58 protein-coding genes and 1 pseudogene (2 of these 59 only partly in view) are annotated in these 56,136 nt (G+C 61.8%); 22 read left to right on the forward strand and 37 right to left on the reverse strand.

Going from position 1 to position 56,136, the window contains the following annotated elements:
• The 4 genes in view from M1E05_RS19280 to M1E05_RS19295 are tightly spaced (each overlapping or abutting the next) and all read right to left on the reverse strand, a layout consistent with a single transcriptional unit that may run on beyond the window.
• A protein-coding gene (locus M1E05_RS19280; RefSeq protein ID WP_461163919.1) for an IucA/IucC family protein crosses the window boundary here: on the reverse strand, nt 1-1,111 show its 5' portion. Its footprint begins 755 nt before the window's first position; the window shows 1,111 of its 1,866 coding nt (coding positions 1-1,111); its start codon is at nt 1,109-1,111; its stop codon lies beyond the left edge, outside the window.
• On the reverse strand, nt 1,108-1,665 hold the full coding sequence (locus M1E05_RS19285; protein ID WP_461163920.1) for a GNAT family N-acetyltransferase: 558 nt from the start codon (nt 1,663-1,665) through the stop codon (nt 1,108-1,110). The genes M1E05_RS19280 and M1E05_RS19285 overlap by 4 nt, the downstream gene beginning before the upstream one ends.
• A complete protein-coding gene (locus M1E05_RS19290; RefSeq protein ID WP_461163921.1) occupies nt 1,662-3,077 on the reverse strand; it encodes a lysine N(6)-hydroxylase/L-ornithine N(5)-oxygenase family protein in 1,416 nt (471 codons plus the stop codon). The genes M1E05_RS19285 and M1E05_RS19290 overlap by 4 nt, the downstream gene beginning before the upstream one ends.
• Nucleotides 3,074-4,672, reverse strand: a complete 1,599-nt coding sequence (locus tag M1E05_RS19295) for a pyridoxal phosphate-dependent decarboxylase family protein (RefSeq protein ID WP_461165295.1) — start codon at nt 4,670-4,672, stop codon at nt 3,074-3,076. The genes M1E05_RS19290 and M1E05_RS19295 overlap by 4 nt, the downstream gene beginning before the upstream one ends.
• A 300-nt stretch (nt 4,673-4,972) precedes the next feature.
• On the opposite strand from M1E05_RS19295, the gene M1E05_RS19300 reads away from it, so the two are divergent.
• The gene (locus M1E05_RS19300) at nt 4,973-5,563 is read left to right on the forward strand and encodes a dTMP kinase (RefSeq protein WP_461165296.1); all 591 of its coding nucleotides are present in this window, start codon (nt 4,973-4,975) and stop codon (nt 5,561-5,563) included.
• Between the two features lie 137 nt (nt 5,564-5,700).
• Here the strand turns inward: M1E05_RS19300 and M1E05_RS19305 are convergent, their stop codons facing one another.
• Nucleotides 5,701-6,411 carry a hypothetical protein gene (locus M1E05_RS19305; RefSeq protein WP_461163922.1) on the reverse strand — a complete coding sequence of 237 codons (711 nt, stop codon included), beginning with the start codon at nt 6,409-6,411 and terminating at the stop codon, nt 5,701-5,703.
• Nucleotides 6,412-6,554: 143 nt separating this feature from the next.
• Here M1E05_RS19305 and M1E05_RS19310 point away from each other — a divergent pair, with 143 nt between their 5' ends.
• Nucleotides 6,555-7,292 (forward strand): GAF and ANTAR domain-containing protein, encoded by a 738-nt coding sequence (locus M1E05_RS19310; RefSeq protein WP_458112983.1) that lies wholly within the window; start codon nt 6,555-6,557, stop codon nt 7,290-7,292.
• Nucleotides 7,293-7,304: 12 nt separating this feature from the next.
• Here M1E05_RS19310 and M1E05_RS19315 read toward each other — a convergent pair whose 3' ends face one another.
• The 7 genes from M1E05_RS19315 to M1E05_RS19345 form a co-directional block, all read right to left on the reverse strand.
• Nucleotides 7,305-7,649, reverse strand: coding sequence for a GNAT family N-acetyltransferase (locus tag M1E05_RS19315; protein WP_309105774.1), 345 nt, complete (start codon nt 7,647-7,649; stop codon nt 7,305-7,307).
• A complete protein-coding gene (locus M1E05_RS19320; RefSeq protein ID WP_461163923.1) occupies nt 7,646-8,989 on the reverse strand; it encodes an acyltransferase family protein in 1,344 nt (447 codons plus the stop codon). Before M1E05_RS19320 ends, M1E05_RS19315 begins: the two co-directional genes overlap by 4 nt.
• Nucleotides 8,990-9,103: 114 nt before the next feature.
• Nucleotides 9,104-9,496 carry a DUF1304 domain-containing protein gene (locus M1E05_RS19325; RefSeq protein ID WP_461163924.1) on the reverse strand — a complete coding sequence of 131 codons (393 nt, stop codon included), beginning with the start codon at nt 9,494-9,496 and terminating at the stop codon, nt 9,104-9,106.
• A 72-nt stretch (nt 9,497-9,568) separates the two neighbouring features.
• A complete protein-coding gene (locus tag M1E05_RS19330; protein ID WP_461163925.1) occupies nt 9,569-10,438 on the reverse strand; it encodes a class II fructose-bisphosphate aldolase in 870 nt (289 codons plus the stop codon).
• Nucleotides 10,438-11,856 (reverse strand): GntP family transporter, encoded by a 1,419-nt coding sequence (locus M1E05_RS19335; protein ID WP_461163926.1) that lies wholly within the window; start codon nt 11,854-11,856, stop codon nt 10,438-10,440. The genes M1E05_RS19330 and M1E05_RS19335 overlap by 1 nt, the downstream gene beginning before the upstream one ends.
• 143 nt (nt 11,857-11,999) lie before the next feature.
• The gene (locus M1E05_RS19340) at nt 12,000-12,899 is read right to left on the reverse strand and encodes an NAD(P)-dependent oxidoreductase (RefSeq protein ID WP_458112978.1); all 900 of its coding nucleotides are present in this window, start codon (nt 12,897-12,899) and stop codon (nt 12,000-12,002) included.
• 24 nt (nt 12,900-12,923) lie between these two features.
• Nucleotides 12,924-14,405, reverse strand: a complete 1,482-nt coding sequence (locus tag M1E05_RS19345) for a four-carbon acid sugar kinase family protein (protein WP_461163927.1) — start codon at nt 14,403-14,405, stop codon at nt 12,924-12,926.
• Between the two features lie 147 nt (nt 14,406-14,552).
• Here M1E05_RS19345 and M1E05_RS19350 point away from each other — a divergent pair, with 147 nt between their 5' ends.
• Nucleotides 14,553-15,269, forward strand: a complete 717-nt coding sequence (locus M1E05_RS19350) for a FadR/GntR family transcriptional regulator (protein WP_458112976.1) — start codon at nt 14,553-14,555, stop codon at nt 15,267-15,269.
• 84 nt (nt 15,270-15,353) lie between these two features.
• Complete coding sequence (locus M1E05_RS19355; RefSeq protein WP_309105782.1) at nt 15,354-15,563, forward strand: dodecin; 210 nt, start codon at nt 15,354-15,356, stop codon at nt 15,561-15,563.
• 68 nt (nt 15,564-15,631) lie between these two features.
• On the opposite strand, the gene M1E05_RS19360 is transcribed toward M1E05_RS19355, so the two are convergent.
• Nucleotides 15,632-16,015 carry a MarR family winged helix-turn-helix transcriptional regulator gene (locus M1E05_RS19360; RefSeq protein ID WP_458112975.1) on the reverse strand — a complete coding sequence of 128 codons (384 nt, stop codon included), beginning with the start codon at nt 16,013-16,015 and terminating at the stop codon, nt 15,632-15,634.
• 85 nt (nt 16,016-16,100) lie between these two features.
• On the opposite strand from M1E05_RS19360, the gene M1E05_RS19365 reads away from it, so the two are divergent.
• The 3 genes from M1E05_RS19365 to M1E05_RS19375 all read left to right on the forward strand — a co-directional run bounded on the left by M1E05_RS19365 (nt 16,101) and on the right by M1E05_RS19375 (nt 19,591).
• Nucleotides 16,101-17,555 (forward strand): MFS transporter, encoded by a 1,455-nt coding sequence (locus M1E05_RS19365; RefSeq protein WP_461163928.1) that lies wholly within the window; start codon nt 16,101-16,103, stop codon nt 17,553-17,555.
• Nucleotides 17,556-17,787: 232 nt separating this feature from the next.
• Nucleotides 17,788-18,609, forward strand: a complete 822-nt coding sequence (locus M1E05_RS19370) for an aldo/keto reductase (RefSeq protein ID WP_461165297.1) — start codon at nt 17,788-17,790, stop codon at nt 18,607-18,609.
• A 10-nt stretch (nt 18,610-18,619) separates the two neighbouring features.
• Nucleotides 18,620-19,591 carry an aldo/keto reductase gene (locus M1E05_RS19375; RefSeq protein ID WP_458112973.1) on the forward strand — a complete coding sequence of 324 codons (972 nt, stop codon included), beginning with the start codon at nt 18,620-18,622 and terminating at the stop codon, nt 19,589-19,591.
• Between the two features lie 9 nt (nt 19,592-19,600).
• Here M1E05_RS19375 and M1E05_RS19380 read toward each other — a convergent pair whose 3' ends face one another.
• A complete protein-coding gene (locus M1E05_RS19380; protein WP_461163929.1) occupies nt 19,601-20,290 on the reverse strand; it encodes a GntR family transcriptional regulator in 690 nt (229 codons plus the stop codon).
• Nucleotides 20,291-20,461: 171 nt separating this feature from the next.
• Between M1E05_RS19380 and M1E05_RS19385 the strand changes: the two genes are divergently transcribed.
• Nucleotides 20,462-22,132, forward strand: a complete 1,671-nt coding sequence (locus tag M1E05_RS19385) for an L-lactate permease (protein ID WP_461163930.1) — start codon at nt 20,462-20,464, stop codon at nt 22,130-22,132.
• Between the two features lies 1 nt (nt 22,133).
• Nucleotides 22,134-23,348, forward strand: a complete 1,215-nt coding sequence (locus tag M1E05_RS19390) for a glycerate kinase (protein WP_461163931.1) — start codon at nt 22,134-22,136, stop codon at nt 23,346-23,348.
• Here the strand turns inward: M1E05_RS19390 and M1E05_RS19395 are convergent.
• Entirely contained in the window at nt 23,330-23,710 is a 381-nt protein-coding gene (locus M1E05_RS19395; RefSeq protein WP_461163932.1) for a DoxX family protein, read from the reverse strand. The two genes, M1E05_RS19390 and M1E05_RS19395, sit on opposite strands and share 19 nt — an antisense overlap.
• A 118-nt stretch (nt 23,711-23,828) precedes the next feature.
• Between M1E05_RS19395 and M1E05_RS19400 the strand changes: the two genes are divergently transcribed.
• The 6 genes and pseudogenes from M1E05_RS19400 (at nt 23,829) to M1E05_RS19425 (ending at nt 32,343) form a co-directional block, all read left to right on the forward strand.
• Entirely contained in the window at nt 23,829-24,323 is a 495-nt protein-coding gene (locus M1E05_RS19400; protein ID WP_461163933.1) for a MarR family winged helix-turn-helix transcriptional regulator, read from the forward strand.
• 249 nt (nt 24,324-24,572) lie between these two features.
• Nucleotides 24,573-27,122 (forward strand): rhamnogalacturonan lyase, encoded by a 2,550-nt coding sequence (locus M1E05_RS19405; protein WP_461163934.1) that lies wholly within the window; start codon nt 24,573-24,575, stop codon nt 27,120-27,122.
• Between the two features lie 89 nt (nt 27,123-27,211).
• A complete protein-coding gene (locus M1E05_RS19410; RefSeq protein ID WP_458112969.1) occupies nt 27,212-28,042 on the forward strand; it encodes an aldo/keto reductase in 831 nt (276 codons plus the stop codon).
• 107 nt (nt 28,043-28,149) lie between these two features.
• On the forward strand, nt 28,150-28,413 hold the full coding sequence (locus M1E05_RS19415; RefSeq protein ID WP_309105793.1) for a GlsB/YeaQ/YmgE family stress response membrane protein: 264 nt from the start codon (nt 28,150-28,152) through the stop codon (nt 28,411-28,413).
• Nucleotides 28,414-28,540: 127 nt separating this feature from the next.
• Entirely contained in the window at nt 28,541-28,939 is a 399-nt protein-coding gene (locus M1E05_RS19420) for a YtxH domain-containing protein (RefSeq protein ID WP_458112968.1), read from the forward strand.
• Between the two features lie 387 nt (nt 28,940-29,326).
• Nucleotides 29,327-32,343: pseudogene (locus tag M1E05_RS19425) on the forward strand (alpha-amylase family glycosyl hydrolase).
• Between the two features lie 53 nt (nt 32,344-32,396).
• On the opposite strand, the gene M1E05_RS19430 reads toward M1E05_RS19425, so the two are convergent.
• The 7 genes from M1E05_RS19430 to M1E05_RS19460 all read right to left on the reverse strand — a co-directional run bounded on the left by M1E05_RS19430 (nt 32,397) and on the right by M1E05_RS19460 (nt 36,599).
• Nucleotides 32,397-33,038 carry a GntR family transcriptional regulator gene (locus tag M1E05_RS19430; RefSeq protein ID WP_458112966.1) on the reverse strand — a complete coding sequence of 214 codons (642 nt, stop codon included), beginning with the start codon at nt 33,036-33,038 and terminating at the stop codon, nt 32,397-32,399.
• 59 nt (nt 33,039-33,097) lie between these two features.
• Entirely contained in the window at nt 33,098-33,814 is a 717-nt protein-coding gene (gene cuyB / locus M1E05_RS19435) for a cysteate racemase (RefSeq protein ID WP_461163935.1), read from the reverse strand.
• A gap of 383 nt (nt 33,815-34,197) precedes the next feature.
• Entirely contained in the window at nt 34,198-34,533 is a 336-nt protein-coding gene (locus M1E05_RS19440) for a hypothetical protein (RefSeq protein WP_458112964.1), read from the reverse strand.
• A 48-nt stretch (nt 34,534-34,581) separates the two neighbouring features.
• Nucleotides 34,582-34,824, reverse strand: a complete 243-nt coding sequence (locus M1E05_RS19445) for a hypothetical protein (protein WP_461163936.1) — start codon at nt 34,822-34,824, stop codon at nt 34,582-34,584.
• Between the two features lie 28 nt (nt 34,825-34,852).
• Complete coding sequence (locus M1E05_RS19450) at nt 34,853-35,194, reverse strand: hypothetical protein (protein ID WP_461163937.1); 342 nt, start codon at nt 35,192-35,194, stop codon at nt 34,853-34,855.
• Between the two features lie 51 nt (nt 35,195-35,245).
• Complete coding sequence (locus M1E05_RS19455; RefSeq protein ID WP_461163938.1) at nt 35,246-35,542, reverse strand: putative quinol monooxygenase; 297 nt, start codon at nt 35,540-35,542, stop codon at nt 35,246-35,248.
• A 40-nt stretch (nt 35,543-35,582) separates the two neighbouring features.
• Nucleotides 35,583-36,599, reverse strand: a complete 1,017-nt coding sequence (locus M1E05_RS19460) for a LacI family DNA-binding transcriptional regulator (protein ID WP_458114604.1) — start codon at nt 36,597-36,599, stop codon at nt 35,583-35,585.
• A gap of 161 nt (nt 36,600-36,760) precedes the next feature.
• Here M1E05_RS19460 and M1E05_RS19465 point away from each other — a divergent pair, with 161 nt between their 5' ends.
• From M1E05_RS19465 to M1E05_RS19485, 5 genes are all read left to right on the forward strand, one after another.
• Nucleotides 36,761-37,870, forward strand: coding sequence for a substrate-binding domain-containing protein (locus M1E05_RS19465; protein ID WP_458112960.1), 1,110 nt, complete (start codon nt 36,761-36,763; stop codon nt 37,868-37,870).
• A gap of 2 nt (nt 37,871-37,872) precedes the next feature.
• Nucleotides 37,873-38,919 (forward strand): ABC transporter permease, encoded by a 1,047-nt coding sequence (locus M1E05_RS19470; RefSeq protein WP_458112959.1) that lies wholly within the window; start codon nt 37,873-37,875, stop codon nt 38,917-38,919.
• Nucleotides 38,916-39,710 carry an ATP-binding cassette domain-containing protein gene (locus M1E05_RS19475; RefSeq protein ID WP_458112958.1) on the forward strand — a complete coding sequence of 265 codons (795 nt, stop codon included), beginning with the start codon at nt 38,916-38,918 and terminating at the stop codon, nt 39,708-39,710. The genes M1E05_RS19470 and M1E05_RS19475 overlap by 4 nt, the downstream gene beginning before the upstream one ends.
• Nucleotides 39,711-39,802: 92 nt before the next feature.
• On the forward strand, nt 39,803-40,747 hold the full coding sequence (locus M1E05_RS19480; RefSeq protein ID WP_458112957.1) for a carbohydrate kinase family protein: 945 nt from the start codon (nt 39,803-39,805) through the stop codon (nt 40,745-40,747).
• Nucleotides 40,748-40,817: 70 nt separating this feature from the next.
• Nucleotides 40,818-41,243, forward strand: coding sequence for an SRPBCC family protein (locus M1E05_RS19485; protein ID WP_458112956.1), 426 nt, complete (start codon nt 40,818-40,820; stop codon nt 41,241-41,243).
• Nucleotides 41,244-41,264: 21 nt separating this feature from the next.
• On the opposite strand, the gene M1E05_RS19490 is transcribed toward M1E05_RS19485, so the two are convergent.
• The gene (locus M1E05_RS19490; protein ID WP_461163939.1) at nt 41,265-42,194 is read right to left on the reverse strand and encodes a LysR family transcriptional regulator; all 930 of its coding nucleotides are present in this window, start codon (nt 42,192-42,194) and stop codon (nt 41,265-41,267) included.
• 149 nt (nt 42,195-42,343) lie between these two features.
• Here M1E05_RS19490 and M1E05_RS19495 point away from each other — a divergent pair, with 149 nt between their 5' ends.
• Complete coding sequence (locus tag M1E05_RS19495; RefSeq protein WP_461163940.1) at nt 42,344-45,283, forward strand: FAD-binding and (Fe-S)-binding domain-containing protein; 2,940 nt, start codon at nt 42,344-42,346, stop codon at nt 45,281-45,283.
• On the opposite strand, the gene M1E05_RS19500 is transcribed toward M1E05_RS19495, so the two are convergent.
• The 13 genes from M1E05_RS19500 to M1E05_RS19560 form a co-directional block, all read right to left on the reverse strand.
• Nucleotides 45,258-45,881: a DUF1349 domain-containing protein gene (locus M1E05_RS19500; protein ID WP_461163941.1), complete on the reverse strand. Its 624-nt coding sequence runs from the start codon at nt 45,879-45,881 to the stop codon at nt 45,258-45,260. The two genes, M1E05_RS19495 and M1E05_RS19500, sit on opposite strands and share 26 nt — an antisense overlap.
• Before the next feature lie 21 nt (nt 45,882-45,902).
• Nucleotides 45,903-46,664 (reverse strand): hypothetical protein, encoded by a 762-nt coding sequence (locus M1E05_RS19505; RefSeq protein ID WP_461163942.1) that lies wholly within the window; start codon nt 46,662-46,664, stop codon nt 45,903-45,905.
• Complete coding sequence (locus M1E05_RS19510) at nt 46,661-47,251, reverse strand: RNA polymerase sigma factor (RefSeq protein ID WP_461163943.1); 591 nt, start codon at nt 47,249-47,251, stop codon at nt 46,661-46,663. The genes M1E05_RS19505 and M1E05_RS19510 overlap by 4 nt, the downstream gene beginning before the upstream one ends.
• 101 nt (nt 47,252-47,352) lie before the next feature.
• The gene (locus M1E05_RS19515; protein ID WP_461163944.1) at nt 47,353-47,922 is read right to left on the reverse strand and encodes a dihydrofolate reductase family protein; all 570 of its coding nucleotides are present in this window, start codon (nt 47,920-47,922) and stop codon (nt 47,353-47,355) included.
• 2 nt (nt 47,923-47,924) lie between these two features.
• Nucleotides 47,925-48,221 (reverse strand): DUF1801 domain-containing protein, encoded by a 297-nt coding sequence (locus M1E05_RS19520; protein ID WP_461163945.1) that lies wholly within the window; start codon nt 48,219-48,221, stop codon nt 47,925-47,927.
• Nucleotides 48,222-48,237: 16 nt separating this feature from the next.
• Nucleotides 48,238-49,311, reverse strand: coding sequence for a HoxN/HupN/NixA family nickel/cobalt transporter (locus M1E05_RS19525; RefSeq protein WP_458112948.1), 1,074 nt, complete (start codon nt 49,309-49,311; stop codon nt 48,238-48,240).
• The gene (locus M1E05_RS19530) at nt 49,311-50,207 is read right to left on the reverse strand and encodes an urease accessory protein UreD (RefSeq protein ID WP_461163946.1); all 897 of its coding nucleotides are present in this window, start codon (nt 50,205-50,207) and stop codon (nt 49,311-49,313) included. Before M1E05_RS19530 ends, M1E05_RS19525 begins: the two co-directional genes overlap by 1 nt.
• Complete coding sequence (gene ureG, locus M1E05_RS19535) at nt 50,204-50,821, reverse strand: urease accessory protein UreG (protein ID WP_458112946.1); 618 nt, start codon at nt 50,819-50,821, stop codon at nt 50,204-50,206. The genes M1E05_RS19530 and ureG overlap by 4 nt, the downstream gene beginning before the upstream one ends.
• 33 nt (nt 50,822-50,854) lie before the next feature.
• Nucleotides 50,855-51,532, reverse strand: a complete 678-nt coding sequence (locus tag M1E05_RS19540; protein WP_458112945.1) for an urease accessory protein UreF — start codon at nt 51,530-51,532, stop codon at nt 50,855-50,857.
• Nucleotides 51,533-51,536: 4 nt separating this feature from the next.
• Complete coding sequence (gene ureE / locus M1E05_RS19545) at nt 51,537-52,022, reverse strand: urease accessory protein UreE (protein ID WP_458112944.1); 486 nt, start codon at nt 52,020-52,022, stop codon at nt 51,537-51,539.
• 16 nt (nt 52,023-52,038) lie between these two features.
• Entirely contained in the window at nt 52,039-53,796 is a 1,758-nt protein-coding gene (gene ureC, locus M1E05_RS19550) for an urease subunit alpha (RefSeq protein WP_458112943.1), read from the reverse strand.
• Complete coding sequence (locus M1E05_RS19555; protein ID WP_461163947.1) at nt 53,793-54,152, reverse strand: urease subunit beta; 360 nt, start codon at nt 54,150-54,152, stop codon at nt 53,793-53,795. The genes ureC and M1E05_RS19555 overlap by 4 nt, the downstream gene beginning before the upstream one ends.
• Before the next feature lie 9 nt (nt 54,153-54,161).
• Nucleotides 54,162-54,464, reverse strand: coding sequence for an urease subunit gamma (locus M1E05_RS19560; protein WP_247043639.1), 303 nt, complete (start codon nt 54,462-54,464; stop codon nt 54,162-54,164).
• 109 nt (nt 54,465-54,573) lie between these two features.
• On the opposite strand from M1E05_RS19560, the gene M1E05_RS19565 reads away from it, so the two are divergent.
• Nucleotides 54,574-55,935: an alpha-amylase family protein gene (locus M1E05_RS19565; RefSeq protein ID WP_461163948.1), complete on the forward strand. Its 1,362-nt coding sequence runs from the start codon at nt 54,574-54,576 to the stop codon at nt 55,933-55,935.
• On the opposite strand, the gene M1E05_RS19570 is transcribed toward M1E05_RS19565, so the two are convergent.
• Nucleotides 55,927-56,136 carry the 3' portion of an alpha-galactosidase gene (locus M1E05_RS19570; protein ID WP_461163949.1) on the reverse strand. The gene runs 1,056 nt beyond the window's last position, so only the last 210 of its 1,266 coding nucleotides appear in the window; the start codon falls outside the window, past its right edge — the gene reads right to left on this strand; it ends in the stop codon at nt 55,927-55,929. The two genes, M1E05_RS19565 and M1E05_RS19570, sit on opposite strands and share 9 nt — an antisense overlap.

Below are 56,136 nucleotides of genomic sequence, written 5' to 3' on the forward strand. Positions count from 1 at the left end.
TAGCCGCCACTTCCCTGATCATGGCCAGCCCCCGCGATTGGAGGGCCTCGTCGCCGGTGATCAGTTCCTGCAACCAGTCATTGATGGCAGGGGTCGCTTTCATGTAATACGGCGAGAGACCCCTCATGAAGCCCATGTTCAGCACGGAGATGGCCGTTTTGACATAGCATTTTTCCGGCTCAGTTGTGTTAAAAAAGGTCCTGATGGACTGCTGGGCCTGATAGGCGTCGGCCCCGATTCCGAGATGCACAATGTGCTGTTGCGCTATTTCGGCAGCGAAGGTCACGGTCAGTTTGTTTTCCCACTGCCAAGGGTGCACCGGCATCAGAAAGTAGCTGGACGGTTCGAGGCCCTGGCTTCGAAGTTCGGCGTCGAAAAATGCGGCATCGCTGCCCAGTTCCGCCTCGAGGTGCTCGCGGTAGTCCAACCCTTCGCTGGACGTGAAGACCGCTTTGGTTCGGTGCACCGCGATCCAGTCGAGCTGAACGGGCGCTCCGGCTTCCGGCGCAAATGCACGGAAATCCGCAATGCCGAATCCAAGGCGGCCATTGTTGGCCACGAAGCAGGGGTGCCCCTCGGTCATGCTCCGCTCAATGGTTTGGAAGTCGATGCTCGGATTTGCTCCGCCCGTGACCCCAACAGCAAGCTCGGCCGAGGAAGGCTGCCCGATCCATTGCTTGAAGGCATGGCTGGCGAGCGTGCTGCTGATTTCCTCCAGATACACCGGCAGCATCTCTTCCCGGATACCCAGTGTCTCCCGGAATTCGGTGATGAAAGTCAGGGCATCAACGGTTGCTTCAGTGCCATTCCGTGTGCAGGCGATGGTGGTGCCGTCAATGGACCAGTGCTCCAGTTCCAGTCGCCGTGCCGTAAACCTGTACTCAGCAAGGCCGTCGTCGCTGACGAGACGGTAGGAGTGCGCCGTCCCCGCTCCCTTGACGTCCGCACCAATGGCAGGAGCGACCTTCTCCGGGGACAGGATTCTTTCATGCGAAAATTCGGCGAGCGCTTTGCGGACCAGGTGACGGTTGGCCTTTGCCCACAGTTCCGGTTTAAGGTGAGCGGCCGAATGTCCTGCCGCCAGTACGGATTCGAGTTCAATGGTGCTCATAAGGTGGCTCCCTGGAGGTCGTGTTCGATGAGGTCTCGCGCGGCGTGGAAGTCCGCGCGGGTGCAGAAGCTCAGCAGCGCCTGCTTATCCGGAAGGTCCACGACACCTGCTGGTTGGAAGCCCAGCCGCTCATTAAGTGCATGGATCTTGGTGTTTCCCGCATCCGGCTCAACAACCACGCGCTCAATGCCGGGCTTCTGGAACAGGTGCTCCAATACCGCCGTCATGACAGCAGTGGTGTAGCCGGATTGTGGCTGACCCGGGGGCGGTGCCACCAGAAGGTGCATGCCGATGTCACCGGGTTGCACTGCGTATACGGCTGCAAGGGGTGATGCTTCCGGCTGGTATTCCTCCATAAGGAAGGCGGGCTCATCGCCGTCGAGCCCCAGCAGCGCATGGTGATGGCCGCTCGACTGGATTCTGGAGTATTCCTCCGCAACGTCGTCGAGGGTGGCTGCCAGCATTCCCCAGAATGAGGCATAGGGCTTGGTGACCCAGCTGTGAAGCAATGGAGCGTCGTGGACAGCATCGAGGCAACGGAAAGTGAAACTCATCCCCGGACCGCCAATGCATCCGGCAGACCCGCTGCACGCGAACCTGCCGCCTGCTCAGCTGCGGCTCCCTGCCCTGACATGTCCTGTCCAGGGGCACCGAACTGCTGGAACGCGATGCTCCGCTCCACCGGGTACACCTCAGTGCCGGTCATCTCCCGCAAAATGCAGGAGTTGCGGTACGCGGCCATGCCGAGGTCAGGGGTCACAAAGCCATGTGTGTGCAGCTCCGCGTTCTGGACAAAGATTTCGGCGGGTTCGACGCCGGTGCTGTAGTTGCGGTCCACCGCGAACCGGCCGCGGGAGTCGCGTTCGATCCGGTCCTGGATGCCGGCAAGGAACCCTGGCTCGTGGTAGCTGTAGCCGGTGGCGAGAACCACGGCCTCGGTCTCCAGCGTGTAGTCCCGGCCCTGCTCCTCGTGCCGCAACTGCAGAGTGTGCGATGCGGCGGAGGTGTCCCATGATGCCGCGGTGAGCGCGGAATGAGTCAGCAGCTGTGTGTCCACCAGCCCGGACAGGCTCTTGGTGTAGAGGAGATCGTAGATGGCGTCGATGAGCTCGGAGTTGATGCCCTTGTAGAGGTTCTTCTGGCTCTTGATCAGCCCGTCCCGCTGCTCCTCCGGAAGCTCGTGGAAGTAATCCACATACTCCGGCGACGTCATTTCCAGTGTGAGCTTGGTGTATTCGAGCGGGAAGAATCGGCCGGACCGAGTGACCCAGTTGAGCTGGTACCCATAGACGTCGATCTCCTGCAGCAGCTCGTAGTAGACCTCTGCCGCACTCTGCCCGCTGCCCACAATGGTGATGCTGGCCTTGGACTGCAGCTCACTCTTCCTCAACAGGTAGTCCGCGTTGTGGAGGACAAGTCCGCCGGCATCAATCACCCCTGCACACGACTCCGGCACATAAGGTGACGTGCCAGTCCCCAGCACCAGCCGCCGTGCCCGGAGCACCTCGGGCCCTTGGGGACCGTTCAGCGACAGTGTGTACACGCCGTCGTCGTACGTGATCTCCCGGACATCAGTGCCGAACCGTACAGCCTCGAGCTGCCCGGCAACCCATTGGCAGTACTGGTTGTACTCCGCGCGCAGCGGGTAGAAGTTTTCCCGGATATAGAAGCGGTAGAGACGCCCGGTCTGCTTCAGGAAGTTCAGGAAGGAAAACTGCGACGTCGGATCGGCCAGCGTCACGAGGTCGGCCATGAACGGCACCTGCAGGTGGGCGGGTTCGAGCATCATGCCCGGATGCCAGTCGAAGGATTCCCGGCGCTCGAGGAACACCCCGTTTAGCCCGGCGACAGGCTCGCTCAGCGCGGCCAGCCCCAAGTTGAAGGGCCCGACGCCGATCCCCGCAAAATCGTAGACGCGTCCTGTTGGATTGCTGTGGTTCATGACTACGGAGGCTGACGTGTTCATGCGCGCACCCCTACCGTCGATGCATCTGTGTTGGCAGCGGGCACCTCGGGCAGCAGGCTTTCACCGGTGGTCCGTAGCAGGTTGATGATTTCCACGATGTCCTCAAGGGTGGCCTCTGCGTTGAGAAGAGTGAACTTCAGGTAGTGACTGCCGGCCACCGTTGTACCGGCCACCACGGCCTTGCCCGATGCGAACACAGCTGAACGGATGGCCGGGTTGAGGACGTCAGCCGTATCTTCCTGGAGGCGCGAACCATCGGCGAGGAGCGGCCGGTAGCGGAATACAAGAGTGCTGAGTTGGGGTTTGGCCGCCAGTTCAAAATCGGGATCCTCCGCCAGCACCTCCCCCACCCGGGCAGCAAGGTCTATCGCCTCGTCAAAGAGCGCACCGACAGCGTCCGCTCCCATGATCCGGAGGGTGAGCCACAGCTTGAGGGCATCGAACCGTCGCGTGGTCTGGATGCTCTTATCAACCTGGTTGGGAATTTCGGCGCGTGCGGCGCTTTCCGGGTTGAGGTAATCGGCGTAGTAGGTCACGTGGCCCAGCATGGACGCCTCACGAAGCAGGAGAGCACTTGAACTTACCGGCTGAAAGAACGTTTTGTGGAAGTCAACGGTGACCGAATCGGCGAGGCCTGTTCCATCCAGAAGCTGGCGGTAGGCGCCCGACACCATCAGTCCGCCACCGTAGGCTGCGTCAATGTGGAACCAGGCTCCGTAGGCGCGGGCCAGCGCGGCGAGTTCGGCCAAGGGGTCAACAGCGCCAAAATCAGTTGTCCCCGCAGTGGCCACAACAGCCATGGGGACCAGTCCGGCGTCGTGCGCTTCCGCCAAAGCCGAGGCCAAAGCCGTGGGATCCATGCGGTGTTCGGAATCGCACGGAACGGACACGACGGCGTCGTACCCGAGGCCCAGCATCGAAGCTGACTTCCGGATGCTGAAGTGGCTGTCCGCCGAAGTGAAAATCCGCATCTTGTCGAGCAAAGCGGGAAGGCGTGGGGCTGTGGTTCCGTCGCCCTCGGCGTTCCGACGAAGCTCGGCTGCTGCATGGTTGCGGGCGATCAGAAGCGCCTGGAAGTTGGACTGGCTGCCTCCGGAGGTGAAGATTCCATCCGCTGCAGGTCCCAGCTGCAATCGTTCAGCAGCCCAGTCGATGAGGCGGCGTTCAATCATGGTGGCCCCTGCGCTTTGGTCCCAGGTATCCATGGAGGAATTCACCGCGGACAGAACAGCTTCACCGACCAGCGCCGGAATCACGACGGGGCAATTCAGGTGTGCGGCGTATTTGGCGTCGTGGAAGTAGATCGCATCCCTCAGGTAAAGCGCTTCCAACTCCTCAAGGGCAGCAGCGGTATCCGGGAGAGGCTGTTCCAGGTTCACCCCGTCCACCCTAAGCTTCAACTCGCCGGGCTGGACGCCCGTGAATGGCCGCGTGGTGCGGTCCAGTTTGGTGGCGACCGCGTTGACTCCCTGCAGGACCTGGGCCACATACCGGGGCGAATTGCGGGCGTTGAAGAGCTGATTTGTGGCTGAAAGCGCCAACTCGACGCGGGAACCAAAGTCCTGAGCGGGCTTGGCCGGAACGTCGGCAGGCATTTCATCCAGAGGGGACGGCAACGTCACAGTGGTCTTCCTTTGATCGCATTGTTGGGTGGCAGGGCAAGGTAAGCCTTACTTAGGTTCCCCTTTACGTCAAACTCATGTGATGTAATTCATTTCACACAATGGAATGCGGGTACTTTAGCCGTCATTGACTTTTATGCCGGGAGAAATCAGGGCAGAATTCCGCTTCGGCCACGGCAGGTGCCAGCAGAGTGAGTGTGAGACCTGCGACATCACACCCACTCGGGCCGGCCGGGAAGTTAGGGTTAATGACTCGTGACGGAGGGAAACCGCTTGCTGATTGTGCTGACAGGAATTGACGGCTCAGGAAAGACCACCGCCGCCCAAGCCCTGGCTCGGGATCGAGGAGCGCTGCTGCTGCTGAGCAATTATGCTGGCCGGCGCCGGATGTCACTGCTCGCAGCCAGATTTGGGCTCCGCTTCCATGCACGCCTGGCTGACGCTGTTGAAACCATTATCCGCACCTTCAATGTGCTGGTTTCCCATGCACGTGCACAGAACCAGCCCGGCCTGGTGGTCATGGACCGGCATCTGTATTGCCAGCTGGCGCTACGCCAGGCAAAAGGGCTTCCCCGCGGCCGCTTCCTGCCCTGCCTCCTACGCAGGCTTCCGAAACCGGACATGGTGGTCCACCTGGTTGTTGATCCGGAGCAGGCACTCGGGAGAGTCCTGGCGCGCGGCACTGACACGGAATCGCTCGAGGAGCTGAGCGGCCTTGATGCGGCCTATCGTTCGCTCCCGGAATACCAGGACTTTCTTAAACTCGATGCCAGTGGCACCCCTGATGACGTGCTGGCCGCGCTGTCGCAGCTCCTCGAGGCATACGCAGCAGGACGGCCTGCCCTGACAGCAAGTCCGCGTTAGCTTCCTGCGGTGTCCTGGGTGGCGCTCCTCTTGCACAACAGCGTCCACTTGTTGCCGGCGTCCTGCTTCGCCTAGGAGAACTCGAACTCTGCACCAAAATAGGGAGAGCGAACAGGCCCGGCCGAGCCCGTACTGCTCTAGCCCATGGCGAGCTCGTCTTGCGGCGGGGCGTCCGAGCCCTCTGCATGCCGCCGCTGCAACTCGTCGGCAGCAAAGTCATACCAAGTATGGGCGCCGAAGAGTGGCTTGCGGGTGTCCAGGTGCCGGTACAGGGTGTCGGCCAGCTCCGCCAGGCTTTCGTCAGACATGGCGGCCACCGTCGACGCGGGTTCGAGAGTGCCCTCGAGGTAGAAGGAGAGGTCTGCTCCGCCCTCCGAGGCAGGCTTTGCATGACCTACATGGGAGCTTCCGGAAACCGCACCGAAGGCGGCTTCATTAAGCGACAACATGTTGTCACTGCCAAGCCCGGGAAAAATTTCGCCGTCGAGTCCGGCCATCCGCTCCCCGGCCATGCCTGCGTGGACAAGGCAGACCGGCAGCTCTATGGGCTCGATCAGCGTCAGCTGGAATGGATGGGGAGCGGACGGGGTGTCATCCCCGTCGCTGCTGTGGTTCAGTTCTGTTTCCCTGCCCTCCATGTGCCGAAGGTACTCCAGTACTTCGAGATCGAGATGGGAGGCCTGGGTCAGATCCACCTGGATGGAAGAGCGGCTGGCAAGCTGTTGGGCGCGACGCATGATGTGCAACAGGACCGGATAGTTTAACCGTGTAAGGCAACCTGTAGAGACGAGGGTTACGTGTCCGGGGTCAATATCAACGCGAACGGTGACACGCAGTTTGTGGTTCACGGGTTTCTCCACCTGATACTTCAAGAGAACATCCAAGAGCCAACTGCATAACTCCCTTACACCCTATGAGGCTTGTATTGTGGGTCACAAGTCAGGGCCTGATTCTTACGGTGCATTTCATCCAGTGGAACTAGAATTGGCTAATGGACGACATGGCGGTTGATACCTCAGTGGCTGAACGTCTTCAGGACCTTGTCATTGACAGCCCTGACGTGAGCAGCTTCCTCGCGGAACTGTGTGAATTGTCGGCTGCCTCCCTCTCCGAGTCGATTGGTCTGGACGTCACTTGCGCCATCACCCTGCAAAGGCGGCACCGGACCGCCACTGCGGGCTGGAGCAGCGAGGCTTCCCGCGCCTGCGACGAGATCCAGCATAATTTCGGCGAAGGCCCCTGCCTTCACGCGATGAATACCGGGACCACGGTGCTCGTACGGGACACACGAACTGACATGCGCTGGCCCGAATACGGATCCACCATCTCAGCAATTGGACAGTTCAGCGTGCTCGGAGTCCCCTTGGGGCTGGATGAGGGCGCCGCTGCCGCTCTCAATGTTTTTGCGCCTGTGCCCGATGCCTTCGACGCCACGGCCATCGGCCTCGCCGAAACCTTTGCCCGTCACGCCGAAAAATCGCTGAGACTCGCTGTGCGAATCGGAACGCGGCAGCAGCTGGCCGATGATCTGCGGGCGGCAATGGAGTCGCGGACAGCCATCGACCTCGCCGCAGGAATCATCATGGCGCAGAACCGCTGCACTCAGGAGGAGGCGCTGAGAATCCTGGCAAAGGCATCGAGCGGGCGGAACAAGAAGCTTCGTCTGGTTGCCGAGGACCTGGTGAAGAGCGTTGCAGCCTCCGCGCCGTCAACGCATTTCACACCCTAGGCAAAGAACGGATTACCCGGTGCCAGCCGGTGTCTCGGGCCAGTCGATGAAAAGTTCGTAGGCTTCGTGTTTCCGTAGGTAGCCGGCGATGAAGGGGTCGTGTGGAATGATCCGTTTTCCGGAAGCCAGGACGTCGTCCAGGGCGAAGTGAGCCAGTACCTTGGAGTGACCTTTTCCTTTGAACTCCTCGGCTGTTTCAGTCTGGATGAAGTCGATGTGACCGGGGCGGTCGATGAAGCGGGTCTGAACCGCGAGTTTGCCGCCCACCCGCAGCTCATAGCGGTGCAGGGCGTCGTTGCGAAGGGTTGAAACGTCCGGGCTGAACGTGTCCTCGGTGGATACCATGTTCTCCGTCATGGTTCGACATTGGCACTAAATGGCGGCGGTGGCAATGCCGGTTCCGAGCGGCCGGTCCCCTTCGCTTCCGGCACCCGGGCGGGAACCCGGCCAAGTAGGAGCGCGGCGAGGGTAAAACATGCCGCTCCCCCACCAAGAAGTCCCAAATTGAGGCCGTTGAACGCAGCATCAGTCACCGGGATGAAGACGACGACGACGGCGGTCAACACCGCCGCGGCGGGCCGACGACGGGCGTGGAAGGGCGCCGTCGGACGATCCTCCAGCCGCCCAAAAACCGCCAGTACCGGAAGCAGCAACGTGATCAACCCCAAGAGCACCACTGAACGGGACCACCACCACTCAGCCGTTCCGCCCGCCGGTTTGGGGAAATCCGTCAGGAGCCACAAGCCCGACATAGCGGCAAGAACGGGCAGGTGCCACAGGTAGACGGTCATGGACCGCCGGCCGGCAACAGCCAGGACCTTGTGCACCCAAGCTGCGGAAGCCACCGAATTGAGCCCGGGCCGGAAGAGTTCAAGAGTCGCGGCCTGAGAAATTCCCAGCAGCAACAGGGTCAGGTTCGGCGGGTTCAGGTTCACCAGCATGTTCCCCGAGTAAAGGCCCAACCCGGCCAGAACGGCAAGGAGAAGGTTGCTCAGGCCAATGACGGCCACCAGCATTGAACGGCTCAGCTTGCTGACATGACCGTCAGCAATGACGAACCCCAATTGCTGCACTGCGCACCAGAGGAAAACCATGTTGGCGTAGGCCAGGAGTGGCAGGACGCCGCGGAAGCAATCGACGGTCACCACCAGTGCCGCGAGGCCGCCGAGCGTGAGCCACGCTGAGCGCTCATGCAGCCTGGCCAGGACGGGGATGGTCAACTGCGTGGCGAGGTAGGCAGCCAGAAACCACAGCGGCATGCCCGCCCCCGTGGTAAGAAGCTGGATCACCTGTGGATGCACTCCGAGCAGCAGGGCGGTCCAGAGGCCCGTGAACATCACCGCCAGCAGGGCCGCCGCGGGGCGGATGAGACGCAACAACCGGGCCTGGGCGAATTCGAGGCCCGTTCCGCCGCGGTTACGCAGCCGGCGCCAGGACTGGAGCCCGGTGATGCCACCGGCCACGAAAAAGAGCGGCATGACCATAAAGATCCAGATGACGGGTTCGAACCAGTCCTGGTTTCCCAAGGTGTTTTCGGAGGTCACCGTGCCATCGGGATGAAGGACCGGGCTAACCATCATGGTGTGGCTTACCACTACCAGTACCAGGCAGAAGAAGCGGGCAAGATCGATCACCAGGTCACGTGGCGGCGTTTCCCCCGGATCCCCGGCCTGCGGCTTCCCACTTGGAAGGCCCATTGAGCTCCCCTATGAACACGGGTTCAGAACCCGACTGCTTACTCTCATTCTCCGCCCGGGGCGGGTTAAGGACCAGCAGCGCCGCGCCCAACGCCGATACCCGCACTGTCAGTCTCAGGCAGTCAGCAGGGCCAGGATTCCCAGCACGACGGCGAGGAAAGGCGTGGCTCCCTGTGTTGTGGCCGCGCGGAGGTACTTTCGCCCGCTCAGGGCCAGGACGAGGGCGGCCAGCAGCATGGACCCGCAACTGCTGAAAATCAAGGTCCACCCCACAACGGGCTGGCCGAGGGCAACGGCTGCGATGCCTGCGAATGCACCGGTGGCCAGGAAGAGATTGTAGAAGCCTTGGTTGTAGGCGAGAAACCTGGTGGTGTCGGCGTCAGCCTGGGAGGTGATGCTGAAGCGCTTCCAGGTTGCCGGCTGGGTCCACGTAAGGGACTCCATAGTGAAGATGTAGACATGGAGAAGGGCTGCAATGGTCGCGAAGATAAGGGAGGCCAGGATCATTTAGCTGATCCTAGCCCCCCTCAAATATTTGATTGTCCGCCTTTGATTTCAACTCCGCCGACGAGGCGGATTTCAGCGTGTCAGCGTGGCCAGTGCTCCGGCCGCGAAGTCCTTGGCTGACTGGTTCCATAGCCTTAGCAGGCCTTGGAGGTTCTCTCCATCCGCCCGATAATCACTGGTGTTCGCCTCCAGCGTTGCAAGCACCCCCGTGCGGAGTTCAGTGTTGAAGTTGACCTTGCCCACGTTCATGGCAGAAGCCTTCACCAGCTCCTCAGCGGGAATGCCTGACGCACCGTGCAGCACGAGCGGTATATGGGTGCGTACGGCAATGTCCTGCAGCACGTCCCAGCGCAGTTCCGGTTCGCCGATGTACTTCCCATGGACGTTCCCGACGGCGACAGCGAGGAGCTGGGCGCCCGAGCGGGCCACGAAGTCCTCCACTTGAGCGGAATCTGTGAGCCCGGCCATCCTATTCGCGGCGGATACGTCTTCGACTCCAAACGCCCTGTCCTCATCGCCCGCGAGTCCGCCAAGTTCGGCTTCCATGACAACCTCGGCCCGGCCTTGGGCATCCAGGACTGCCCGGACCTCCCTGACCAGCGCAATGTTGTCCTCGTAAGGAAGTGCTGAACCGTCCACAAGGACGGAATCCGCCCCTGCCTTGACGGCGTCGACGATCACCTGGACGTCCGTGGCGTGATCCAGCTGGACAGCCACCGGCACCGCAGCGGAGTCAGCAACACCTCGCAGTGCGGCTATCAGCCGGAGGCCGTCCGGGGTGGCAGCCGTCTTGGGTGCAACGAGCAGAATGGTTCCGCATCCTGCCTCCTCGGCCGCGGCCACCACTGCCAGTGCGGTGGTGAAGTCGTAGCAGGTGAAGGCGGGAATTGCTGCACCCTTCTGCAACGCTGAAACAACCAGGTGATCGAGTCGGGTGCGCATCAGACGCTAAGACCTCCCGCCAGGATCCATACCAGGTAGGTGAGGATGAAACCTGCGACGCCGAGAATGGTGGTGAGCACGGTCCAGGTCTTGAGCCCGTCGGCCACCGACAACCCCAGGTACCGGGTGACAATCCAGAAGCCGGAGTCGTTCACGTGGCTCAGGCCGAAGGCTCCGAAGCCGATGGCAAGGAGAATCAGGGCGGTCTGCAACGGTGAGAATCCGCCGTCGGCGACGGACGCTGCCAGGAGGCCAGACGTTGTGATGATCGCAACGGTGGCTGAACCCTGGGAAGCGCGGAGGATGGCAGCCAGGACGAAGGCCATCAGGATTACCGGAAGACCGGCGGTCTGCAGTCCTTCCGCGAGCGCCTTGCCGATGCCGGAGACAGTCAGGACCTTACCGAAGACGCCTCCAGCGCCGGTGACGAGGATAACGATGGCAGTGGGAGCCAGGGCGGAGTCCATGACTTCACCGGTGTGCTGTGATGACCAGCCGCGGCGAATGCCCAGGAAGTAGTACGCCATGCCCAAGGCCGTCATCAGGGCGATCAGCGGGGCGCCAATAAAGGCAACAAGGCTTGACGCGAAGCTGTCCTTGGGCAGGATGACTGCCCCCACCGTTCCCACCATGATCATGAGGATGGGGAGGACGATCAACGTGATAATCATGGCAGGGCTCGGAGGCGCCTTGACGTGGGTCTTGGTTGCAACACTGGAGCCGCCGCCTGCTGCATCCTGTTCCACCTCGGACTTGCCGGAACCGAAGAGGCGGAACTGCTCGGCCGTGGCAGGCAGCATCGTGAATTCGCGGCGATTCAGCTTGCGGGCAATGAAGTAGCCCAAGACGCCGACGGGGATGCAGATCAGCAGGCCGATGATGGTGACCCAGCCGATGTCCGCCTTGAGGATTCCGGCGCCGCCCACTACTCCGGGGTGCGGGGGGACAACAACGTGGATGGCCAGCATGATGGCGCCGACGGGGAGGCCGATCTTGACCGGGTTGACTCCGGCTGCCTTGGAGAAGCCGTAGATGATGGGGATCAGGATGATGAATCCGACGTCGAAGAATACCGGGATGGCCAGCAGGAAAGCTGCCGCGGTGAGGGCAGCAATCACGCGGCGCGGACCAAGTATGGAGGTGAACTTGCCGGCCAGGGCCTGCGCTCCACCGGAAATTTCAATCATCTTGCCCAGCATGGCGCCAAGGCCCACGAGGATGGCGACGGATCCGAGCGTTCCGCCCATGCCTTCCGTGACCGTCTTGATGATGTCCTGCAGCGGGATTCCGGCTACCAGCGCCACAGCGACGCTGACTACCAGCAGCGCCAGGAAGGCTGGGATCTTGAACTTGATCACGGCCACGAGCAGCAGGACAACGCCGGCTACTGCTATGGCCAGGAGAGCGAGTGCGCTCATGGTGTGTCTCCTTTGACAAGCCAGCCTACTTCCAGACCGGCGGTGGGGATACGGGGAACTTGCTGATTGTGGGTGGAACAGCGACGGCGGAGGGGGACCGCCGTCGCCGGATCTTAGGGGGTCAGGACCTTTGGGTCTTGGACCTAGACAGTGCGCTTGGTGGGCGCGACAACTTTGATGACGGCAGAATCATCTGCGGCGGCGAGGCCTTGGGCCTGGCCCAGGAGGTACAGCTGTTCTGCAGCGGCGGCGACGGGAGCTGCGAGTCCAGCGGCGCGGGTGGCCTTGCCCACGATGCCCATATCCTTGACGAAAATGTCCAGGCGGCTCAGCACTTCGGCACCTTCCTCGGTGTAGGCCTCGAGGATGCGGGGGCCGCGGTTGGAAAGCATAAAGGAACCCGCTGCCCCGGCCTCGAGTGCCGCCAGGGTCTTGGCTTGGTCCAGGCCAAGGGCATCGGCCAGGGCCATGGCCTCTGCAGCGGCCGCGATGTGCACTCCGCAGAGCAGCTGGTTGACGGTCTTGAGGGCCTGGCCGTCACCTGGCTTGTCACCGACAACAGTCAAGGTTGAGGCGAGGAGTTCCAGGACAGGGCGGGCAGCTTCGTAGGCTGCGGGGTCGGCGCCCACGACGATCAGCAGATCGCCCTCGCCGGCACGCTTGGGGCCGCCGGAGAGGGGCGCGTCTACCAGCGCCACGCCGAATTCGGCAAGCCGCTCGACAGTTGCAGGAATGGCTTCAGTGCCGACGGTGCTGGTCAGGATCACTACGGCGCCCGGCTTCAGCACGGAGGCCACGCCGTTCTCGCCGAAGAGAACGTCATTGAGCTGTTCGCCGTTGCGGACGGCGAGCAGCAGGGCATCGGTTTCCTGTGCAGCTTCCTTGGCCGTTGTGAAAGTGTGGACTCCGGCCTCGGCAGCAAGCTGCAGGCGCGCCTCCGCGATGTCGAAGCCGTGGACGGTCAGTTCTGATGCGAGGCGGGTGGCCATTGGCAGGCCCATGGCTCCGAGGCCAAGGACGGTGACGGTGTACTGGTCGCTCATGATGTTCTCCGTTGAATGGTGGGACTAAAACGTGGTGCTGAGTTTGCGGGTGACCTGGGCCAGGGACTGGTCATCGCCTACGTTCCCGGCAAACACGATGTACGGGATGCCCTTGGCAGGTCCGTCCACCGGTTCCCAGAGGCTGACGATTCCTGGGAGCATGGGGCCCCGCACAATGGCGTGGCGGATTTCCAGCCCGTGCGCGGCGACGTCGGAGGAGGTGATGCCGCCCTTGGCGATTACAAAGCGCGGCGGGAAGGTTTTGAGGGTCCGGTTCACGAGAGCAACGACGGCGGCGGAAACAGTCCGCGCGATCCTCAGGCTGTCGGCGGCGTCGTCCGTCTTGATGAGCAGGCGGCTGGTGTGAACAATGACGTCGCCCTGCCGGAGTGCCTCCGCTACGGCGCCGACAGTGGCGTCAAGGTATGCCTCGGCTTCGTAGCCCAGGAGCCTTTCGACGTCGACCTCCACGATCTTTGCCGAACTGTGCTGGTCGGTGAGGACTTTGAGCTGGCGGGTTGTGACACTCACATGTGACCCCACCACGATCAGTCCCCCCGCAAGGGAGGGCGTGTTGCCTGCATAGGCCTCTTCACCGCTGAGTTCGCTGCGGATCTCCTGGCCGATGCGGGCACGCACGAAGGGCGGGCCTACCCGGTAGAGGAGCTTCTTGCCGCGGCGTTCGGCCTCTTCCAGTCCCAAGGCCAGCGCGCGGAGGTCATTTTCAGTCACGATATCCGCCACGATGGGCGTCGATCCGCTGGCCGGTGCGATCGCGTCGGCGATGGCCTTCGCTGAAACCTGGGGATCGCCGTCCGGGCCGGCGGCCCTGATGATGTTCAGGTCCAGGACAATGACGGAGCTGGCCGGATAGCGGCCCTGCGATTTCTCGGCCACGTACTCAGCGAGCTCGGATTTGGCGAACGCAAAGCTGGCATCCTTGGCAAACTCGGTCTCTGAAACAGGGGTCAGCCGCCCTGCTTCGGTACCGGTGCCGCGCATGTAATGGACTCCGCCGATGGTCACGCGGCCTGCATCCGGGAAAGCCGGAACGATCACGACGCCGTCGGTAACCTCGCCGCTGGAAGCCGCCAGCGTAGCGGCGATGGTGTCGGGTTCCAGGGGGAAATGTCCGCGCAGTGTGGAATCTCCGCGGCTGACGAAGCCCACGCGGAGGGGGAACTCGCTCTTATCCGCTGCGAGGAGGGCATTACGGACAATTTCCTCGTTCCGGGCAGCAGCCTCGGCCGGGTCCAGGCTGCGGGTGTTTGTGAGGACGTAGACGGCGGGCTTGCCCTGGGCGAAAGCCCACGTGAAATCGGCGGCATCCCACCGGGTCAGCACGGGCAGGTCCGAGACCGACTGCGTGCCTGTTGGATCGTCGTCGAGCACCACCAGCACCTGCGGAGTGACAGCGGCGGAAGCGGCCACAGCTTCGGCAACGAGCTGAGCGGGAATCTGGACCTCTGCCGGGTAGGCAGCCAGCACATCTGCTTCAAGGGGCACTTTGCACTCCATTGTGTGGGTAATCGCTACTGTTGGGACATTTGTAAGATGTCAGACATCTTGCATCTGCTGATAGTGTGGCATAAGGCACACAAAAGACGCAAGTAGGCTTGACCAATACGTTGGCAAACGCCGCAAGGGGGCAAAATGGCACGGAAATCACTCGTCGAGATGGTGGCAGACGAGCTTCTGGACCGGATTATCGCCGGCGAGTTTCCGCCAGGCACCAGCGTGCCTGGCGAACTCGAGCTCAGCGCTAAGCATGAAGTGAGCCGTATGACGGTACGCGAAGCCATGAAGACCCTGGAAGCCCAACGGATCCTCAGCGTGGAACGCGGGAGGGGAACATTCGTGAACCCCTTGAGCCGCTGGTCCTCCCTGGAGGCCGTGTTGCGCGCTGCGTCAGAAGGCGTGGACGACGCTGCAGCCGCCGTCCAACTGATCGAACTTCGCCGGATGCTCGAATCCGGGGCCTGTGAACTGGCGGCCATGCGTATCAGCGATGTCGATGTCCAAACCCTTCACCGCCATGTTGCCGCCATGCGCGCCGCCCACAAGATCAACGACGTCGCAGCCTTCGTTGAAGCCGATCTGGCCTTCCACGACCTGATTCTGCACGCCTCGGAAAACGTCTTTGTGGCCGTGCTTTTTGAACCCCTTCACCGCGTGCTCCAAAAGCGACGGACGCAGACGTCGCGTGTACCTGAGATCCAGGCCCACGCAATCGACCACCATCAGAACATCGCCAATGCCCTTGAGACCCGCGACCCCATGCAGTCCCGGGACGCGATGGATGCCCACATGGAGCAAACCCTCAACGATCTGAAAACGTACGTCCTCGAGGCCCAGGCAACCCCGGCATAGGCCTAGCTGGACTCGCCTCCGTCCGATACTCTGCAGAGACGGCCCGGCCGGCCCGGGTATCGACGAGGATCACGAGGAGCTACGTTGCCTAACCACACCTATAGCATTTCTGAAATTGTCGGAACATCCACTGAAGGCGTCGATGATGCCGTCCGCAACGGCCTCGCTGAGGCTGCCAAAACACTACGCAACATGGACTGGTTTGAGGTCAAAGAAATCAGGGGCCACCTCGAAAACGGCGCCGTTGCCGATTGGCAAGTGACCATCAAGCTCGGATTCCGCTTGGAGCGCTAGGCAGCTCCCGGGCTTCATCGGCCATAAATCCAGCCCCCGCGGAGGAGACAACTGCGGGGGCTGCTTCGTTAACTGAGCTGACTCAGGTTTTCCTGGAGCAGGGTCCGGTGAGCGACGGCGGCATCCGCATGCAAGGCGCGGCCGGCATCAGTAAGTTCGAGGAACAGTGACCGCCTGTCATCCTCGCAGGAGTGCCGGGTTATCAGGCCGGCTTTCTGCAGGCGGTCAACCACCTTGGACAACGCGCTTTGGGTCATGGGCGTGCGCTGCCCCAGCTGCTTCATACGACAGGCATCGGCGTTGTCGGCCACGAGGTCCAAGATCTCGAACTCATTGAGCCCGATGTTGAACTTCGCCTCAAGCTCGCGGTCGATGGCCCCGGCCGTGCGGAAGTAGGCGCTCTGAATGTTGCGCCACTGCTCCACCAGCTCACGATCCTGTGCCATTTCCATGGCCCCATCCTAGTAGATCAGGCAAATAATGTCCACGTCATAATATTCCTTGTCATTAGATGACACGTCATATAGATTGGCCGTTATGAATTCACTTTCCACTCTTGAAAGATCAGCTGGAGAACAGCCCGGACCCGCCCGCTGGAACCGTGCACAATGGATGCTGCTTCTGGTTCTCTGCACCGTTCTTGCACTCGACGGCCTTGACGTCTCCATGGTGGGCGTGGCATTGCCCTCAATAGGCCAGGAACTCAACCTCGGCACCGATTCCCTGCAGTGGATCGTCTCGGCGTATGTACTGGGTTACGGAAGTCTCCTGCTCCTGGGTGGCCGGCTGGCCGACCTCCTGGGCCGCCGTCGTATCTTCCTGATTGCCCTCACAGTCTTCGCCGCGGCATCCCTGCTGGGCGGACTTGTGGATGATCCCACCCTCCTGATCGCTACCCGCTTCATCAAGGGACTGGCTGCGGCCTTCACAGCACCTACCGGTTTTTCCATCATCACCACCAACTTCGCCGAAGGGCGGGAGCGTAACCGCGCCCTGTCCATCTTCTCCACGTTCGGTGCCAGCGGATTCTCGCTGGGCTTGGTGGTAGGCGGACTCATGACCACCATGAGCTGGCGCTGGACGTTCTTGGTCTCGGTACCGGTCGCTATAGCCGTCGTTCTTCTGGGCCTCAGATTCATCCCGAAGGACAACCCGGCAGATCAGGAACAGGACAGTGGCCACGATATTTGGGGCGCGGTGACCCTGGCTTTGGGCATGCTGGGCCTGGTGTACACGTTGGTATCGGCACCGGAGCGGGGATGGGGATCTGTGGCAACTATCGCCGGGTTCGCAATCTCCGCCGCGATACTGACAGCCTTCGCCGTGATCGAAAAGAGAGTTGCCCATCCCCTTATCCGCTTCAGTATTTTGAAGGAAGGATGGGTGGCTCGCGCCAACCTGAGTGCTGTAGGCCTCTTTGGCTCCTACCTCAGCTTCCAGTTCATCGTGACCCTGTTCCTGCAGTCGGTCCTCGGCTGGAGCCCGCTGAGCATGGCGCTGGCACTCCTGCCCGCAGGCCTCCTGGTGGTCGCCACAGCGCCATTTGCTGACAAATTCATTGACAGGTTTGGGGCTCCCCGGCTGATTGTGGTTGGCCTGGCTGCGCTGACTCTGGGCTACATCCTGTTCCTGCGCGTCGGAACTACGCCGAACTATGCAATCGACATCCTTCCCTCCATCCTTCTGCTCGGCGTCGGCTTTGCCCTGGCATTTCCCTCCATCAACGTCCAGGCGACGGCCGGCATCCGGAACTCCGAGCAGGGATTGGCTGCCGGCCTGATTCAGACCAGCACCCAGGTTGGTGCAGCGCTGGTACTCGCCGTCACCACAGCCGTCATCAGCGGGCACGGGACCGATGTCCAATCCAGTGCTGCCGAAATGCTTACCCAGTACCGTCCTGGACTGATCCTCAGTGGCGTTGTGGCCATCGCGGCCCTCACGGTGGCTGCGGCTCCGACGCGGCGCTCAAAGGTGCTGGCGACTGTCGGATAGCCGCTCTCGGCAGGGTCATCCAGGCTGACGACGGCAGGAAAGGCTCAGGCCCGCAAATACGCACCAGGCATATTTGCGGGGCCTGATCCTGCTGACAGGACGGCGGAAAATGTTTAGGCTCGATACAGAGCCTGAGCGAAAACGCTTTCTCAGACCGCCGTCGATCGGAAAGAGCCCAACAGTGTCAGAATCTGCAAACAGCCCACAGACCCACGAGACAGGGGAAATCCTCATCCCGGACATCGCTCTCAATAACGGAGTCAGGGTCCCGCAACTTGGATTTGGCGTGTTCAAGGTCCCGCCGGAAGTGACTCAACGGGTAGTGGAGGATGCACTGGAAGCGGGCTACCGCCACATCGATACGGCGGCCGCTTACCGAAACGAGGCCGGCGTCGGTGCCGCCATAGCAGCCTCGGGCGTCCCGCGCGAAGAACTGTTTGTCACCACGAAGCTTCGCAACGGGGAGCAGGGGGAAGCCCTGGCAGCGTTCCACAACAGCCTTAGAGCGCTTGGCCTTGATTACGTGGACCTCTACCTCATCCATTGGCCGGTTCCTTCCCAGGGACTCTTCGTCAGCGCCTGGCAGGCGATGGAAAAGCTCTATGCCAACAACCAGGCGCGGGCGATTGGCATCTCCAACTTCCTGTCGCAGCACATCGACACCCTCCTTGCCCACGCCGACGTTGTTCCCGCCCTCAACCAGATCGAACTCCACCCCACGTACCAGCAGCGGGAACTGGCAGCCAAGTGCAACTCTCTGGGAATGGCCACCGAGGCCTACAGCCCCTTAGGCCAGGGAGCGGACCTTGAAGCCCAGGTGGTGAGAGAACTGGCCGCCAGCCATGGGGCCACTCCCGCACAGATCATCCTTGCGTGGCATCTCGCCCAGGGCACCATTGTCATCCCAAAGTCTGCCAACTCGGCGAGGATGCGGGAGAACCTTGGTGCCACGTCCCTCCAGCTCACGCCGGCGGAATTGGAATCCATTACCGCCTTGGAGGCGGGGGCACGCATGGGGTCCGATCCCGCCGTCGCAGCCTTCACGCAAATGTAAGGAACTGACTATGCAGTACACCCACCTTGGCCGTTCAGGCCTGAAAGTCTCGCGCCTGTGCCTGGGCACCATGAACTTCGGACCGCAGACTGAAGAAGCCGCTTCCCATGCCATCATGGACTCCGCGCTTGACTCCGGCATCAATTTTTTCGACACGGCCAACGTCTATGGTGGGGCTGAGCACCGGGGCTGGACGGAGGAGATCATCGGCCGCTGGTTCGAACAGGGCGGCGAGCGGCGTGAAAGGACCGTGCTGGCCACCAAGCTCTACGGCACCATGACCGACCGCCCCAATGAATCCAGGCTGTCTGCCCTGAATATCCGGCGTGCCCTTGATGCGAGCCTCAAACGGCTCCAGACCGACTACATCGACATTTACCAGTTCCACCACGTTGACCGGGACACGCCTTGGGACGAGATCTGGCAGGCAATGGAGGTCGCTGTACAACAGGGCAAGATCCTGTACGCCGGCAGCAGCAATTTCGCCGGCTGGCACATTGCCCAGGCGCAGGAATCCGCTGCCCGCCGCAACTACGCGGGACTTGTCAGCGAACAATCCATCTACAACCTGCTCACCCGCGCGGTGGAACTGGAAGTCCTTCCCGCTGCCCAGCAATACGGGCTGGGACTGATTCCCTGGTCTCCGCTTCAGGGCGGTCTGCTCGGTGGCGTTCTCAAGAAGGAGAACGACGGCGTTCGTCGCACCCAGGGCCGCGCCGCCCAGGCTTTGGCTAAACACCGGGACAAGATCCAGCAGTACGAGGACCTTGCGGACGACCTTGGCCATGAACCAGGTGACGTTGCCCTCGCGTGGCTCCTGCACCAGCCGGCGGTCACGTCCCCGATCGTGGGTCCGCGTACCCAGCAGCAGTTCGACGCCGCTCTCCGCGCTTTGGAGGTGAAGCTGGACGCTGATGCCCTCAAACGGCTCGACGACATCTTCCCGGGGCATCGCACAGCTCCGGAAGATTACGCCTGGTAAGTCAGGGAGCTAATCACCGAGCGACGACTTAAGCTCAGCCTCGGGCCCGGGGACTCCGCCGACCGCTTCAATGAGGCGCTCCCGGGGGCGGCTCAGGTGCTCGACGAGGAAGGAACTTGCTGCCGCTCCGTCCCCGGCCTTAATCAGGTCCAGCAGATGTTGATGCTCGCGGATGATCCGCCCCACCTCAACCAATTGAAGCCCCTGGATCTGGGCCATGCACAGCTTCACCTGTGAAACGAGGGATGCATACATCTGGCTGGTCCGCGGGCTGCCAATGCTGTCTACCAGGGCCATATGGAAGCGCATATCGGGATCCACGGTGTCCAGACCGGAACCATCGGTGAGCTGTTCCAGTTCCCGCTGGGCTGCGAGCGCACCCGGGGGCACAGTCCGCGTTTCCGAAAGTTCTAACAGTGCTGCCTGCTCGAGGCGCGCGCGGGTCTTATAGATATCCCGAACGTCATCGGGCCCAAGAGTGACAAGTCGGGCGGTTTTGTTGCTTCGACGCTCCAAGAGCGACTCAGCGACCAGCTTCTCGATGGCTGCCTTCGCCGTCGGACGCGCTACCTCATAGCGCGCCGCTACATCCGCTTCAGTGAAGGTGGTCTCGCCCTGATACTCGCCGCGCAGAATCCGTTTGCGGATGTCATCGGCGATTGCCTCCACGAGTGAAACGGTCATGAGCTGGGCTACCACAGCCTCCTCCTAAGTCCTTGGTTTTTTCATGCTATGCCTTACTGACACAACAGGTCTACATGTCAGTCTTGTGCACTTGCTAGACAATTTTCTCTCTGGTGGGTACTCTTGCTAGACAATTGCAGGTGACAGCTACCACATCTGCTCCGCCGCTCTCGATGAGGAGACGTTGTGTTTGAACAGGTTCTAGACCCAGTAGCAAATTCGTTAGTCTGGTCGGCGCTTCTGGCTGCCGCACCCCTGATCGTGCTCTTCGTGCTCCTTGGCGCTTTCCGCGTCAAAGCGCATGTTGCGGCGCTGACCTCGCTGGCCCTGTCGATGGTTACCGCCGTCCTCGTGTGGCAGATGCCAGTCGGACAGCTGCTAAGCGCCACTGCGGAAGGAATGGTCTACGGGCTGATCCCCATTCTGTGGATCCTGATCAACGCTCTGTGGATCTACAAGCTGACGGTGATTACCGGCTGGTTTGAAGTTCTGGGCGCCCGCATCCGGCGAATCTCTAATGACCAGCGGGTTCTGGCCATCATCATCGCGTTCTGCTTCGGAGCGCTCCTTGAATCGCTGGCGGGCTTCGGCGCCCCTGTCGCCATTTCGGCGGCCATGCTTTTGGCTGCGGGCATGAAGCCGCTGAAGGCGGCCTTGGTGTCGCTGCTGGCCAACACAGCCCCGGTGGCATTCGGATCCATGGCTGCTCCTGTGGTTACGCTGGCGGCAGTGACGGGCATCGACATGCACACTCTGTCGCAGATGGCAGGACGCCAGACTCCTTTCGTTGCGGTCATCGTTCCATTCATCCTGGTGTTCCTCGTCGATGGCCGGCGTGGATTGCGGGACACCTGGCCGGTGGCACTGGTTGCCGGCGTGGTGTTTGCTGTCGCCCAGTTCCTGACGGCCAACTACCTCGCGGCTGAACTCACAGACATCGTGGCTTCGATCGCCACGGTCTCGGCAGTGCTGCTGACGCTGCGCTGGTGGAAGCCTCGTGCTGAAGTGGCGTTCACCGCTTCCAGCTCTGCCCAGGAGGAGGCCAGCGCCCTCGCTCAGGGCGGTAGCACCATGACCATCACCCAGACCCGCACCCTTGAGATGGCTGGCTCGTCCCTTCGGTCCACCCTCTTTGCGGTGCTTCCCTACCTCGTCATCATCGCCGTTTTCGGACTCAGCCAGGTGCCCGCCATCAAGTCCTGGCTGACCTCCATTGGTTCGGTCACTTTTGCCTGGCCCGGGCTGGATGTGGTGGACGCCACCGGGAATCCTGTCGCGGCCCAGAAGTTCAAACTCGACCACCTCAAGGCCACTGGAACACTCCTGCTGCTCTCGGGCGTGACGGTTGCCGCCTTCTATCGGGTTAGTATGGCCCAGGCACTGACCGCATACAAAGACACCCTGATCCAGCTGCGTTTCACAATTGTCACGGTTGTCTCGGTCCTCGCCCTCTCGTTCGTCATGAATCTCTCAGGCCAGACAGCCAGCCTTGGCTTCGCCCTGGCGTCCGCAGGCGGGCTCTTCATTCTCTTCTCCCCCGTGCTCGGATGGCTGGGCGTCGCGATCACAGGCTCGGACACCTCCTCAAACTCTCTTTTCGGCCTCTTGCAGGTAACGGCCGCAAACCAGGCAGGGCTCAGCCCGATCCTCACCGCAGCCACCAATTCCTCCGCCGGCGTGCTTGGAAAGATGCTCTCGCCACAGAACCTCGCTGTTGCGGCAGCGGCCGTCGGTATGGCCGGCAAAGAAGGCGACATCTTCCGCAAACTCATCGGGTGGAGCCTGTGCTTATTGGTGCTGTTTACCGGGCTTGTGTATCTGCAGTCCACGCCGATCCTCGGATGGATGGTTCCCTGAGATGAACACCGCCCCTATCGTTCAACAGGATCAGGCACACGCTCTGAGGATCCTCATTGCGCCGGATAAGTTCAAGGGTTGTTTGAGCGCGCTTAACGTAGCCGAAGCCCTTAGGGCCGGAATCGATTCCACAGAGACCGATACGCCAGTAACCGTTTCGGTCCTGCCCCTGGCTGACGGCGGAGATGGCAGCGTAGAGGCAGCTGTCCTCGCCGGATCCCGGTCAGTGCCCGTTGAGGTTCGTGATGCTGATGGGCAACCCCGCCTGGCCCGGATCGCCTTCGACGGAATTACCGCCGTCGTCGAAGTGGCCTCCACCTGCGGGTTGAGCACACTGCGCGGCCCCTTGCGTCCGCTCACGTCTTCCAGCCGGGGACTCGGGGAAGCGATCCTGGCTGCCGTAAAGCTCGGGCCAAAACGCCTGGTCGTTGCTCTCGGTGGCAGCGCCAGTACCGACGGCGGTGCGGGCATGCTCGCAGCCCTTGGCGCACAGTTCCGCGACGAACAAGGCCGTCCTGTGGATCCAAGCGGGGGTGAATTGTCGCGAATAGCCGGGGTCGATCTTGGCCAGCTCGTCGACCTCACCGGCATCGAACTCATCGGAGCCAGCGATGTCACCAACCCGCTCCGAGGAGCAAACGGCGCTGCCGCAGTCTTCGGACCGCAAAAAGGGGCTGACGACGGTGCAGTTGCGTCCCTGGAGCGTGGGCTGGACTCGTGGGTCGAGGTTTGCGGTAATCTTCGCGCAATCGACGCACCCGCCCTTGGCGATATGGCCGGCGCTGGGAGCGCCGGCGGCATCGGCTTCGGCCTGCTGCTTCTGGGCGGCTCCCTCGTCTCCGGAGCCGACTACTTCCTTGACCTGCTGCAGTTTTCCAGCCACATCGACGAGTGTGATCTACTGATCACAGGAGAGGGCCGCCTCGACGCACAAACGGCAGGCGGCAAGCTCATATCGACTGTCTGCCGCCGCGCCGGAAGCATTCCCGTGTGGGCAGTAGCCGGGTGCAGCACGCTGGCCGCATCCGAAGCACGGCAGCTTGGGTTGTCAAAGGTCCTCACCCTCCAGGAACTCTCTCCGCAAGACACCTCGCGGGACCCTGCCCTGGCAACCGCAGTCCTCCAAGAGGCCGGGCGGGCCATCGTTAAAGATCTCAACCAGTCACTGTTCAGGCGGATGCTTCCCGTGAACGTTGCCTACGCGGCGAAAGCGTAAGGGCCGAACCGCCCCCAGGCCACTGCGCCTGCCAGAACCAGCAGGACGACGTTGACGATTACCATCTGCGATTCCTTGCGCCGCGCGTGGGTGTTGATGGCTCCGGCCATGATCAAGACCAAGCCCAGCGCGGCCAGGGGCGCCAGGATGGGGGCGATCCCCAGAGCGGCCGGCAGGACCAGGCCAAGAGCAGCAAGAATTTCCAGTCCAGCGATCGCTTTGATGGTCCCCGGGCTGAAGTCCTCCGTCCATCCCATCCCCGAGGCAGCAAGCTTCTCCTTCGGCTGGATGAGCTTCATGGCGCCAGCTGCTAGGAAGGCGAGGGCAAGTACGGACGCGATGATCCAAAGGGTGATATCCATGGTGGTTCCTATCTCTAATTACTTCAATATTTAAGTGAACCTTAGACGTATTAACTTAAATGTGCAAGCAACTAGTACCATCAAAATGGTTAATGCGTGAAGTGATAGTCTTGTTTCTATGGAGATCGCACCGGAACCACGCTGGCTCGACAGCGACGAGCGGCAAGCCTGGATGGCCCTCGTTGCAGTCATGATGAGACTGCCGTCCGCCCTGGACTCCCAGCTTCAGCGTGACGCAGATATCAGCCATTTTGAGTATCAGGTAATGGCCGGATTGTCCGAGTCTCCGGAGCGCACCATCCGCATGAGTGATCTTGCGGCGATCTGTGAAGGCTCGCTTCCCCGGCTCTCCCAGGTTGTTGCCCGTCTGGAAAAGCGCGGCTGGATCCGCCGTTCGCCCGATCCCACTGACGGCCGCTGCACGCTCGCGATCCTCACGGAGGAAGGCTGGGAGAAGGTGGTTCAGACCGCACCCGGCCATGTGGAGGCCGTGCGCGCCCTGGTCATTGACCCCCTGACCAAGGCCCAGAAGCATCAACTGGCCGGCATCGGCCGCCGCATCCTCCACGCCATCGACCCCGACGACGACTGCATGGGGCCGCGCTCGGCCTGACCCGCCTCATTCGAGGACGTTCCCGCCCACTTACCGGCGCCTACAAGGCGTGTCGCAGCCAAACCGCCGTCGAAATTGGTTTCCGGGATGAAGTAACTGGGCTGGAGCGTCAGGAGCAGCAGGCAAGGCACGGCAGCCGGGGGTTCCGGACAGCAGACCAGGAGGCCACGCAACCCTTGACCCGCAGCACGGGCGCTATTACGGTACTGGGGAAGCGTTTTCCCGATTCCGAATTGAAAGGATTCACTGATGAATCCGAGCAAAAAGTCCAAGCGATACCTATCGGTCCTTGCTGCCACCAGCGCCTTAGCCTTGGGCTGCACGGGAGTGCCCGCGAACGCCGTCGAGCCTTCCGCACATGCCACCTCCGGAGTGCAACTGGACTACCTCGACCGCGGCCTGGTGGCTGCCGGCACTTCCGAGGGAGTCTTCCTCAGTTGGCGGCTCCTCGGCCACGAAGCAAGCGGTGCGTCCGCAACAGGCCTGACGGGAACGGACTTCGCCGTATACCGGGACGGCCGAAAAATTACCACCGTCACCGACAGCACCAACTTCCTTGATCCTGCAGGAACAGCCACCTCTAAATACTCGGTTGCAGCCATCAGCGGAGGCGATGAAGTAGACCGCAGCGCTGACGTCACGTCCTGGGCCGGCAACTTCAAGGACCTGCCGCTGAAGAAGCCCGCGGAGGGAATAACGCCCAAAGGTGAGGTTTACACCTACTCCGCGAATGACATGAGCGTGGGCGACGTCGACGGCGACGGGCAGTATGAGTACGTCGTCAAATGGGACCCCTCCAATTCCAAGGACGTCTCGCAGGTTGGTTACACCGGCCCCACCTATGTGGACACCTATACCGCGGACGGAACGCTCCTTCACCGGATCGATCTCGGCGTAAACATCCGCTCCGGCGCGCACTACACCCAACTGCTGGTGAACGACTTCGACGGCGACGGCCGTTCCGAGATGATGTTCAAGACCGCGCCGGGCACCAAGACTGTGTCCTACCAGGATGGAGCGGTCAAGGAAGAACAATTCATCTCGCTTCCCAAGGCAGACCAAGAGGCCGGCTACTCGCATGCCGACGACTATCGCATGAGTGCCGACGACTACTACCGCCATATGGTTGAAACGTTCCAGAACTGGACGGAACACCCCGAAGTGAAGGCTGGCAACTGGCCCTCGACGCTTGAGGAAGCCTTCGGGACGACACCCAAATACCAGTACCCGCTCTCCGAATCCGACGCTGAGGCCCTGACCGACTACTTCATGGACGTCTACGCCCCGTCCCGCAGCTCCAAGAACAACTTGCGGGCCTTTGAAGGCTTTATTGTGTCCGGTCCCGAATATCTGACGGTCTTTGACGGTGCCACAGGCAAAGAATTGCAAACAGTGGCGTACAAACCGGACCGCCACGATGACGGCCTGATGTGGGGCGATTACGCCATGGGCCGGATTGAACCCGGCAACAGGGTGGACCGATTCCTCGCCGGTGTCGCCTATCTGGATGGTAAGAAGCCAGCAGCTGTTTTTGCCCGCGGCTACTACACCCGCACCACCCTCGCCAGCTACACCTGGGACGGCCGGAACATCAGTGAAGTCTGGAACATTGACAGCGGCTGGACTCCCATGACGAATCCCTTCAACGATTCCCCTCACGGCCGCGACGGCACCGATCCGGAATACGGCAAACTGACCACGCAGGGGTTCCATTCGCTGAGCGCCTCCGACGTGGATGGAGATGGCAAGCACGAGATCGTCTACGGCTCCGCAACCATCGACGACGACGGCTCGCTGCTCTACAGCTCCTTCGACCAGCTCCCGGCGGGAAGCGCAGCGCCCGGGGAACAGGCACGCCTCGGCCACGGTGACGCGATGCACGTCACCGACATTGATCCGGACAGGCCCGGCAAGGAAATCTTCACCGTCCATGAAGGCGCTTCTTGGGCGCCCTACGGCTATGCCATGCGTGATGCCGCTACAGGAGAGGTGCTTTTCGGCGCCTACTCGGGGAAGGACACGGGGCGTGGCATGATCGGCGATGTTGATCCCGCCGTCCGAGGCATCGAAAACTGGGCTATCGGGATGCAGTCGGCCGACGGCGATAAGCTGTCGCCGACTGCCACTCCGGGCACCAACATGAGCATCAAGTGGGCCGCGGACATGACAACGCAAATCATCAACGGCTCGGGCGGCCAGACCCCCTCGATTGTGGACTGGAAGCGCGGGACTTTGCTCACCGCCGTCGGCACACGCACCAACAACGGAACCAAAGGTACCCCGTCCCTCGTTGCGGACGTTCTGGGTGACTGGCGCGAGGAACTGCTGGTCCGCACGGCAGACAGTTCAGCTATCCGGATGTATCTCAGCACCGAGGTCACCCAGCACAAGTTGTACACGCTGATGCACGATGCTCAGTACCGCGCGGAGGTAGCACGGCAGAACACCACCTACAACCAGCCTTCCTACACCGGGTTCTACTTCGCGTCCGACATGGACTTCACGAAGGTTCCGTTGCCCTCGCTGTGGACTCCGGGAAGCGTCACCGGCCTGCAGTCCAGGCTCCAAGCCCTCGTTGGATCCGGTGAAGTGAGCGGGCCCGTCGCCAAGCAGCTCTCAGCAGTTCTTCAAACTGCCGTAGCGGCTGTTGCCCGGGGCGATGAAGAGCAGGCGGGACCGGCAGTCGAAAGATTTGTAGCCTTCCTGGACCAGCGGAAACAGACTGATCACGTGTCGGAGAGCGCCCGCGGGACACTGACACATCACGCTTCATCAATTCTGAAGATGCTGGGCAGGTAGGCAGCGAAGCGCAGGTTTGTTTATTCACCCCCGGTTCCCGGAAGGAACCGGGGGTGTGCAAAAGCGATGCCATAGGAGAGACTGCTCAAATGTCACTTTCACCCCTGATTGAGCTCAATGATGGATCCAAAATCCCCCAGTTGGGGTTCGGCACCTGGCCGCTGAATGACGAGGAGGTGGCCGACGCCGTCGTGTCCGCCGTGGAGGCCGGTTACCGGCACATTGATACTGCGGTGAAGTACGGCAACGAGGCGGGAGTCGGCGAAGGTATTCGCAGAAGCGGAATCGACCGCTCCGAGATCTACGTGACCACAAAACTCGACGGCGAATTCCAAGGACAAGAGCGGGCCGTCGAAGGATTGGAGGGTTCACTGGAACGGCTGGGCATGGACTCTGTGGACCTTCTCCTCATCCACTGGCCGCTCCCTCGACGCGGTGAGTTCGTCTCCACTTGGAAGACGTTCGAAATGCTTCAGGCGACGGGGAAAGCCCGCTCCATTGGAGTCTCAAATTTCAAGCCTACGCATCTTGATATTCTCCTCAGCGAAACAACGGTTGTACCTGCCGTCAACCAACTTCAAATCAATCCTGCGATCCCCAGGACCTTCGAACGGTCCTACAACGCGCGGCAGGGGATCCAGGCGGTCGCTTACAGCCCCCTTGGCGCCAGCAGCGAACTCCTTCACGCGCCTGTGCTGGCACGCATTTCGGAAAAACATGGCAAAACTCCTGGGCAGGTGGTGCTCCGTTGGCACGTTCAGCAGGGGCTAGTGGCGATCCCAAAATCGGCGAATCCGCAGCGTATCCGCGAAAATTTCGAGGTATTCGACTTCGAACTCGATGACCGGGATTTCGAGGCTATTGCAACACTGGACGCCGGGCCTGACGCGGGCGTGGACTCTGATATCCAGGGCCACTAAGGCAGCCTGACTGGCAAAAAAATACTAAGCATGATTACTATTGGGGAGAAGGATGAAGCGCACCCGGCAACCCGGGTGCCTCCTTAAGAAGAAGAAGGAACGATAAAATGGGTTTTTTCGCATTTCTGATTCTGGGCCTTATTGCCGGCGCCATCGCTAAGGCAGTCCTCCCCGGGCGTCAGGGTGGTGGCATCTTCATCACGCTGCTGCTGGGTGTTGTTGGGGCCATCCTCGGCGGCTGGATCGGCGGAATGATCTTCGGCACCGGCCTCCAGGAGTTCTTCTCCTTGCAGACGTGGCTGCTGGCCATCGGTGGTGCGCTCATCGTACTGCTGGTCTACGGCATGATCACCAAGCGCTCGCACCGCTAATCACGGTGCGGCCTGAAACCGGCTCCAGGAACCATCCTGGGGCCGGTTTTCTCGCTAAGGCTCAGCATGGCTGATAGCAGCCGCTGGGGCCAGGTACAAAAACCTTCTCACAGAGCAGGAGTACATCATGAAGAAAAAGCTTCTCTTCGGAACAGGGATGGCCGCAGGATACGTTCTCGGTTCACGCTCAGGGCGCGCCGCCTACGAAAAAATCAAGGCGCGGGCCGCAAGTATCTGGGACAGCAAGCCCGTCCAGGACAAAGTTTCGGCGGCCACCGAGGCAGTTAAGGAAAAGGCGCCGGAGGTTACTGACCAATTGACGGAAGCAGCCAGGCGCGCAGGGACGGTCATCAGTTCGGCCATGCACCGGGATGACGGGAAGTCCGGCGGTTCGAACGGGCACAAGTCCGACGGCGGCACAGTCACCGACACCAGTATCCCCGCCCACAGCACCCATCCGGAAACCGCCAACTTGGGCACCTCCAGCGACGAGGGTCCGGCTGTAGATCCCGGCAAGAACATCTAAAACTTGCTATAAGCCACTGGTACGCGAGTGTCTTCTGCGTGAGACCAGCTGGCACTGCGGCCAGCCGGATATCCCCGGCTGGCCGCACGGCTGACTGGCGGCGTTCATCTGCGTCTGATGATCCGCCACGTGAGACTTGATCGCCAGAATATAGGGGCTCCCACAACCGGCTAGGGAATTGCTGGAAATTGTATGTGCAAGCGCTTACAGTGTGAGTTGGCTCTCAGTAGCCGGTCTCCATAACGACGTCGTCTCACTCTGCCCTTCGCTGCAGCAGCGCCGCTAACCGGAAGGATCCCTATTGTGTTTTCCCGCTCCCTGCCCTTCTTGCAGCCCAGACCAAACCGAGTATCCGAGCAAAGGACGGGCATAGCCTTCCGTACGGGGATGACCTTCCTCGTGGCTGCCGCTACTGCTGCTGCCGGCATGAGCACAGCGCATGCCGGGCCGAAATCCGAAGATCCGCAGTCGCCGTCGGGGATCCACTCCCTCAGGGCGCCGGTAACAGACGAACGGTTCTACTTCGTGATGGCGGACCGCTTCAGCAACGGGAATACCCAGAACGACGACGGCGGCCTTGGTCCGGACCCGATGGTGTCCGGGTTCGAACCGACCAAGAAGGGCTTCTACAACGGCGGGGACCTCCAGGGCCTACGGGAACAGATTGACTACATCGAAGGGCTTGGCACAACCTCAATCTGGCTAACCCCCAGCTTCAAGAACAAGGCCGTGCAGCCAGAGGACAAATCGGCCGGATATCACGGCTACTGGATAACGGACTTCACCCAGATTGATCCGCATCTGGGCACCAACGCCGAATTGAAAGCTCTGATCGACGACGCCCATGCCCGCGGCATGAAGGTCTACTTCGACATCATCACCAACCACACTGCAGACGTCATCGGCTACGAGGAAGGCGACCGCACAGCGTACGTCTCCAAGGACGTGGAGCCGTACGTCAACGCCGCCGGGGCGGAGTTCGATGACCGGGATTACGCCGGAACCGGGGAGTTTCCGGAACTGGATCCGGCCACTTCATTTCCCTACACCCCCGAGCTCCAGGCCGGGGAGCAAGACCTGAAGGTCCCGGCGTGGCTCAACGATCCCACGCTGTACCACAACAGGGGTGACACCACCTTCGCCGGGGAGGACGCCTACTACGGCGACTTCTTCGGCCTGGACGATCTGTTTACAGAACACCCCACGGTGGTGAACGGTATGAAGGAGATCTACAAGACGTGGATCCGTGACTTCGGCGTGGACGGCTTCCGGATCGACACCATGAAGCACGTCAATGACGAGTTCTGGCAGGATTTCGGTCCGGATGTGCTCGCCTACGCCAAGGAACAAGGCAAAGACGAGTTCTTCATGTTCGGCGAGGTATTCGATACCACCAAGAGCTTCACCTCCCAGTTCACTACCCGGAACAAAATGCAGGCAGTCCTCGATTTCCCCTTCCAGGAAGCGGCCCGCAACTTCGCTTCACGCAGCCAGGACGCCGCACAATTGGAAAGCTTCTTCGCCGGCGACGACTGGTACACGGACGCCGACTCCAACGTCTATCAGCTGCCCACGTTCCTCGGAAACCACGACATGGGCAGGATCGGCAGCTTCATCAGTGCTGACAACCCGGGTTCGGACGACGCCGAAAAAGTGGCCCGCGACAGCCTCGCGCACGAGCTAATGTACTTCTCGCGCGGCAACCCGGTGATCTACTACGGCGACGAACAGGGCTTCACGGGCCCCGGTGGAGACCAGGATGCCCGGCAGACACTGTTCGCCAGCAAGGTCCCCGAGTACCTTGACGACGACCTCCTGGGCACCGACGCCACCCACAGCACCGACAACTTCAACACCGCCCACCCCCTGTACGGCAAAATCAGCGAACTCGCTGCCCTGACCACTGAACATCCCGCACTCCGCGATGGCGCACACCAGCACCGCTATGCCTCCAAAGGCCCGGGCATCTACGCCTTCTCCCGGATTGGTGCCGAGGATCAGCGCGAATACGTGGTGGCACTGAACAACAGCGAGCAGCCCCAGACGGCCAACGTTCCTACATACGTTGGCAAGCGCACCTTCACGAAGATTTATGGAGACGCCGCCGCAGAGTCCAAGACCGGCCCGGACGGACGGCTCACCGTCACTGTTCCGCCGCTGTCCGCCGTGGTGTACCAGTCCTCAGGCCGCATTCCGCACTCAAAGGCGGCTCCCGGCGTCGTCCTCCAGGAGCCAAAACCCGCGCAAGGCGACAATGGACGCCTTCAGATAGCGGCCGACGTCGACGGTTCCTCGTTCAATGAAGTCACCTTCGAAGCACGGAAGTCCGACGCCGGATGGGAGCGGATCGGCACCGATGACACCGCCCCGTATCAGGTGTTCCATGACGTCGCGGCGCTGGAGACCGGAACCGCCGTGGAGTACCGCGCCGTGGTGCTGGACAACGGAGGCCACTCGTCTACAAGCGAAGTGAAGAGCGGCACTGTTCCTGCTCCGGCCCTGAGCATGCAAAGGCCCGCGGCCGGAAGCAGCGTCCAGGGGAGAGTTGAAGTCAGCGCCGTCGCCAGCCCAGAAAAGGCCGACCATGTGGTGGAATTTGAGCGGAGCATCGACGGTGGGGACTGGACGGCCATCGGCAGCGACAGCTCCTCCCCCGTCTACACGGTGTTCGATGACGTCGCGGCCTTGGGGCTGGCAGACGGAACCGAGCTGAGGTACCGGGCCACCATGGACGCAGCCGGCGCCGGAACAGTGACCAGCGACGTCCGGACCGTAGTGGTCGGCGAGCTCCCGCAACCCGATTCGGTCACCGTGGCCGGCGACCTCAACTCGGCAATGGGCTGTGCCGGGGACTGGCAGGCCGATTGTGGGGCGGCGTTCATGACTCTTGACCCTGCCGACAAGGTCTGGCGCCTCACCATTCCGTCCCTGCCCGCGGGAACTTACCATTACAAGGCCGCGCGCTGAACGGCAGCTGGGATGAGAACTACGGTGCGGGCGGCAGCCTCAACGGTGCCAACATCGTGCTGGAGCATCCAGGTGGTGCCGTCACGTTCCGCTATGACCACAGCACACACATCATTAGCGCCGTCTACGCCTCGCAGCAGCCCGGCGCTGTGGCTGTGGCCGGAAGCCTCGATTCTGAACTGGGGTGCCCCGAGGATTGGATGCCCGGCTGCGACCAGGCCCAGTTGACTTTGGACCCGGCTGATCTGGTGTGGAAACTGGTTGTTCCCGATCTTCCCGCGGGAAGTTACGAGTTCAAGGCAGCGCTCAACCGGTCCTGGGACGTGAATTATGGGGCTGGCGGAGCGCCCGCCGGCGCCAATATCGCCTTCAAACACGACGGCGGACCGGTGACGTTCCGGTATGACCATGTCACCCACGTCATGACGGCCCTCTGACGTTGTAATCCGGCATGCTCCGTCCCCGGCTTCAAGGGAAGATACGGACGGAGCTACGCGGAAAGCTCGTTGGAAGCGAAGAGTCCCCTGATGAGATCGCCGAGGTGTGACCAGTGTTCCCCTGACATGGTGGCCGCCGCTTCGGCGTCGCCTTGTTCACAGACGAGGATGAGTTGGTCGTGGTGATTGATGGTTTCCTCCCCACCCAGGAGGCCGGAGAACTTCCGGTAAAGGATTCTGTGGAGTTGCGGGTGGAGTTGTTCGATGATGCGTTTGATGACAGGGTTTCCGGCGGCATCGATGATCACGCTATGGAACGCGTCGTCCGCGGCCAGGGCCTTGGAGACGTCCTGTTTTTTCACAGCGGCGGCAAAGTTCTTGTTGGCCTGGCGCATCACGTGGAGGTCACGGTCCGTCAGTCGTGGAACCGCCGATTCCATGGCCAGGGAATCGAGTGCCTTGAGAACGGCAAGGTTTGCCGCAATGTCGTCTTGATTTAGCGTCGAGACTCTTGTGTAAACACCCGGCTTGGCCTCTATGAGCCCACTTTCAACGAGTCGGGTGAGGGCTTCGCGCACCGGGGTCCTGCTGAGCCCAAGCATTTCTGCCAGATCGGAGTCTTTGATTTTCTCGCCGGGGGCGAGCTCACCCCGGACAATGGCATCCCGGAGCCGGTCATAAGCTGCGTCGCTCATCTTCGGTCGGTCAACGGTGCTGGTGTGGACTAGCGGCATATTGGACACAGTACTCTGCGTCACCGCTCAGCAAGGACAAGGCGGACCACCGTGACGGCGAGAACTTCCGCGGGATCGATGAACGGCACCGGGATATCGTCGGCCGACAGGCCAACGGGAACCTCCGTGCATCCGGCGATAATTGCCTGGGCCCCAGAGTGGATAAGACCCCGCGCAGCTTGGATGAATAGTGGCCGGGCCGCGCTGGTGTTTCCCGCTTTAATGGCGCGAATGGGGTTCATCACCAGATTCTCCTGGCTGTCAGCTGCGGGCGTGATGACCGAGATGCCCTCCCTGTCGAGCCAGGATTGGTAAAGGCTGGCCTTCTGGGTTCCTGTCGTTGACAGCAGTCCCACCTTTTGAACGGTTGGTGAGAGCTGCCGGACGTACTTTGCCGTCTCTTCAATCATGTGAATGATGGGGATTTCGACCTCCATCTGCACGGCCGCGAGGAAGGCATGCGCCGTGTTGCAGGGAACGGCGAGCATCCCCGCCCCCGCCTCTTTCAGGAGCCTGGCTCCGGCAATGAGGGCCGGTGTTGGGTCCTCACCTCGCGTCAGCAGCGCGTCTGTCCTGTCAGGAATCGTGGGGTCGGACCAGATCAGGACCTGAAGATGCTCCTGATCGCGTGTGGCGGGAGTTGCGTGCACCAGTTTGAGGTAGAAATCGGCCGTCGCTTCAGGACCCATCCCTCCAAGGATCCCCACGACGCTGCGGTGGTGCGAGCTGGCTTTCAATCCGCGATCCCCAATTGGCGGCAGTGAAAAGAAGTGCACGGGAGATGCGTTTTGCGCGGCGGTCCGAGTCTTCATTGGATTCATCTCTAGGGAGCGGTCTGAGTGATATCCAATATATTACATCCCCACTGCTTTGGTATGCAATATATTGCATACTCATTCCACCTGAGGAGGCTTAGCCCACACCTTGGTCAGCAGATCTTGATGACCGCCATGCTCTAGCTGAGCAGCAAAGGCATGGCAGGGGTTCCCCGCGGCAGAATCACAACAACCCTGCCGCTGTCTTGGATGACGCCAAACTGACATCAGTCAGGTAACCGCAAACAAAAAAATGGAGGGCTGGGGTCCGTATAGTGGATCCCAGCCCTCCAATTGCGCCCTTGCTAGGCCGCGCAGGCCTTCTTTAGCTCACTGACGGAGGCTGCGGGAACTTCCTCGCCGGCCTCGGCGATCTGCTTCATGGGGTCTGTGATGTCCGCTGGCACTCCGGCGGTCTCTGCTCCAGCGACCAGGCCGACGAGCAGCTTCTTATCCTCAACGCTGATAAGTCCGTCCTCGATGACCGCGCACACCTGCCCCTTCACTTGGTCGGCAGCAGCGCTGGCCACTTCCGTCACTGCGGAGCTGGCGGCGTTCTGGGCCGCTTCCTGCACCTGGCCGCAACCAACGGCGAGGACTAGAAGCGGGATCGTGGACAGCAAGGCAAGGGAACGTTTCATCCATCCACCCTAACAATGTCCGGCCCGCCGCTTTCAGTCGTTCGTCCGCTAGCGTACGGAAAACCGCCCCTGTCCATTGCGAGCCCTGGGATCGATGGGGTAGCTGAGCTCCTCGAGATAGCTAAGTACACGGTCCGGCGCATAGGTGTAGAAAGTCCACCAGAGGCCTTCCTTCCCTACAATCACCAGGGCGTGGAAGGTGTCCAAGCCCTTCAGCTCTCTATAGACAAGGGTGGCGTCACCCCTGTTCACCTTCCAGGGGCCAAAGAAATGATGCAGCGTTCCCCTCACGGTCCACCTCACAAGAGCTTTGCTCGCGTCAGAAGCGGCGGAGCCAATCCACCGGATAACCAATTTCCTCGAGAGTGAGGAGCACTGACTCCGGATGGAAGGCGCCGATCCTCCAGTCGAGGCGGTGGGCGCCCTCGACAGCTATAGAAGAGGTGAAGAAAGTCCGGGTTTTGTAGATCACCCTAATCTGCGCGCGCTCCAAGCGCCATGGACCCAAAAACCGGCCAAGACCAAACCTCGCATGAAAGTCCAGCCGCTCCGATTTCGCTGTCATCTCGATGAGGGGCCAGGAAGCACCGCACCGTTGATCGTAGAGGCCGACGATGACGCGGCATCCCGCGTCATCTCTTTCTTCCCCCGGAGTCGCCATGGACTCGATCCTAGAGGACAGTTCAAGCTATTTACACAGCTACAAAGGCGGTCAGTCCACAGCGTCCAGCCAGGTCAGCACGGAGCCGTCCTCCTCGATGTGTGCAGCGAGCTCTCCGTTGAACTTTGCACCGTAGTCTGCGGTGATGTGCTCCTGGAACGCGGCATCGTCCGCATAAACCTCAAAGACGAAGTATTCACGTGGATTCGTTTGCCGGGTGTACGGCAGGAAGAGCTGGTTGCCGGGTTCCTGCCGGACTTTTTCGGTGAGTTCGCGCATCATTTCCGCCACCCGCACCTCGCTTCCGGACTTTACCGTGAACTCGGCATAGAGGGTTTTGGTCATCATGTTCTCCTTGGAGGTTTCTGGGTGAGGCAAAGTTGATTTGTCAGAGATGCGGGGCCGGTAAGCCCGGAGGCGCGAGTTCGCCAGACCCCCGGACAATAAGTTCGGAGGGCACCACGTAGGTTTGCGGAGCGGACTGGTCGCCGTCAATACGGGCCAGAATTCTTTCCGCAGCCAGTTTCCCGATCCTTTCCGGGTGCTGTGCAACCACCGTGATTCCGGGGTCCATCATGTCCGCCAGGGCGAAATCGTCGAACCCGACCAAGGCGATCCTCTTATTGGCGTTCAGCTCCTTCAACCCGCGCATCGCCCCGAAAGTGACGAGGTTCTGGCTCGAGAAAATGGCTGTGGGGGGATCGTCAGAACCAACCAGCTCACGTGTTGCCTGCCGGGCAGACTCCTCGTCGTGGAGGCCCTCGCGGATGGGAACAGCGGACGTCGCGATGCCCGCCGCAGCCAGAGATTCCAGAAATCCCCGACGACGTTCGCGTGCCGTCTGGATGTCCGTCCGGTCTCCGAGGTAAGCAAGTTTCCGGTGCCCCCGGCTGATCAGATGGGCTGCTGCCTTTGCGGCTCCCGCAGCGTTATCTGTAACCACGGCGTCCGCCTCAACGCCTACTGGTTCCCGGTCAATGAAGACGGTGGGCAGGTCCCTGGAGTGTTCCGGAATAACGTAGGCCTGGCTCCGGGCGATGGGCGTCAGCACCAACCCGTCCACGCGCCTGCCCAGGAAGGCCGCCACCAGGGCCTTTTCGCGTTCGGGGTCGTCGTCCAAGCTGGCGGCGAATACAGCGATGCCCCGCACTGACAAGGCATCTTCCATGGCCCGGTGGATCTCACTGCTGAAGGGGTTGGAGACGCTCGGCAGCAGCAGCCCCACGGAGAGGGTCTGCCGTCCGGACCTGCGCAGGCTTCCTGCGGCCATGTCCAACTGGTAGTTCAGCTGCTGGGACGCACCGACGACGCGCAGCCGGGTGGCCTCGGAGACACCCGGCTCGTTATTCATGACGCGCGAGACAGTCTTTATTCCGACGCCGGCCAGCGCCGCAACGTGTCGCATCGTGGGCCGGCTCTTCCCCACTTCAGCTTGGTAACGATTAGACATCGTTGTCACAACCTCGTCCTTCATCATCGACTTTCCCTTGACTCTACCCTGTGATCCTGATTACATGAGGGCTGACAACGTTGTCATGACACCACGCCTCAAACCCAGGAGATTCAATGTTGAGTTCCAAAGCTCCGCGTTCAGCCGCCATCCGTACGCTTGCCGCAGGCGCCGTCCTGACGCTCGCCACCCTTAGCCTCAGTGCCTGCGGAGGGAGCTCAACAGCCACTTCCACCGACGGTTCAGAGAAAATTGGCGTCTCGCTCATCGTGAAGACCACCAGCAACCCCTTCTTCGTCTCCATGCAGGACGGCGCCAAAAAGGCCGCCGAAGCAGACGGCGTCGACCTGAAACTTGCGGCCGGCAAGGCCGACGGTGACGAGGACACCCAGATCCAGGCCATCGAAAACGCCATCTCCAAGGGCGACAAGGGCATCCTCATCACCCCCAACGGCCCCGCAGTTGTTGACGCGCTGAAGAAGGCCAAGGACGCCGGGCTGTTCGTCATCGCCCTGGACACGCCGCCGGACCCCGCCGACGCCGCTGACATCACCTTCGCGACCGACAACTTCGCGGCAGGCGAGCTGATCGGCAAGTGGACGGCGGCTCAGCTGGGCGGCAAGAAGGCCACCATCGCACTGCTTGACCTCTTTGACGACAAGGTGGTGTCCGTCGACTACAACCGCGACCAGGGATTCCTGTCCGGCCTTGGAGTAGACACCGCTGATGCGAAGAAGAACGGCGACGAAGCCAAGACCGGCAAGTACACCGGCGGCAAGGGCGGGGAGTACGAAATCGTCGGAAGCCAGGCCACCCAGGGCGCCGAGGACGGCGGACGTACGGGTATGGAAAACCTGCTCTCCAAGAACCCGAACATCAACGTCGTGTACACCATCAACGAACCTGCCGCAGCCGGTGCCTTCGAAGCACTGAAGTCGGCCGGCAAGGAAAAGGACGTCCTGATCGTTTCCGTTGACGGTGGCTGCGCCGGCGTGGACAACGTCAAAACCGGCGTCATTGGAGCCACTGCCCAGCAGTACCCGGTAAAGATGGCAGAACTGGGCGTCAAGGCCATCGTTGAACTCGCGAAAACAGGCAAGAAGCCGGCCAACTCCGAAGGCCTGGACTTCTACAACACAGGCGTTGAGCTGGTTACGGACAAGCCTGCCGATGGCGTCAAGAGCATTACCACCACGGCGGCAACCGACATCTGCTGGGGCAAGTAAGCATGACGCAACAACAGACCGCAGGCCCCCCTGCTACAGGACGCACAGACCTGGCTGAGGAATTCCTTGACCGCCAGACCACGCTCAGCCGAATCAGGAACGTCCTCCACCGCTACCCTGCCCTTAGCCCGGCGGTGGTCCTCCTCATCGCAGTGGTGGTATTCGGGCTCCTCAACGACCGGTTCCTCCGCGTCGAGAACCTATCGCTGATCACCCAGCAGGTTGCGGTGGTGGGAACGCTTGCTATCGCGCAGACACTGATCATCCTTACTGCCGGGATCGACCTGTCAGTGGGCGCCGTCATGATCCTCTCCTCCATGGTGGTGGCCCAACTGGCAGTCGGCAGCGGAATTCCGGCCCCGCTGGCACTTCTGCTTGGGCTGGTGATGGGCCTCGGGGCCGGGGCACTGAACGGTTTCCTGGTCACCCGGCTCAAGCTTCCGCCCTTCATCGTCACCCTGGGCACACTGAATATCTTCGTCGCTCTCACCCTTCTTTACTCCAACGGCGCCACTGTCCGTGGGTCCAGCATGCCCGACATGCTGACTTGGACGGGCAGCACGTTCCCTGTTGGCCCTGTGCGCATCTCCATAGGCGTCGTCATGATGCTGCTGCTGTACGTGGCCATGGCGTTCATCCTGGGCAAGACCGCCTGGGGGCGGCACGTGTACGCCGTCGGCGACGACAAGGAAGCCGCACGGCTGGCAGGTATTCCCGTCAACCGCGTCCTGATGAGTGTCTATCTGGCTGCCGGCGCGGTCCTCGCCGTTGGCGCGTGGATCCAGATCGGCCGTACCAATGCCGCGAGCCCCAACGGCGGCGTCGACCTCAACCTTGACTCGATTACCGCCGTCGTTATTGGCGGGACGAGCCTGTTCGGTGGCCGCGGCTCCATCTGGGGATCGCTCCTCGGAGCGCTGATTGTGGGCGTTTTCCGCAACGGCCTGTCCTTGGCCGGGCTCGACGTGCTGTACCAAACCCTGGCTGTCGGCGTCCTCATCATCGTTGCGGTGTCCGTAGACCAGTGGATCCGAAAGGTGAAATCATGACCGCCGCAGATCTCGAGAGCACCGCCACCAAAGTGCGCCAACCCATCATGCAGGCCAGGAACCTGGTCAAGACCTTCGGCAGGGTGGTGGGCCTGGACGGTGTAAGCCTGGACCTCTACCCCGGCGAAGTCCTTGCCATCATCGGCGACAACGGTGCGGGCAAATCAACTCTCATCAAGTGCCTCACTGGAGCGGAGATCCCCGATTCGGGTGAGCTCTTCGTTTCCGGCGAGCAGGTGCATTTCAAGCGGCCCCAGGATGCGCGCGTTCACGGGATTGAAACCGTGTACCAGAACCTGGCCGTATCGCCGGCGCTGGATGTCGCATCCAACCTGTTCCTGGGCCGGGAGGAGCGGTTGGCCGGCCCCCTCGGCACGATCTTCCGGATGCTGGATACCAAGGGCATGCGGCGCAAGGCCAAAGAGGAGCTCACCCGCTTGGGAATCTCCACACTGCAGGATGTCACTGTGCCCGTGGAGAACCTTTCCGGCGGTCAGCGCCAGGCTGTTGCAGTGGCGAGGGCTGCGGCCTTTGGCTCCAAGGTAGTGGTGTTGGATGAGCCGACGGCGGCACTCGGCGTCCGTGAGTCCAACCAGGTGCTCCAGCTCGTCAGGGACCTGCGGGACAGGGGGCTGCCGGTGATTCTGATCAGCCACAACATGCCGCACGTGTTCGACGTGGCCGACAGGATCCATATCCAGCGCCTCGGAAAATGCGCGGCAACCATCACACCCGAGTCACACACCATGACCGACGCCGTGGCCATCATGACCGGCGCTGCCACCGCCTGATCCCGGCGGCAGCCCGATTCCACCCATCCCGTCCTGCACTCCGTCCGCGGACCTGCCAAAGGTCCGCGGACGGCTCCACGAAAGGCCTCCTCATGCCCAGCTCCCCCAGCCCTGCAGGGACCGCAGCATACTCCGACGTCGTAGTTATCGGCGAAGCCCTGATTGATGTTGTCGCCTCTTCCGACGGAACGGTGGAGCACCCCGGCGGGTCGCCGGCGAATGTTGCCTACGGGCTGGGACGCCTCGGAATCAGTACCGCGCTGCTCACGTCAATCGGCGACGACGAACGTGGCTCTGCGATCGAACGGCACCTCGGCAGGGCAGGAGTCGCACTGCTGCCCGGTTCCAAGCATCAGGGGCGTACGGCGTCTGCAACCGCGACGCTCGCCGCAGACGGCTCAGCCCGCTACGAGTTCGACATCAGCTGGGAACTGCAGCCCGTTCCGCCCTCATACCTCCCCAAGGTGATCCACACCGGTTCCATCGCCACCTTCCTGGCCCCTGGCGCAGCCGCGGTCCGGTCCCTGCTGGAGCAGGCCCATCGGGAATGCGTGATCACCTACGACCCTAACATCCGCCCGGCCTTGCTGGGCGGTCAGGCCGAAGCAACAGCCCTGTTCGAGGAACTGGTTCCCCTGACCGACGTCGTCAAGCTAAGCGACGAGGACGCGCAATGGCTCTACCCGCGCAAACGGCTGGAGGAAGCGGCAGCACGCATCCTGCAGCTGGGCGCCGGGCTGGCAGTCATCACCAAGGGTTCGGAAGGTTCGCTTCTGGCAACCCCGGCAACCCAGCTCCACATTCCATCAGTCCCCTCAGTGGTGGCGGACACTATCGGTGCCGGTGACTCCTATATGGCGGCGCTGATCTACGGGCTGCTCTCACGCGGTGTGGACGGGCTTTCATCCGAGGTCCTGGAATCTCTGGGACGCACGGCATCCAAGGCGGCTGCCATCACTGTCCGCAGGGCCGGCGCAAATCCCCCGACGGTTGAAGAGTTGCTTGCCGGGCTGAAGGAGTCAGAGGCAGTCGCCTAGCGGTGGTGCCTCGAGAAGGCTAGGCATAGACTGCCCTTGTCCACCCTTGCCGGAGTCAACAGGACCAGTCATGAAACTCGTGCTCTCGACTGTCATCAACAGGCCTCCAGATGTCGTGTTTGACTTCTTCGCGGTGAACCATGTGGACAACCATCCACGCTGGGATCCACATATGGAACTGCAGCAGGTTTCAGCTGGACCTATTGGCGTGGGCACTCAAATACAACGCCGCCAGACCCGCATGGGCCCTCCCATTGAAGGCACGATGAACATAGTTGAGTTCGAGCCCGCACGCGCCTTCGGCGCTGTAATTGTTGACCAAACGCCCAACGGGCCGTTGGAAATCCATTCCCGGGCGACATTGGATCCCGTCGACGGAAGCGGCACAAAACTGACTTTTCATCTGGACATTCCTGCTATGGACACCTCGCCCGACCCGAGCATGATTGAGAACAGCCTCCGCCGGATCAAGGAACTCATCGAAGCCACTGAATGAGCCTGCCGGCAGGTGCGCCGGTCACGAAGGCCGGTAGCCGCCGTCGTCGTCTTCCACGTGTTCCACGAGCCCACTCCGCAAATGGTCTATGAGGGCGGTAACCCGCCGGGGAGTATGCACCGCGGCGGGGTAGACGGCGTGAATGTCCGCGGCCGGGGTTGGCACATCTGCAAGAACCTGTTGCAGCAGGCCTCGGCGAAGCATCGGGTTCACGTGCCAGGTGGAGCGCATCATCAACCCAAGTCCCTGGAGGCACCAACCGGCAACCACTTCGCCGTCGTCGCTGACCATATTTCCCTTCACCCGGACAGTGTGTTCCCGGCCGTCGGTCCCAAAGCGCCACACCGCATAATCACTGTTGTCCTGGCGCAGGACGATGCAATTGTGCTGTTCCAGGTCAGCAGTCGTCTGTGGGGTCCCGTAGGTTTCGAGATACTGCGGCGAAGCGCAGACCACCCTGCGGCTTTCCGCCAGGCGCGTGAATTTAAGCCGGGAATCCTCCAGGCTGCCCACACGGATCCCGATGTCAAAATGACTCGCAGCTATGTTGAGCGGAAGCGCCGACATCTGCAGGTCGACTGAAACACCCGGGTGCTCACGAATAAACGTACCCAGCAGCGGGGCAATATGGATGCGGCCCAGGCCGACCGTGGAGTGCACAGCAATCCGGCCGCGGAGCTCGCCGTGTTTTGGTGACATTCCTTCCTCAAGATCCGTTTTTTGCTGAAGGATCGCCAGCACCCCGGCCGCATACTGTTCCCCTTCCGGCGTGAGGGTGAGTTTGCGCGTGCTCCTGCGGACCAACTGGACTCCCAGCCGCGATTCCAACTGCGTCAGCCGTCTGCTGACCGAGGGCAGAGATATTCCCCAGATTCTCGCCGCTTCAGTCAGGCTCCTCGAACGGGAAATCTGTTCAAAGAACTCGAGGTCATCCACTGTTGCCAGGTCCATCGTTGCCCTTCTTTCACCGGAAGCAACATTGCCTTACTAATAATGCCAGACTCCGGTGTTTATTAATCCGTAAACTGGTTCGACAGGAAGCACAAAGCGAGTAAGCCTGCCGCCTGGTCCGCCTCGCCCGAAAACGAAAGCTGAACCAGATGAACCGTGCCGGAACTGAAAGCCTCGTGCGAGACCTGGAGCAGGACGGCGTCGAGGTTGATGCCAGCAGCCGCAGGTTGTCGGAGTACTCCTATGACGCCTCGAACTACAAGGTGCGCCCCATGGCTGTGGCCTTTCCCCGCTCCAGCCAGGACGTCGCTGCAGTCATCCGCGCCTGCCGGCGCTACGGCATCCCGCTCACCAGCCGAGGCGGCGGAACCAGCATGGCGGGAAATGCCATCGGAAGCGGAGTCGTTATCGACTTCTCCCGCCACATGTCCAGGCTCCTGCACCTGGACCGCGACTCCCGGACCGTCACAGTCGAGCCAGGCATGGTCCTGACCACGCTGCAGAAACAAGTGCAGGCCGCTACCGGCGGAGCCCTGACTTTTGCCCCGGATCCATCAAGCATGGGCAGGGTGACGGTGGCCGGAGCCATCGGTAACGACGCCTGTGGAAACCACTCCGTCAGATACGGCCGGACCGTAGACCACGTTGTTTCTGTGGACCTGGTGACGGCGTCGGGCCATCTTGTGACTGCCGGGCCTGGTGGGGTGCGTGCCATTGACCAGGCTGACGAGTCCGCCGTCGCGGAAGCTGCGCGCATCGATGCCGGCCTGAAGCAGCTGAGGGACGCGAACCTCGGCCTCCTCCGCACAGAATTCGGTCGCATCGCCCGGCAGGTCTCCGGCTACCAGCTGGCCAACCTCCTCCCCGAGAACGGCTTTGATGCCGCCAAGGCGCTCGCCGGAAGCGAGGGCACCTGCGCTGTCATCGTCTCCGCCACCGTGAAGCTGGTGGATGTTCCTGCCGCGGCACTGCTTGTCTGCCTTGGATACCGCAACGTCGTCGCGGCGGCCACCGATGTGATGGAGATCCTGCGGTTCAACCCCGCGGCCGTCGAAGGCATCGACGACGCCATTGTGCAGACCATGCGTGAGCGGCGTGGTCCGGACTCGGTCGGTGCATTGCCCGACGGTACGGCTTACCTGTACGTGGACCTGGACGGCAGCGATCCAGCGGAGGTGCGGGCCAAGGCGGACGATCTGCTGAGGACGCTGAAGCAGCGTGGCAACGTGGTTGACGGCGTTGTGGTCTCCGATCCTGTGGACAGGGCCAACCTCTGGCGTGTCCGGGAAGACGGAGCAGGGCTGTCCTCGCGACTCGCTGGCGGAGTCCAGTCCTGGGCAGGCTGGGAGGACGCAGCCGTCGCACCGGAAAACCTGGCAGCCTACCTTGGCGACTTCACCCGGCTTCTTGACGAGCATCAGCTCCGGGGCGTGATGTATGGGCATTTCGGCGCCGGCTGCACACACGTCCGGATCACCTTTGACCCCCGGACCGAGTCCGGGAGAGCCGTTATGGATAAATTCCTCCGCGCGGCTGCTGACCTGGTAACCCGCCACGGCGGATCCCTCTCCGGCGAACACGGCGATGGCCGGGCCCGCTCCGCACTTCTCCCCATCATGTACAGCGCGGCAGCGCTGCAAGCCTTCGGCCGCTACAAGGCGGTCTGGGACCCGGACGGGGTCCTTAATTCGGGCATCATCACTGACCCTGCTCCAGTAATGTCCGACCTTGCCCTTGCAGCCGCCCCTGCCCGCGGTTTCCGGACGTCCTTTGCCCTGGAACCGGCCAACTCAGGCCGGGAGGGGTTCACGGATGCCGTCCAGACCTGCATCGGCGTGGGAAGGTGCAGGACCACTTCGGGCGGCGGGGTGATGTGCCCCAGCTATCGAGCGACACGGGACGAAAAGGACTCCACCCGGGCACGGGCGCGGGTTCTCCAGGACATGATCAGCGGATCGGCCAGCGCGAAGGAAGGCTGGAAATCAGAAGACGTGCGGGAATCCCTGGACCTGTGCCTCTCCTGCAAGGCCTGCTCCACCGATTGCCCGGCCGGCGTGGACATGGCCACGTACAAATCCGAGTTCTTCGATCATTACTATGAAGGCCGTTTGCGGCCCATAGCCCACTACACCTTGGGCTGGCTGCCCACCTGGCTGAAAATAACCAGTCGGATCGCTCCGTTGGTGAACGCTGCCCTCGCATCACCGCTGCGGCCCCTCATTGCACGGATCTCCGGCATCACCACCCATCGCAGGATGCCGGACTTCGCCTCCCGGGCGCAGTTGCTGAAGGAGATCGGGAACGAGCCTGCCCGCGGTACCGAAAAAGCTCCAGCCGATACAGTCCTGTTCATCGACAGCTTCACCCGCGGCTTCCGCCCTTCAGTCGCCGGTGCAGCCAAGCGCGTACTCGAAGACGCCCAGCGGACCGTGGAGTGCAGTGCGGACCTGTGCTGCGGCCTCACCTGGATTTCAACAGGACAGCTGGACACAGCCCGCAAGATGCTCACGCGGACGGCAGAGGCATTGGACGACGGCACGGACAGGCCCATAGTTGTCATCGAACCCAGCTGTGCGGCTGCCCTCCGCAAGGACCTGCCGGAACTGGTTCCAACAGAAGCGGCACACCGTGTCGCCAACCGTATTCAGAGCTTTGCCACAGCGGTCATAGAGCAGACCAAAACAGGCTGGCAACCGGCGTCGGTCCCGGCAGCGGTGACCGTCCAGACCCACTGCCATGAGTACGCCGTCTTCGGTTCCGGAACCCAGGCCAATGCGTTGGCCGCGCTGGGCATCACCACGGTCAAGGAAGCCACGGGCTGCTGCGGCGTCGCAGGAAACTTCGGCTTCGAAGCACAGCACTACGACGTAAGCATGGCAGTCGCCGAGCAATCACTCGCCCCGGCTCTGAAGGGAACATCGGACGGAACACCCATCCTGACCGACGGATTCAGCTGCCACATGCAGGTGCGGCAAGTCCTTGATAACCACTCGAACGGTGCCTCCAGCCATCTAGCGGAACTCATCGATCCAGGGAATCAGGTAACGCCGCTTCCGGAGTTGGCTACGAGCCGTCCCTCACCTGAGTGATCGTCTTGGCATCGAAGGCGATATGGCTGAATGTCGCCGTCGTGCCTTCTCCTGAAGGGGACTGCGCCACAAACCCGACTTTCACGGACTCGGGTGCCGGATCTCCCATGGCGAAGTAACGGACCATGTTCCACCGTTCTCCGTCGACGGAAGCGTGGAGCGCGAACGCCGGGCCCAGACGGGAGATCCGCAGGTAGGTCCCCGCCGTGTCGATGGGCCAACTGTCGCAATCATCGGACTTACCGTCGCGGGTCACCACTGAGACCACTCTGGTTGTTCCGCTCGGGTCCAGCTCCGCGCAGATCTTGAACCAGTTCAAAGGGTCCAGGTAGCCAATCAGGACTCCGGAGTCGAAGTCACTCACAAACACAGGGCTCACGAACGCGCTGAGCCGGAAGTCGCCCTTTACCGGCGAGACAAATCTTTCGGCATCAGCTGTGCCTGCGGATCCGGCGGGGTCAAGGAACATGTCTGCGCCCGCATCGGCTGTCAGTGTCAGCATCTGTCCCTGAAGGAGCGGGGCAACCTGCGATTTCGGCCCTTCACCAATCAGGGTGAACGGCAGGGCATCGATGTCCAGTTCTCGGGGGTTCTTCACAGACCAAACCTACCGGCCCGGCTATCCAACCAATGTCCCCCCAGGGAGCGTTTCGGTAATCTCCCCCGGCTCTCGTGCACCTGTCAGGGGCCACACGATGTCGTGGTCCCCTACTTGGAGGGCGAAGCCTTGCGGCCCTGCCGGAACAAGCAACGCCTGCCCGTCAGGAAGGCCAGCGGGGGAAATAGAGTTCGGGGCCGCCACCAAATACGCGACGACGACGGCGCCGTCGGGCAGCGCTTTGGCGTAGTCGGACGGATGGGGATGCCCTATGGCGGGAAGTTCAACATAGACCCTTCCGTCATTGCCCTCTGGTATCGCTCCTTGGACCACGTTTTCGATGTCTACAACCACGACAATAGAGCCAAGGGCGTTCGTGTCCGTCCTTCCTTCCCGGATACCCGCCACGGTTCCCTTGACAACCACGCCGCTCACGCTGGCAAGCGCCTCAGTGGTTGGTAGCCGACCGGAGTCCTGCACTTGGCCAATGATTTGGCCGGGGGCTTTTTCAGGGGTTTGGGCGCTGAAAGCTGCCAAAGTGTCCTCTGGTTTATAGGAAGCGAGTACGACACTCTGAGGGCTGGCCTGCTCTTGGCCGGGTGGTGCAAACAGCCCTGCAGCCCCGGCCCCTATGCCGCCGAGCAACAGGACACCGGCAGCCACCCCTACCGCAGCCCAGGGCCGGGCGCGTCTCTCGGGCCGGGAGGCTGTTTTCTGGACGCGGGAGACCAGTTCCGCCCGCAGCGCGTCGCTGAACGTATCATCCAACTCTGGCTGCCTCATGACAGCTCTCCTTCCAGCTCAGGAGCGGGCACAGTCTTGCCTTCTCTCATGATGGCCTTCTTCATCCGCTGGCGTGCCCGGTGCATACGCGTCTTAGCCGCTCCTGGTGTCAGGTTCAGCACGGCGGCGGCAGCCGCGAGGGTGTAGTCCTCAAAGACCACAAGGCTCACCAGTTGCATGTCCAAGGCATTCAGCGTCCGAAGGGCATTTGCCACGTCACTCTCCATGGTGTCCAGGAAGACAGATTCGCCCGTAACGTGGGAAATGTCCTCGGTCCTGGGGAGCGAATTGAGGAGCCTGCGGTAACGGAATACCGAACGTCTACTGTTGCGTGCCAGGTTCGTCGTCGTGACCAGCAACCAGGGAAGAACTGATCCCTCAACAAGACGCACGCTGTCCCGGCGCCGCCAAAGTTCCAGGAAGGCTGCGGACATCACGTCCTCGGCATCGTGCCGTTCCCCGCAGAGGCGGTAGGCATGGCGAAAGACCCGGCCGCGGTGCCGATCGAACACCCTTCCGAAGGCCTCGCCGTCGCCGTTCAGGCTTCGCAGCCACAAGGCCTCTTCGCCGGACTCAGAACTCCCCATGCCCTGTATTGTCCGGCAACTCCGGAAAGGTTTCACGGGAATCGAAAAAAGAGAAAAGGATTCCCCGAGGTGGCACCACTGTCAGACCAAGATCTGCCTGCTTATTGTGGAATCGGCTTCAGCCTGTAGTTGAGCAGGACTATGCCGGAGGGGAATGGGCGGCATTCCAGTAGTTCAAGCCTCGTCCACCGGCTGATCCCCCGGAAGAAAGGCACGCCCCCACCAAGGATGACGGGCGCCACTGAGATCCCCAGTTCATCCAGCAACCCCGCCTCAATGAACTCAGACACCAGCTCACCGCCGCCAAAGAGACAAATGTCTTTATCCTCCGGGATGGAGGACTTTATCCGCGCCACTAATTCGGCCAGATCCCCTGAGAACAGCCGGGTATTTCCCTTCGTGACCATAGTGTCATCGTGGGTGACAACATAGGTTGGAACAGCGGAACCCAGGCCACCCATTCCAGCAACCTCACGGTAGGTATTGGCGCCCATGACATAAGCACCTGTCCTTAGTGTTGTCGCCTCAAAGCCGTAGTCCTCATCCTTCGACATAGCATCGTTCAGCCACGACAAGTCGCCACTTTCCGAGCGGATATACCCATCAAGGCTGGCTGCCATCCCACCGAAAACGGTGCCCATGAACGCGACGCTATCCACGTCGGCAGGCATGGTCAAGATCCTGCGACGGACCGGGCTACCCGGGACACGTCCCCTTCACCTTCCAGCAGGCCCAGTTCATCCGGGATGGTCGCACCCAAATGGAACATCAGGGACACGTTCTTTTTCGAACGGGGAAAGAAGGAGGCGATGTTGCCCTTGTACATAAAGGTGGGTGCCTGCCATTTGATTGCTTCGGTCACCGCCGGATCCACGGCCAGGATAAATTCCCTGATCTTGCCCACTAGTTCGCGCTGAGGGTTGTCGTACTTCTCAAACCACGCGTCGACGTCGGGGTTGCGGTTTCCCATGGCACAGGCACAAACCTTAGTCCCGGCCCCTTGCCCAACCAACGCCTTCATCCTGCTGGTTTTGGGCCTTCAAGCGAGCATGCAGCGCCGCCACCGCCCACACCCCCAGCAAGATGGTAATCAGCAACAGGCCGGCGTCGCCAAGATCTACTGACCCCAGCCATCTGGTGAGCGGATCTTCCCATCCGAAGGCGGCATTGAAGAAACCGCCCAACGTTATCGCCGCGATGAAAAGGGCGGACGCAGCAGAGATGCCGGTGATCACTGCGTTGAATCCCAGCTTCTGCAGGGGACGGCGGATCGCAGAGCGGTACATGCGCATCATGGCCGCCCCGTTGATCGTGTCGCAGAACGTCATCGCTGCCGTGAACGCCAGTGGCAGCGCCAGCAGGGCCAACGGGGAAACACCTGCAACGGAGGCGGAAACGGCCATCATCAGCAGCGCAATGGTGGTGGCGGTGTCGAAGCCCAATCCGAACAGGAAGCCGATCACATAAACATTCCGCGGCCGTTTCACCCGTGAGAGCGGTTTGGCCAGCAGCCGGGCCACCAGACCCTTGGCCTCCAACTCCTGTGCCGTGACGGTCAATCCCGAACGGGCCTTGAGGTAAGAACGCGTAGCTGCGACAAATGCCGAGCCGTTGAACGCGCCCATCAACAGCAGGAAAATCCCCGAAACTCCGCTGCCGATGAGCCCGAGCACCAGATTTTCGCCAGTGCCTCCGGTTAAGAACTGGCCCATCACGGACGCACCACCCACCAGCAATACCCCTGCCAGCATCACGACGGAACTGTGGCCCAAGCTGAAAGCGAAGCCCACACTCACCGGATCCTGGTTTTGGGCCACGAATTTGCGGGTGGAGTTGTCGATAGCGGCCAGATGGTCCCAGTCGTAGCTGTGCTTGATGCCGGCAAGATAGGCAGTGATGACCAGGCCAATCGCCAGCGCTTCCGCGGCCCCCAGCAAGAGGAGCACGACGGCGGCCGCATGGAGCGCAGCCACCGCACCCAATGTGCAGGCCAGCCGCGTACGCAGCGGCAACTGCTCACGGTCGCGGTAAAGCTGCCGGGCTTCGGCTGGCCCGATCATCAGTATTTCCTGAGGTCCAGGGGAGGCTGCCCGTACCAACGTCTGCGCAGCAGGGTAGTACACGATTGCAGCAGGCGCTGGAGTTCCTCGGTGCTGTCGGACAGCGAGCGCAGCACCAGCCCGGTTGTTCCGGCTACGCTGGCCGTCAGCGAAACGCCTGTGTACGCCTCGTGCGTCCTGGTCAGCTCATGCAGTTCGTCCGCGAGCGCCTGATCCACTCTCCGGTCCACCACCAGCAGCGAACCCACGTGACTGTAGCCCTCCATAAACCCCGTTCCGGTCACGTCATCATCCGAGGGCACGATCAGAAGGTTGTCCAGCGCCAGCAGCTGCCGAGCTTCCCCTGCATCTACCGTAATCTCGGTTCGCAGGCGCACCTCCTCATACCGGAACGCCGTCCCGTCCGGGGACCATCCCGGCGTGACCACTTCGGCCATGATCAGGCTTGATGTTGGCCGTACGGTTACGCGGGTGTTTTGGCGGTAGCTGGCCTCGCGGTAGGCAATCAACTGGTCCGGAGCCAACTCCAGCTGTGCCCCTTCCCCCAGCACCAACCGCATCCGTTGCTCAGCAAACGATCCCGGTGTCCGGTAGATCTTCGTCGCGGACTGCGTGGTCAGAAGCAGGCGGGCCGCATCCTCCACCTCCACCTCCATGACATAAAGATCGGCCCCAAGGTAAGCCCCACCAGGATTCACAAGAACAAAACACACCTGCCCGCTGTCATCCAAGTAATGCGGCCGCAAGACCCTCAAAGCGCCCTCGTGAAACTGCCGTGAGGCGATGGACCGTCCGTTGCGGTCAGTGACGACTAGTTCAAGACGGCCCCTCTCGGGCTGATCAGCCGCCGGCGGTGAGAGAACACTCGGACCCAGCCCAACCGCCGTCGTGCTCATGACGCCAGATCGAGCATCAGGACATCGCGCCGGATCCAGGCGATCACGGCGTCGAGCCCTTCGTCCGTTTTGAGGTTGGTGAAGCAGAACGGTTTGGTGCCCCGGAATTCGCGGGAGTCCCGTTCCATGATTGTCAGGTCTGCGCCGACGTGCGGCGCGAGGTCCGTCTTGTTGATGATGAAGAGGTCGGACTTGATCATGCCCTGCCCGGCTTTGCGCGGGATCTTCTCCCCCTGCGCGACGTCGATGATGTAGATGGAGAAGTCCACCAGCTCCGGGCTGAAGGTGGCCGAGAGGTTGTCGCCGCCGGATTCCACGAAAATCACCTGCAGGTCAGGATGCCTCGCCTTGAGCTCTTCAATCGCTGCCGTGTTCATTGAGGTGTCTTCGCGGATGGCGGTGTGCGGGCAGCCGCCGGTCTCGACGCCGATGATCCGGTCCAGCGGAAGGATGCCGTTTGCCGCCAGGATCTTGGCGTCCTCGATGGTGTAGATGTCGTTGGTGATGGCCGCCATGGAAATCTCGGCGCTCATATGGCGCGTGAGCCGCTCCACGAGCTGCGTTTTGCCGGCTCCTACGGGTCCGCCGATACCGATCTTGATGGGTTCAGACATTTGCTCTCCTGACAGTCCAGCCGTGCAATCCAACTAACTCATAAACATTCGTGCGCGTTGCCGCTCGTGCCGCATCTGCGAAATTTCCAGCCCTGGACTTACTGCCCCAAAATCGTCCGGCGTCAGTTGTCCCACCCGCTCAACGGCGGCAGCAACGGCGTCGGCCGCCTGGCGCAGTAGCCGCTGCCCGGCGTTCTGGCCCAAGGGCACCGCACGGACGGCGTTTTGCGTCAGGGACGTGACGGCAGCAAAAAGGTAGGCAGCGAGCGCCTCGTTCAACGGGACCCCGAGGGAACGGGCGACGACGGCGAATGCCAGCGGCTGATGGCCGGAAGCACGGCCGCCGCTCACCAGCCCGCGGTACTCCTCGAGCTCCGGCGAGGGAAACACTTCAGCGCCAATCTCGAGCAGCCGACCGCCCATTTTCAGGCTGGCCTCGCGCAGTTGCCGTGGCAACAGCTGGGCAGTCAGCAAGGAGTCAAGCTCCCTAACCGGATGATCCTCGTAGACGAGGCGGATGGCCAAGCCGTCCGAGAATGTAAGCTGCTGCCGCACAAATGCAGAAAGCCAAACCCCGAAGCTGGCCTCGTCCCGCACCAGCCCGCGCTCAATATAGGTCTCAAAGCCCAATGAATGAGCAAACGCTCCCGTGGGCAACGCGGAGTCAGTCAACTGCTGCAATGCAAGCTGATAGCCGGGAGTAGCTTTCATGCAATCAGTGCGAGTGTTCAGCGTGGCGGAAAGGCACCGGCATCACCCGTTCCTGGCGGTCATAAGGCACTCCGACGTGTTTGAGGTAGTCCTCAACGGTGTGGTCATACTGGCACACCATGACCTCGGCACCGTACTCGGAGGTGGAGTCGAAGAACTGGGCCTGCAGGTGGCGGTTTCCTAGGGAATGGGCCACCACGCCCATTTCGGAAATGGTTCGCGGCGCGATCACCAGGACGTCCGTGGGCAGCACCGACACCACGATCATGTTGGACTCTGCCACATGCAGGATGTCGCCGTCGCGAAGGTCCACGGAGCCGGCCGCCAGCCGGATGCCCAGCTCCTTGCCGTGGTCTGTCGTGACCCTCTGGATGCGCTTAACCAGTTGGGCGCTGGGCAGCACCACCTTCTCCTGGTGCAGGCCGGCGTAGGTTTCGGCCGCACCGCCGGGCAGTTCGTGCACGTTGCCGAGGACTTTCTCGATGATCACGTCAGCTCCAGGGGTTCTAGAAGAGGAAGTAGCGCTGGGCCATGGGCAGTACGTCAGAGGGTTCGCACGTGACGTTCTCCCCGTCTACCGTCACCTGGTAGGTCTCCGGGTCCACCTCGATGTCCGGCGTTGCGTCGTTGTACTTCAGGTCGGCCTTGGTGAGGTTCCGGATCCCTGATACGGGACGGATCACCTTCTGGAGGCCGAGCTCTTCGGGTACGCCGGCGTCGATAGCGGCCTGAGACAGGAAGGTGATGGAGGACTGCTGCAGCGCTTTGCCGAAGGTGGCAAACATGGGCCGCATGGTCCGGGGTTGCGGCGTGGGGATGGACGCGTTTGCATCCCCCATGAGGGCGTAGGCGATCTGCCCGCCCTTGAGCACAAGTTCCGGTTTGACGCCGAAGAATGCCGGATCCCACAGGACCAGGTCAGCGAATTTTCCTTCCTCCACGGATCCGATCGAGTCCGCCATGCCGTGCGCGATGGCGGGGTTGATCGTGTATTTTGCCACGTACCTCTTCAGGCGGAAGTTGTCGCTGCGGGCGGAACCGTGGACACCGCCAGTGTTGTCCCTCTGGGGGTCCTCCAAAACTCCCCGCTGCTTCTTCATCTTGTCGGCCACCTGCCAGGTGCGGGTGATGACCTCGCCCACCCGTCCCATGGCCTGCGAATCCGAGGAGGTGATGGCAAAGATGCCCATGTCCTGGAGCACGTCCTCCGCTGCGATGGTTTCCGCACGGATGCGTGAATCAGCGAAGGCCACGTCCTCGGGAATGTCCGGGTTGAGGTGGTGGCAGACCATCAGCATGTCCAGGTGCTCTTCGATGGTGTTGCGCGTGTACGGCAGGGTCGGGTTGGTGGACGCGGGCAGCACATTCGGGAGGCCGGCGATCTTGATAATGTCCGGCGCGTGCCCTCCCCCGGCGCCTTCCGTGTGGAAGGTATGGATGACGCGGCCGTCGATTGCCCTGATGGTGTCCTCTACGAAGCCGCACTCGTTGAGAGTGTCTGTGTGGATGGCCACCTGGATGTCGTATTCGTCGGCGACTTTGAGGGAAGTATCGATCGAGGAGGTGGTGGATCCCCAGTCCTCATGCACCTTGAGGCCGATCGCTCCGGCCCTGATCTGCTCAGCGAGGGGTTCGACCGCGGACGCGTGTCCCTTTCCGAGAAGTCCGATGTTGATGGGAAGGCCCTCGGCGGCCTGGAGCATCCGCTGGATGTGCCATTTGCCGGGCGTTACGGTGGTCGCTTTGGTGCCTTCGGCCGGGCCGGTTCCGCCGCCCAGCATGGTGGTCACTCCGCTGCACAGCGCCGTGGGCACCTGTTCAGGGGAGATGAAGTGGATGTGCGAATCAACGCCGCCGGCCGTGAGGATTTTCCGTTCGCCGGCGATGATCTCGGTGCTCGCTCCGATGACGATGTCCACGCCGTCCGTGATCTGGGGGTTTCCGGCTTTACCGATTTTGAAGATGTGGCCGTCCCGGAGGGCTATATCCGCCTTGTAGATGCCGGTGTAGTCCAGCACGATCGCGTTGGTGATAACGGTGTCCGGCACACCGCCGCCGGAACCAATATCGTCACGGGTCAGCTGGCCGTTCTGGCCCATGCCGTCCCGGATCACCTTGCCGCCCCCGAACACCACTTCCTCGCCGTAGCGGGTGAGGTCATTCTCGATCTCCAGGAACAGCTCTGTGTCTGCGAGGCGGATGGCGTCGCCCGTCGTAGGCCCGTAGAGGTCCGAGTACTGCTTGCGGGACAGTTCAAAACTCACGCGGCTCCCCCGTCAGGTGTGGCTTTCGCGACGGATGCTGGCCCGCGGGCGTCGAGCGTTCCGTTAACCGCGTTGCTGAGTCCGAAAACCTCGCGGCGCCCTGCGAGCTCGATCAGCCGGACAGTCCGGCTGTCGCCTGGTTCGAACCGTGCAGCCGTGCCGGCGGGAATGTCCAGGCGCCGTCCGTGGGCCGCCTGGCGATCGAACTCGAGTGCACTGTTCGCCTCGGCAAAGTGGTAGTGGGAGCCCACCTGGACGGGACGGTCGCCGGTGTTCAGTACGACGACGTCGATCGCGTCCCGTCCGGCATTCACCACCACCGGTTCAGGCCGGAGGACGTATTCTCCTGGGATCATCTGTTGCCCCTAGCGGATGGGATCGTGGACGGTCACCAGTTTGGTGCCGTCAGGGAAGGTAGCTTCGATCTGCACGTCATGGATCATCTCCGGGATGCCTTCCATGACGTCCTCGCGGGTGAGCAGCGTGGTCCCGTAACTCATCAATTCGGCCACTGTCCGGCCGTCCCGGGCGCCCTCGATCAACTCGTAGCTGATGATGGCCACGGCCTCCGGGAAATTGAGCTTGAGCCCACGGGCCTGACGGCGCCGTGCAAGGTCAGCCGCCACCACGATCATGAGCTTTTCCTGCTCACGGGGTAAAAGATGCATCCGTAATCCCTTCAGCTTGTGACCAGAGTAAGCCCGCCAGGTTTCGGAAAGATTTCGGCTCACTGGCAGAATGGCCCGGGTACGTTCCCCTCCAGCAAAGGAGCCCGCCTTGGCCGAACCGGATTGGGTGCAGCATGCAGTGTGGTGGCAGGTCTACCCGCTTGGATTTGTGGGGGCCGAGCAAAATGCCCTCCCCGCTGGAGCGCCTGTGGTTCATCGGCTCCCGCAGCTCATCTCCTGGCTGGACTACGCCGTAGAACTGGGCGCTTCGGGCATCGCGCTGGGCCCGGTGTTCGCCTCGGAAACCCATGGCTATGACACCACTGATTACTTCCGCGTGGACCCCCGTCTGGGTGACGACGCCGACTTTGACGAGCTGATCCGAGAAGCGCACTCCCGGGGCCTCCGTGTGCTTTTGGACGGCGTCTTCAACCACACCGGCCGGAGTTTCCCACCCTTCCAGGAGGCGATGTTGCAGGGCCCGTCCGGGGCCAAGGCCTCCTGGTTCCGCTTCAAGTGGCCTGACTCCGGCTGGACTCCCGGGATGGAGCCTGAGTACACGGATTTTGAGGGACACCACCACCTCGTCGCCTTGAATCATGCCGAACCGGAAGTTGCCGGATTCATTGCCGGGGTCATGAAGCATTGGCTGGCACGGGGAGCTGACGGTTGGCGACTGGATGCTGCGTACGCTGTGCCGGCGTCGTTCTGGTCCAGCGTCCTGGCCGAAGTCCGGGCCGAGTTTCCCGACGCCTATTTCGTCGGCGAACACATCCACGGCGACTATGCCGCGGCGGTCAGTGACGGCAGCCTGGATTCCGCAACCCAGTACGAACTCTGGAAAGCCGTCTGGAGCTCGCTCAACGACCGCAACTTCTACGAACTCGCCGCGGCCTTGGAACGGCACAACTCGTTTATGGCTGGTTTTGCACCGCTGACCTTCATCGGGAACCATGACGTCACGCGCATTGCCAGCAAGCTTCAGGATCCTGCCCTCCTGCCCCTCGCTCTTGTGGTCCTGCTGACGGTGGGAGGCACACCATCGATCTACTACGGGGACGAGCAGGCCTTTCGCGGCATCAAGGAGGACAGGGCCGGGGGCGACGACGCAGTGCGGCCTGCCTTCCCTGCCTTGCCTGCTGATCTCAGCCCTGAGGGATGGCCCACCTATCGGCTCTACCAGGAGCTGATCGGAGTACGACGGCGGCATGCCTGGCTCCACTCGGCCCGCACCGCTGTGTGGTCGTTGACCAACGAGCAGTTCATCTTCGTGGCCGAAAATGATGGCGACGCGCTGGTGGTGGCGTTGAACCTTGCCGATGAGCCAGCAGACCTCGAGGTAACGGCGGACATACGGGCATCGGCGGTGGCCCTGCTTGCTCATGCGTCGCTGCTTGCAGGAACCGGAAGCCTCGACGCTCAGTCCCGAAGGGTGAAGTTGCCACCACGAGGGTGGGCGATCTTAGGCTAGGTTGCGTGGCGTAAAGCGGTAGAGACACACTCCGTGCGGGGCAATCTCGAAGCTCAGCACATCCCCGCTCACTTCCAGTTTCTCCTGGGTCCACGACTCGAGCGCTGCCCAATGCTCCCATTCAGCCGTCTCGCCGAGGCCGAGATCCCGGAGTGGGATGTCCCGGCGAAGCACCTCAGTCCCGGTATTGAAGACAGCACC

It is taken from the genome of Arthrobacter sp. R4-81, from assembly GCF_054792365.1.

Bases quoted from the DNA above. Each gene is read 5' to 3' on its own strand.
- M1E05_RS19310 (WP_458112983.1), top strand. From the start codon at position 6,555: ATGGACGACATGGCGGTTGATACCTCAGTGGCTGAACGTCTTCAGGAC.
- M1E05_RS19505 (WP_461163942.1), bottom strand. From the start codon at position 46,664: ATGAGGCAGCCAGAGTTGGATGATACGTTCAGCGACGCGCTGCGGGCG.
- M1E05_RS19470 (WP_458112959.1), top strand. From the start codon at position 37,873: ATGACGCAACAACAGACCGCAGGCCCCCCTGCTACAGGACGCACAGAC.
- M1E05_RS19290 (WP_461163921.1), bottom strand. From the start codon at position 3,077: ATGAACACGTCAGCCTCCGTAGTCATGAACCACAGCAATCCAACAGGA.
- M1E05_RS19320 (WP_461163923.1), bottom strand. From the start codon at position 8,989: ATGGGCCTTCCAAGTGGGAAGCCGCAGGCCGGGGATCCGGGGGAAACG.
- M1E05_RS19495 (WP_461163940.1), top strand. From the start codon at position 42,344: ATGAACCGTGCCGGAACTGAAAGCCTCGTGCGAGACCTGGAGCAGGAC.
- M1E05_RS19515 (WP_461163944.1), bottom strand. From the start codon at position 47,922: ATGCCTGCCGACGTGGATAGCGTCGCGTTCATGGGCACCGTTTTCGGT.
- M1E05_RS19340 (WP_458112978.1), bottom strand. From the start codon at position 12,899: ATGAGCGACCAGTACACCGTCACCGTCCTTGGCCTCGGAGCCATGGGC.
- M1E05_RS19520 (WP_461163945.1), bottom strand. From the start codon at position 48,221: ATGGGAAACCGCAACCCCGACGTCGACGCGTGGTTTGAGAAGTACGAC.
- M1E05_RS19285 (WP_461163920.1), bottom strand. From the start codon at position 1,665: ATGAGTTTCACTTTCCGTTGCCTCGATGCTGTCCACGACGCTCCATTG.
- M1E05_RS19410 (WP_458112969.1), top strand. From the start codon at position 27,212: ATGTCACTTTCACCCCTGATTGAGCTCAATGATGGATCCAAAATCCCC.
- M1E05_RS19465 (WP_458112960.1), top strand. From the start codon at position 36,761: ATGTTGAGTTCCAAAGCTCCGCGTTCAGCCGCCATCCGTACGCTTGCC.
- M1E05_RS19530 (WP_461163946.1), bottom strand. From the start codon at position 50,207: ATGAGCACGACGGCGGTTGGGCTGGGTCCGAGTGTTCTCTCACCGCCG.
- M1E05_RS19335 (WP_461163926.1), bottom strand. From the start codon at position 11,856: ATGAGCGCACTCGCTCTCCTGGCCATAGCAGTAGCCGGCGTTGTCCTG.
- M1E05_RS19420 (WP_458112968.1), top strand. From the start codon at position 28,541: ATGAAGAAAAAGCTTCTCTTCGGAACAGGGATGGCCGCAGGATACGTT.
- M1E05_RS19330 (WP_461163925.1), bottom strand. From the start codon at position 10,438: ATGCGCACCCGACTCGATCACCTGGTTGTTTCAGCGTTGCAGAAGGGT.
- M1E05_RS19560 (WP_247043639.1), bottom strand. From the start codon at position 54,464: ATGCATCTTTTACCCCGTGAGCAGGAAAAGCTCATGATCGTGGTGGCG.
- M1E05_RS19490 (WP_461163939.1), bottom strand. From the start codon at position 42,194: ATGGACCTGGCAACAGTGGATGACCTCGAGTTCTTTGAACAGATTTCC.
- M1E05_RS19315 (WP_309105774.1), bottom strand. From the start codon at position 7,649: ATGACGGAGAACATGGTATCCACCGAGGACACGTTCAGCCCGGACGTT.
- M1E05_RS19540 (WP_458112945.1), bottom strand. From the start codon at position 51,532: ATGAAAGCTACTCCCGGCTATCAGCTTGCATTGCAGCAGTTGACTGAC.
- M1E05_RS19455 (WP_461163938.1), bottom strand. From the start codon at position 35,542: ATGATGACCAAAACCCTCTATGCCGAGTTCACGGTAAAGTCCGGAAGC.
- M1E05_RS19525 (WP_458112948.1), bottom strand. From the start codon at position 49,311: ATGATCGGGCCAGCCGAAGCCCGGCAGCTTTACCGCGACCGTGAGCAG.
- M1E05_RS19415 (WP_309105793.1), top strand. From the start codon at position 28,150: ATGGGTTTTTTCGCATTTCTGATTCTGGGCCTTATTGCCGGCGCCATC.
- M1E05_RS19405 (WP_461163934.1), top strand. From the start codon at position 24,573: ATGAATCCGAGCAAAAAGTCCAAGCGATACCTATCGGTCCTTGCTGCC.
- M1E05_RS19365 (WP_461163928.1), top strand. From the start codon at position 16,101: ATGAATTCACTTTCCACTCTTGAAAGATCAGCTGGAGAACAGCCCGGA.
- M1E05_RS19360 (WP_458112975.1), bottom strand. From the start codon at position 16,015: ATGGAAATGGCACAGGATCGTGAGCTGGTGGAGCAGTGGCGCAACATT.
- M1E05_RS19325 (WP_461163924.1), bottom strand. From the start codon at position 9,496: ATGATCCTGGCCTCCCTTATCTTCGCGACCATTGCAGCCCTTCTCCAT.
- M1E05_RS19510 (WP_461163943.1), bottom strand. From the start codon at position 47,251: ATGGGGAGTTCTGAGTCCGGCGAAGAGGCCTTGTGGCTGCGAAGCCTG.
- M1E05_RS19460 (WP_458114604.1), bottom strand. From the start codon at position 36,599: ATGCGACACGTTGCGGCGCTGGCCGGCGTCGGAATAAAGACTGTCTCG.
- M1E05_RS19440 (WP_458112964.1), bottom strand. From the start codon at position 34,533: ATGAAACGTTCCCTTGCCTTGCTGTCCACGATCCCGCTTCTAGTCCTC.
- M1E05_RS19400 (WP_461163933.1), top strand. From the start codon at position 23,829: ATGGAGATCGCACCGGAACCACGCTGGCTCGACAGCGACGAGCGGCAA.
- M1E05_RS19480 (WP_458112957.1), top strand. From the start codon at position 39,803: ATGCCCAGCTCCCCCAGCCCTGCAGGGACCGCAGCATACTCCGACGTC.
- M1E05_RS19350 (WP_458112976.1), top strand. From the start codon at position 14,553: ATGGCACGGAAATCACTCGTCGAGATGGTGGCAGACGAGCTTCTGGAC.
- M1E05_RS19475 (WP_458112958.1), top strand. From the start codon at position 38,916: ATGACCGCCGCAGATCTCGAGAGCACCGCCACCAAAGTGCGCCAACCC.
- M1E05_RS19390 (WP_461163931.1), top strand. From the start codon at position 22,134: ATGAACACCGCCCCTATCGTTCAACAGGATCAGGCACACGCTCTGAGG.
- ureG (WP_458112946.1), bottom strand. From the start codon at position 50,821: ATGTCTGAACCCATCAAGATCGGTATCGGCGGACCCGTAGGAGCCGGC.
- M1E05_RS19375 (WP_458112973.1), top strand. From the start codon at position 18,620: ATGCAGTACACCCACCTTGGCCGTTCAGGCCTGAAAGTCTCGCGCCTG.
- M1E05_RS19395 (WP_461163932.1), bottom strand. From the start codon at position 23,710: ATGGATATCACCCTTTGGATCATCGCGTCCGTACTTGCCCTCGCCTTC.
- M1E05_RS19430 (WP_458112966.1), bottom strand. From the start codon at position 33,038: ATGAGCGACGCAGCTTATGACCGGCTCCGGGATGCCATTGTCCGGGGT.
- M1E05_RS19295 (WP_461165295.1), bottom strand. From the start codon at position 4,672: ATGCCTGCCGACGTTCCGGCCAAGCCCGCTCAGGACTTTGGTTCCCGC.
- M1E05_RS19555 (WP_461163947.1), bottom strand. From the start codon at position 54,152: ATGATCCCAGGAGAATACGTCCTCCGGCCTGAACCGGTGGTGGTGAAT.
- M1E05_RS19485 (WP_458112956.1), top strand. From the start codon at position 40,818: ATGAAACTCGTGCTCTCGACTGTCATCAACAGGCCTCCAGATGTCGTG.
- M1E05_RS19450 (WP_461163937.1), bottom strand. From the start codon at position 35,194: ATGGCGACTCCGGGGGAAGAAAGAGATGACGCGGGATGCCGCGTCATC.